56 protein-coding genes and 2 pseudogenes (2 of these 58 cut by a window edge) are annotated in these 55,565 nt (G+C 73.0%); 41 read left to right on the top strand and 17 right to left on the bottom strand.

Annotated elements, in window-relative coordinates:
- Positions 1-392: the final stretch of an alpha/beta fold hydrolase gene (locus tag ACQ614_RS09985; protein ID WP_431678088.1), read on the top strand. It extends 2,362 nt beyond the left edge of the window; the window shows 392 of its 2,754 coding nt (coding positions 2,363-2,754); its start codon lies beyond the left edge, outside the window; it ends in the stop codon at positions 390-392.
- Positions 389-1,243: an ABC transporter permease gene (locus ACQ614_RS09980; protein ID WP_431678086.1), complete on the top strand. Its 855-nt coding sequence runs from the start codon at positions 389-391 to the stop codon at positions 1,241-1,243. Before ACQ614_RS09985 ends, ACQ614_RS09980 begins: the two co-directional genes overlap by 4 nt.
- On the opposite strand, the gene ACQ614_RS09975 is transcribed toward ACQ614_RS09980, so the two are convergent.
- Together ACQ614_RS09975 and ACQ614_RS09970 are read right to left on the bottom strand one after the other, a co-directional pair.
- Positions 1,196-1,438: a hypothetical protein gene (locus ACQ614_RS09975; RefSeq protein ID WP_431678084.1), complete on the bottom strand. Its 243-nt coding sequence runs from the start codon at positions 1,436-1,438 to the stop codon at positions 1,196-1,198. The genes ACQ614_RS09980 and ACQ614_RS09975 overlap by 48 nt on opposite strands.
- Before the next feature lie 454 nt (positions 1,439-1,892).
- Positions 1,893-3,536: an alkaline phosphatase D family protein gene (locus ACQ614_RS09970; RefSeq protein WP_431683879.1), complete on the bottom strand. Its 1,644-nt coding sequence runs from the start codon at positions 3,534-3,536 to the stop codon at positions 1,893-1,895.
- Positions 3,537-3,837: 301 nt separating this feature from the next.
- Here ACQ614_RS09970 and ACQ614_RS09965 point away from each other — a divergent pair, with 301 nt between their 5' ends.
- From ACQ614_RS09965 to ACQ614_RS09955, 3 genes are read left to right on the top strand one after another with little or no spacing between them, the layout of a single operon-like run.
- Positions 3,838-6,138, top strand: coding sequence for a collagenase (locus ACQ614_RS09965; RefSeq protein WP_431678082.1), 2,301 nt, complete (start codon positions 3,838-3,840; stop codon positions 6,136-6,138).
- Positions 6,139-6,198: 60 nt separating this feature from the next.
- Positions 6,199-6,840, top strand: a complete 642-nt coding sequence (locus ACQ614_RS09960; RefSeq protein ID WP_431678081.1) for a dienelactone hydrolase family protein — start codon at positions 6,199-6,201, stop codon at positions 6,838-6,840.
- Between the two features lie 59 nt (positions 6,841-6,899).
- Positions 6,900-7,283 (top strand): DUF6193 family natural product biosynthesis protein, encoded by a 384-nt coding sequence (locus ACQ614_RS09955; protein ID WP_431678080.1) that lies wholly within the window; start codon positions 6,900-6,902, stop codon positions 7,281-7,283.
- A gap of 148 nt (positions 7,284-7,431) precedes the next feature.
- Here the strand turns inward: ACQ614_RS09955 and ACQ614_RS09950 are convergent, their stop codons facing one another.
- Together ACQ614_RS09950 and ACQ614_RS09945 are read right to left on the bottom strand one after the other, a co-directional pair.
- On the bottom strand, positions 7,432-8,769 hold the full coding sequence (locus ACQ614_RS09950; RefSeq protein ID WP_431678079.1) for a DUF2252 domain-containing protein: 1,338 nt from the start codon (positions 8,767-8,769) through the stop codon (positions 7,432-7,434).
- 64 nt (positions 8,770-8,833) lie between these two features.
- Positions 8,834-9,421 carry a hypothetical protein gene (locus ACQ614_RS09945; protein WP_431678077.1) on the bottom strand — a complete coding sequence of 196 codons (588 nt, stop codon included), beginning with the start codon at positions 9,419-9,421 and terminating at the stop codon, positions 8,834-8,836.
- Between the two features lie 276 nt (positions 9,422-9,697).
- On the opposite strand from ACQ614_RS09945, the gene dnaE reads away from it, so the two are divergent.
- Positions 9,698-13,231, top strand: a complete 3,534-nt coding sequence (dnaE, locus tag ACQ614_RS09940) for a DNA polymerase III subunit alpha (RefSeq protein WP_431678076.1) — start codon at positions 9,698-9,700, stop codon at positions 13,229-13,231.
- A 66-nt stretch (positions 13,232-13,297) separates the two neighbouring features.
- On the opposite strand, the gene ACQ614_RS09935 is transcribed toward dnaE, so the two are convergent.
- Both ACQ614_RS09935 and ACQ614_RS09930 read right to left on the bottom strand, forming a co-directional pair.
- Positions 13,298-14,038: an RDD family protein gene (locus tag ACQ614_RS09935; protein WP_431678075.1), complete on the bottom strand. Its 741-nt coding sequence runs from the start codon at positions 14,036-14,038 to the stop codon at positions 13,298-13,300.
- A gap of 122 nt (positions 14,039-14,160) precedes the next feature.
- The gene (locus ACQ614_RS09930) at positions 14,161-14,607 is read right to left on the bottom strand and encodes a type II toxin-antitoxin system PemK/MazF family toxin (RefSeq protein ID WP_431678074.1); all 447 of its coding nucleotides are present in this window, start codon (positions 14,605-14,607) and stop codon (positions 14,161-14,163) included.
- Between the two features lie 78 nt (positions 14,608-14,685).
- Between ACQ614_RS09930 and ACQ614_RS09925 the strand changes: the two genes are divergently transcribed.
- The gene (locus ACQ614_RS09925) at positions 14,686-15,447 is read left to right on the top strand and encodes a class I SAM-dependent methyltransferase (RefSeq protein WP_431678072.1); all 762 of its coding nucleotides are present in this window, start codon (positions 14,686-14,688) and stop codon (positions 15,445-15,447) included.
- 26 nt (positions 15,448-15,473) lie between these two features.
- Here ACQ614_RS09925 and ACQ614_RS09920 read toward each other — a convergent pair whose 3' ends face one another.
- Positions 15,474-16,373 carry a LysR substrate-binding domain-containing protein gene (locus tag ACQ614_RS09920; protein WP_431678070.1) on the bottom strand — a complete coding sequence of 300 codons (900 nt, stop codon included), beginning with the start codon at positions 16,371-16,373 and terminating at the stop codon, positions 15,474-15,476.
- A 72-nt stretch (positions 16,374-16,445) separates the two neighbouring features.
- On the opposite strand from ACQ614_RS09920, the gene ACQ614_RS09915 reads away from it, so the two are divergent.
- Both ACQ614_RS09915 and ACQ614_RS09910 read left to right on the top strand, forming a co-directional pair.
- Positions 16,446-17,321 (top strand): dihydrodipicolinate synthase family protein, encoded by an 876-nt coding sequence (locus tag ACQ614_RS09915; protein WP_431678069.1) that lies wholly within the window; start codon positions 16,446-16,448, stop codon positions 17,319-17,321.
- A gap of 277 nt (positions 17,322-17,598) precedes the next feature.
- The gene (locus ACQ614_RS09910; RefSeq protein ID WP_263105851.1) at positions 17,599-18,627 is read left to right on the top strand and encodes an aspartate-semialdehyde dehydrogenase; all 1,029 of its coding nucleotides are present in this window, start codon (positions 17,599-17,601) and stop codon (positions 18,625-18,627) included.
- Positions 18,628-18,716: 89 nt separating this feature from the next.
- On the opposite strand, the gene ACQ614_RS09905 is transcribed toward ACQ614_RS09910, so the two are convergent.
- Positions 18,717-19,481, bottom strand: coding sequence for a hypothetical protein (locus tag ACQ614_RS09905; RefSeq protein WP_431678068.1), 765 nt, complete (start codon positions 19,479-19,481; stop codon positions 18,717-18,719).
- A 164-nt stretch (positions 19,482-19,645) separates the two neighbouring features.
- On the opposite strand from ACQ614_RS09905, the gene ACQ614_RS09900 reads away from it, so the two are divergent.
- Entirely contained in the window at positions 19,646-20,833 is a 1,188-nt protein-coding gene (locus ACQ614_RS09900) for an NYN domain-containing protein (RefSeq protein WP_431678066.1), read from the top strand.
- Positions 20,834-20,877: 44 nt separating this feature from the next.
- Here ACQ614_RS09900 and ACQ614_RS09895 read toward each other — a convergent pair whose 3' ends face one another.
- The 3 genes and pseudogenes from ACQ614_RS09895 to ACQ614_RS09885 all read right to left on the bottom strand — a co-directional run.
- The gene (locus ACQ614_RS09895) at positions 20,878-21,693 is read right to left on the bottom strand and encodes an ABC transporter permease (protein WP_431678065.1); all 816 of its coding nucleotides are present in this window, start codon (positions 21,691-21,693) and stop codon (positions 20,878-20,880) included.
- Between the two features lie 24 nt (positions 21,694-21,717).
- Positions 21,718-22,602, bottom strand: a complete 885-nt coding sequence (locus ACQ614_RS09890) for an ABC transporter permease (protein ID WP_431678063.1) — start codon at positions 22,600-22,602, stop codon at positions 21,718-21,720.
- A gap of 8 nt (positions 22,603-22,610) precedes the next feature.
- A pseudogene (locus tag ACQ614_RS09885) lies at positions 22,611-23,432 on the bottom strand (extracellular solute-binding protein); the annotation flags it as partial.
- Between ACQ614_RS09885 and ACQ614_RS09880 the strand changes: the two are divergent.
- From ACQ614_RS09880 to ACQ614_RS09865, 4 genes and pseudogenes are all read left to right on the top strand, one after another.
- Positions 23,431-23,928: pseudogene (locus tag ACQ614_RS09880) on the top strand (hypothetical protein); the annotation flags it as partial. The pseudogenes ACQ614_RS09885 and ACQ614_RS09880 overlap by 2 nt on opposite strands.
- Positions 23,929-24,093: 165 nt before the next feature.
- Positions 24,094-25,032, top strand: a complete 939-nt coding sequence (locus tag ACQ614_RS09875; protein WP_363491243.1) for an ABC transporter ATP-binding protein — start codon at positions 24,094-24,096, stop codon at positions 25,030-25,032.
- Positions 25,029-25,829 carry an ABC transporter permease gene (locus ACQ614_RS09870; RefSeq protein ID WP_431678062.1) on the top strand — a complete coding sequence of 267 codons (801 nt, stop codon included), beginning with the start codon at positions 25,029-25,031 and terminating at the stop codon, positions 25,827-25,829. The genes ACQ614_RS09875 and ACQ614_RS09870 overlap by 4 nt, the downstream gene beginning before the upstream one ends.
- Positions 25,830-25,887: 58 nt before the next feature.
- Positions 25,888-26,556, top strand: a complete 669-nt coding sequence (locus ACQ614_RS09865; protein WP_431678061.1) for a hypothetical protein — start codon at positions 25,888-25,890, stop codon at positions 26,554-26,556.
- A 61-nt stretch (positions 26,557-26,617) separates the two neighbouring features.
- Here ACQ614_RS09865 and ybaK read toward each other — a convergent pair whose 3' ends face one another.
- Both ybaK and ACQ614_RS09855 read right to left on the bottom strand, forming a co-directional pair.
- Complete coding sequence (gene ybaK / locus ACQ614_RS09860; RefSeq protein ID WP_363491076.1) at positions 26,618-27,112, bottom strand: Cys-tRNA(Pro) deacylase; 495 nt, start codon at positions 27,110-27,112, stop codon at positions 26,618-26,620.
- Positions 27,113-27,164: 52 nt separating this feature from the next.
- The gene (locus tag ACQ614_RS09855; protein WP_431678059.1) at positions 27,165-27,893 is read right to left on the bottom strand and encodes an LON peptidase substrate-binding domain-containing protein; all 729 of its coding nucleotides are present in this window, start codon (positions 27,891-27,893) and stop codon (positions 27,165-27,167) included.
- A 205-nt stretch (positions 27,894-28,098) separates the two neighbouring features.
- Here ACQ614_RS09855 and hisD point away from each other — a divergent pair, with 205 nt between their 5' ends.
- From hisD to hisF, 8 genes are read left to right on the top strand one after another with little or no spacing between them, the layout of a single operon-like run.
- Positions 28,099-29,406, top strand: coding sequence for a histidinol dehydrogenase (hisD, locus tag ACQ614_RS09850; RefSeq protein WP_431678058.1), 1,308 nt, complete (start codon positions 28,099-28,101; stop codon positions 29,404-29,406).
- Positions 29,403-30,500 carry a histidinol-phosphate transaminase gene (locus ACQ614_RS09845; protein ID WP_431678057.1) on the top strand — a complete coding sequence of 366 codons (1,098 nt, stop codon included), beginning with the start codon at positions 29,403-29,405 and terminating at the stop codon, positions 30,498-30,500. The genes hisD and ACQ614_RS09845 overlap by 4 nt, the downstream gene beginning before the upstream one ends.
- A 6-nt stretch (positions 30,501-30,506) precedes the next feature.
- Positions 30,507-31,100: an imidazoleglycerol-phosphate dehydratase HisB gene (hisB, locus tag ACQ614_RS09840; protein WP_095876876.1), complete on the top strand. Its 594-nt coding sequence runs from the start codon at positions 30,507-30,509 to the stop codon at positions 31,098-31,100.
- A complete protein-coding gene (locus ACQ614_RS09835) occupies positions 31,097-31,249 on the top strand; it encodes a hypothetical protein (RefSeq protein WP_363491086.1) in 153 nt (50 codons plus the stop codon). Before hisB ends, ACQ614_RS09835 begins: the two co-directional genes overlap by 4 nt.
- A 29-nt stretch (positions 31,250-31,278) precedes the next feature.
- The gene (gene hisH / locus ACQ614_RS09830; protein ID WP_431678055.1) at positions 31,279-31,914 is read left to right on the top strand and encodes an imidazole glycerol phosphate synthase subunit HisH; all 636 of its coding nucleotides are present in this window, start codon (positions 31,279-31,281) and stop codon (positions 31,912-31,914) included.
- A gap of 17 nt (positions 31,915-31,931) precedes the next feature.
- Positions 31,932-32,657, top strand: a complete 726-nt coding sequence (priA, locus tag ACQ614_RS09825) for a bifunctional 1-(5-phosphoribosyl)-5-((5-phosphoribosylamino)methylideneamino)imidazole-4-carboxamide isomerase/phosphoribosylanthranilate isomerase PriA (RefSeq protein WP_431678054.1) — start codon at positions 31,932-31,934, stop codon at positions 32,655-32,657.
- Entirely contained in the window at positions 32,654-33,088 is a 435-nt protein-coding gene (locus ACQ614_RS09820; protein ID WP_431678053.1) for a RidA family protein, read from the top strand. Before priA ends, ACQ614_RS09820 begins: the two co-directional genes overlap by 4 nt.
- Complete coding sequence (gene hisF / locus ACQ614_RS09815; protein WP_431678052.1) at positions 33,085-33,855, top strand: imidazole glycerol phosphate synthase subunit HisF; 771 nt, start codon at positions 33,085-33,087, stop codon at positions 33,853-33,855. The genes ACQ614_RS09820 and hisF overlap by 4 nt, the downstream gene beginning before the upstream one ends.
- A gap of 102 nt (positions 33,856-33,957) precedes the next feature.
- Here the strand turns inward: hisF and ACQ614_RS09810 are convergent, their stop codons facing one another.
- Positions 33,958-34,740 (bottom strand): VOC family protein, encoded by a 783-nt coding sequence (locus tag ACQ614_RS09810; RefSeq protein ID WP_431678050.1) that lies wholly within the window; start codon positions 34,738-34,740, stop codon positions 33,958-33,960.
- A 165-nt stretch (positions 34,741-34,905) separates the two neighbouring features.
- On the bottom strand, positions 34,906-35,553 hold the full coding sequence (locus ACQ614_RS09805; protein WP_431678049.1) for a TIGR03085 family metal-binding protein: 648 nt from the start codon (positions 35,551-35,553) through the stop codon (positions 34,906-34,908).
- Between the two features lie 133 nt (positions 35,554-35,686).
- Between ACQ614_RS09805 and ACQ614_RS09800 the strand changes: the two genes are divergently transcribed.
- On the top strand, positions 35,687-36,379 hold the full coding sequence (locus tag ACQ614_RS09800) for an ester cyclase (RefSeq protein WP_431678047.1): 693 nt from the start codon (positions 35,687-35,689) through the stop codon (positions 36,377-36,379).
- Positions 36,380-36,428: 49 nt separating this feature from the next.
- On the opposite strand, the gene ACQ614_RS09795 is transcribed toward ACQ614_RS09800, so the two are convergent.
- Positions 36,429-36,947 carry a hypothetical protein gene (locus tag ACQ614_RS09795; protein ID WP_431678046.1) on the bottom strand — a complete coding sequence of 173 codons (519 nt, stop codon included), beginning with the start codon at positions 36,945-36,947 and terminating at the stop codon, positions 36,429-36,431.
- Between the two features lie 63 nt (positions 36,948-37,010).
- Positions 37,011-37,322: an MTH1187 family thiamine-binding protein gene (locus tag ACQ614_RS09790; protein WP_431678044.1), complete on the bottom strand. Its 312-nt coding sequence runs from the start codon at positions 37,320-37,322 to the stop codon at positions 37,011-37,013.
- 103 nt (positions 37,323-37,425) lie between these two features.
- Between ACQ614_RS09790 and ACQ614_RS09785 the strand changes: the two genes are divergently transcribed.
- The 18 genes from ACQ614_RS09785 to ACQ614_RS09700 all read left to right on the top strand — a co-directional run.
- Positions 37,426-37,920 (top strand): hypothetical protein, encoded by a 495-nt coding sequence (locus tag ACQ614_RS09785; RefSeq protein ID WP_431678042.1) that lies wholly within the window; start codon positions 37,426-37,428, stop codon positions 37,918-37,920.
- Between the two features lie 36 nt (positions 37,921-37,956).
- Positions 37,957-38,331, top strand: a complete 375-nt coding sequence (gene hisI, locus ACQ614_RS09780) for a phosphoribosyl-AMP cyclohydrolase (RefSeq protein ID WP_431678041.1) — start codon at positions 37,957-37,959, stop codon at positions 38,329-38,331.
- Positions 38,332-38,417: 86 nt separating this feature from the next.
- Complete coding sequence (locus ACQ614_RS09775; RefSeq protein WP_431678040.1) at positions 38,418-39,935, top strand: anthranilate synthase component I; 1,518 nt, start codon at positions 38,418-38,420, stop codon at positions 39,933-39,935.
- Positions 39,936-40,056: 121 nt separating this feature from the next.
- Positions 40,057-40,521, top strand: a complete 465-nt coding sequence (locus ACQ614_RS09770; protein WP_431678039.1) for a Uma2 family endonuclease — start codon at positions 40,057-40,059, stop codon at positions 40,519-40,521.
- Between the two features lie 59 nt (positions 40,522-40,580).
- Positions 40,581-41,177: a TIGR02234 family membrane protein gene (locus ACQ614_RS09765; protein WP_431678038.1), complete on the top strand. Its 597-nt coding sequence runs from the start codon at positions 40,581-40,583 to the stop codon at positions 41,175-41,177.
- Positions 41,178-41,289: 112 nt separating this feature from the next.
- A complete protein-coding gene (locus ACQ614_RS09760; RefSeq protein ID WP_431678037.1) occupies positions 41,290-41,547 on the top strand; it encodes an HGxxPAAW family protein in 258 nt (85 codons plus the stop codon).
- Positions 41,548-41,669: 122 nt separating this feature from the next.
- Positions 41,670-42,101, top strand: a complete 432-nt coding sequence (locus ACQ614_RS09755; RefSeq protein ID WP_431678036.1) for a DUF2752 domain-containing protein — start codon at positions 41,670-41,672, stop codon at positions 42,099-42,101.
- Positions 42,102-42,337: 236 nt separating this feature from the next.
- Positions 42,338-43,144: an indole-3-glycerol phosphate synthase TrpC gene (trpC, locus tag ACQ614_RS09750; RefSeq protein ID WP_431678035.1), complete on the top strand. Its 807-nt coding sequence runs from the start codon at positions 42,338-42,340 to the stop codon at positions 43,142-43,144.
- Between the two features lie 8 nt (positions 43,145-43,152).
- Entirely contained in the window at positions 43,153-43,305 is a 153-nt protein-coding gene (gene trpM / locus ACQ614_RS09745) for a tryptophan biosynthesis modulator TrpM (protein ID WP_420706148.1), read from the top strand.
- Between the two features lie 47 nt (positions 43,306-43,352).
- Positions 43,353-44,600, top strand: a complete 1,248-nt coding sequence (gene trpB / locus ACQ614_RS09740) for a tryptophan synthase subunit beta (protein ID WP_431678033.1) — start codon at positions 43,353-43,355, stop codon at positions 44,598-44,600.
- A gap of 2 nt (positions 44,601-44,602) precedes the next feature.
- On the top strand, positions 44,603-45,412 hold the full coding sequence (gene trpA / locus ACQ614_RS09735) for a tryptophan synthase subunit alpha (RefSeq protein WP_431678032.1): 810 nt from the start codon (positions 44,603-44,605) through the stop codon (positions 45,410-45,412).
- 217 nt (positions 45,413-45,629) lie between these two features.
- On the top strand, positions 45,630-45,896 hold the full coding sequence (locus ACQ614_RS09730; protein ID WP_431678031.1) for a hypothetical protein: 267 nt from the start codon (positions 45,630-45,632) through the stop codon (positions 45,894-45,896).
- Between the two features lie 169 nt (positions 45,897-46,065).
- Entirely contained in the window at positions 46,066-46,581 is a 516-nt protein-coding gene (locus ACQ614_RS09725; RefSeq protein ID WP_431678030.1) for a MauE/DoxX family redox-associated membrane protein, read from the top strand.
- A 91-nt stretch (positions 46,582-46,672) separates the two neighbouring features.
- Positions 46,673-47,497 (top strand): DsbA family protein, encoded by an 825-nt coding sequence (locus tag ACQ614_RS09720; RefSeq protein ID WP_431678028.1) that lies wholly within the window; start codon positions 46,673-46,675, stop codon positions 47,495-47,497.
- Positions 47,498-47,620: 123 nt separating this feature from the next.
- On the top strand, positions 47,621-48,553 hold the full coding sequence (lgt, locus tag ACQ614_RS09715) for a prolipoprotein diacylglyceryl transferase (RefSeq protein ID WP_431678027.1): 933 nt from the start codon (positions 47,621-47,623) through the stop codon (positions 48,551-48,553).
- Positions 48,554-48,758: 205 nt separating this feature from the next.
- Positions 48,759-49,499: a VIT1/CCC1 transporter family protein gene (locus ACQ614_RS09710; protein ID WP_431678026.1), complete on the top strand. Its 741-nt coding sequence runs from the start codon at positions 48,759-48,761 to the stop codon at positions 49,497-49,499.
- Between the two features lie 477 nt (positions 49,500-49,976).
- Positions 49,977-54,572: a glutamate synthase large subunit gene (gene gltB / locus ACQ614_RS09705; RefSeq protein WP_431683878.1), complete on the top strand. Its 4,596-nt coding sequence runs from the start codon at positions 49,977-49,979 to the stop codon at positions 54,570-54,572.
- A protein-coding gene (locus ACQ614_RS09700) for a glutamate synthase subunit beta (RefSeq protein ID WP_431678024.1) crosses the window boundary here: on the top strand, positions 54,565-55,565 show its 5' portion. Its footprint extends 460 nt past the window's final position; the window shows 1,001 of its 1,461 coding nt (coding positions 1-1,001); its start codon is at positions 54,565-54,567; its stop codon lies off the right edge, out of view. Before gltB ends, ACQ614_RS09700 begins: the two co-directional genes overlap by 8 nt.

Below are 55,565 nucleotides of genomic sequence, written 5' to 3'. Positions count from 1 at the left end.
ACGCGGCCGGCGGGCGCACCGTCATCGTCTCCAGCCACCTGCTCTCCGAGGTCGAGCAGAGCTGCACCCACCTCGTCGTCATGGACCGCGGCCGCCTCGTCACCGCCGGCGCGGTCGGCGAGATCGTCGGCGCGGGCGAGCAGCTGCTCGTCTCCACCGAGCCCGGGTACGGCTCCGAGGAGCTCGCCGCGGCCGCCGGGAAGCTCGCCGCGCTCGACGGCGTCGCCTCGGCGGAACCGGCCGACGGCGGCATCCTCGTCCGCCTCGACGACGAGGGCAGCGCCGCCCGGCTCGTCGTCGAACTCGTCCGCCTGGAGGTGCCGGTGACCGGCGTCGGCCCGCACCGCCGCCTGGAGGACGCCTTCCTGTCCCTGATCGGAGGCCCGGCATGAGCAGCACCTCGACCGGCCCCGCCGTCGGCTACTCGCCCCGCCGCACCCTGCCGCTGCGCGTCGAGGCGGTGCGCCAACTGCGCCGCCGCCGCACCCTGGTGATCGGCGGGCTGCTCGCCGCGCTGCCGTTCGTCATCCTCGCCGCCTTCCAGATCGGCGGCACCCCCGACCGGCCGGACCGCACCACCTTCATCGAGCTCGCCACCTCCTCCGGGCCCAACTTCGCCGCCACCCTGCTCTTCATGGGCACCGGCTTCCTGCTGGTCATCCCGGTCGCCCTGTTCTGCGGCGACACCGTGGCCTCGGAGGCGGGCTGGTCCTCGCTGCGCTACCTGCTGGCCGCGCCGGTGCCCCGGGCCCGGCTGCTGGCCCGCAAGTTCACCGTCGGGCTGGCCTTCTCCGCCGCCGCGATCGTGCTGCTGCCGCTGGTCGGCCTGGCCGTCGGCACCGCCGCGTACGGCTGGGGAGACCTCAAGCTGCCCACCGGCACCAGCCTGCCCGCCGCCACCGCCCTGCCCCGGCTCGGCCTCGCCGTCTGCTACGTGATCCTCGCCGAACTCGTCATCGCCGCCCTGGCGTTCTGGCTATCCACGGCCACCGACGCCCCGCTCGGCGCGGTCGGCGGCGCCGTCTTCCTCTCCATCATCACCGGCGTCCTGGACGCCGTCACCGCCCTCGGCGACCTCCGCGAGTGGCTGCCCGCCCACTGGCAGTACGCCTGGGCCGACGCCCTCCAACCCCGGCTCGAATGGGGCGGCATGATCCAGGGCGTCTCCCTCTCCCTCTCCTACGCGATCGTCCTCCTAGCCCTCGCCTTCCGCGGCTTCGCCTGCAAGGACGTGGTCTCCTGACCGAAGGGAGGCGGCGGCCGACTCGTTGACGTGCTCGCCGTTGCCCTGCGTCTCCGGCAGGCCGTGGGCGGCGACGGACGGCAGGAACAGCAGGGCCGCCCCGGTCAGCGCGAGGGCGGCGGTGCCGCCCGCCGCCCAACGCGGTGACCGGGCGGCGAACAGCACCACCAGCGCGCAGAGCAGGGCCGGCAGCACCGTGTACGTGCCCCACTCGGCGAGCAGCGGGCGCCAGTACCACTCGGCCTCCGGCCCGCGGCTCGTCGAAGTAGTAGAGCGTGCGGGGCTGCGGATCGCCCGGGAAGTCCCGGAGCATGCCCGGCAGCAGGCCGCCGGTCAGCGCGCCCGTGAAGGCCACGCCACCGCCGCCCCTGCCGCGCGAGCCGTACGGCGGCGACGGCGTACCAGCCGGCCAGCAGCCCGAGCAGCACGCTCTTGACGGCGCCGTACCCGATCGGGGTCCAGACGTTCCACGGGTGGTTCTCCGTGCGCTCGGACCGCAGCCACCCGGCCACGCACCAGGCCACCGCCCGGCGGCAACCCCCCCTACGGCACCAGGCCCGGCGGCCGCCGTTCGATCGATCCGCCCACCGTCGTCCTTCTGCCGGGCGCCCGCCCGCGGCCTCTCCTGCCGCGGGCGGGCGCCGGGCGGTCACTTGACGGGGGACCAGACCCGTTCGACCTGCTGGGTGCCGGTGCGGGTGCGGTAGGAGCGGGTCCACTTGGTGGTGGCGTCGCGGCGGGTGCGGTCGGAGAGGACGTAGTAGTCCATCTGCACGGCCTGCGGGGTGATGTCGAGGACGCCGTAGCCGTGCGAGTCGAGGTCGACCCACTTGATGTGGCGGTTGGCGGCCTGGATGGCGCCGGCCGCGACCAGGGAGAGGGTCTGCGGGGCGACCTTGAGGAAGTCGTCGATGTTGTCGGAGCTGACCGAGGTGACGACGAACTCGGTGGCGACGCTGCCGGAGGCCGGGTAGGTGGCGGCCTCGTACGGGACGTCGGCGGCCCAGGCGGAGTGGATGTCGCCGGTGAGGAAGACGGTGTTGCCGATGCCGTTGTTCTTGAGGTGGCCGAGGAGTTCGCGGCGGTCGTGGGTGTAGCCGTCCCACTGGTCGGTGTTGACCGCGAGGCCCTCGCCGGGCAGCCCGAGCAGCTTGGCGATCGGCCGCAGCAGGTAGTCGGGCAGCGAGAGGAAGGCGACGGGGGAGATCATCACCTCGTTGCCGATCAGCCGCCACGCGGTGTCGGAGGCGGAGAGGCCGGACTTGAGCCAGTCGAGCTGGGCGCGGCCGGTGAGGGTGCGGTCTGCGGAGTCGACGTCGCCGTTGCCGACCTTGACCTGCTGGGAGCGGAACGAGCGCAGGTCGAGCAGGTGCAGGTCGGCGAGCTTGCCGTAGCGCAGGCGGCGGTAGGTGGTGCCGGCGATCGACGGGCGGACGGGCATCCACTCGAAGTAGGCCTGCTTGGCGGCGGCCATCCGCGCGGTCCAGTCGCCTTCGGTGCCGGGGGTGTGGTTCTCGGCGCCGCCGGACCAGGCGTCGTTGGCGAACTCGTGGTCGTCCCAGATGGCGACGGTGGGGATGAGCGCGTGCAGCGCCTGGAGGTCCTGGTCGGTCTTGTACTTGCCGTGCCGGGTGCGGTAGTCGGCGAGGGTGGTGATCTCGTGGGCGGGCTCGTGCGCGCGGACGACCTTGCCGGCCGCGCAGAACTCGCCGCTCTTGTACTCGTAGATGTAGTCGCCGAGGAAGAGGAAGACGTCGAGGTCGCCGCGGGCGGCGAGGTGGCGGTAGGCGGAGAAGTAGCCGGCCTCCCAGTTGGCGCAGGAGGCGACGCCGAGCCGCAGCCGGTCGAGGGCGGCGTTGGCGGCCGGGGCGGTGCGGGTGCGGCCCGCGGGGGAGGACACCCCGCCGGCGGTGAAGCGGTACCAGTAGACGGTGTCGGCGTCCAGGCCGCGGACGTCCACCTTGACGGTGTGGTCGGTGGCGGCGGCGGTGGTCACCGTGCCGCTGGCGCGCACCGAGGAGAACGCCTTGTCGGTGGCGACCTGCCACAGCACCTCGGTGGCCGGGCCGGCGTTGGAGCCGGGGACGGCCTCGGGGGTGGGGGTCACTCTGGTCCACAGCACGACGCCGTCGGGCAGCGGGTCGCCGGAGGCGACACCGTGCAGGAACTGGGGGGCGGTGGCGGCGGTGGCCGCGCCGGCGCCCGTGGCGATCGGCAGGACGGCCGCACCGGCGGTGAGTGCGGCGGCCTTCAGCACCCGGCGGCGGCGCGGCCGGGCGACGGCGGGGGACATGGAGTCGGTGGTCTCTGTCACACCGTCAGAGGCTACTGGCTGGTAATCAGATGTCCATACTTTGGGACGACTGTTCCTCGACTCTTCATGTCCACGCCGCTCCGCTGCAGCTCAAGCCCAACTGGGCGTCCGCGAAGAGAACTTGAGCCTGCGTGAGGACTTCCCATGCCATGTGACGCGTGCAATTGTACATGTCACACCTTCGCGGATGGCGGAGCTCGTGCGGACCGCTCCGCCCTGCCCGCACACACCCCCACCGGCCGCCCCCACGCGGCCGCAGACCCGGCCCGGAGGCCCCCACGTGCACACCTCCCGGACACCCTCACCCCTGCGCGCCCTGCGATGGCTCGCGCTCGCCGTCGCCTGCTGTCTGACACTCGGCCTGCTGCTCTCCACCGAGAGCGAGGCCGCCCCCGGCACCCCGCAGCAGACCGGCACCACCGCCCGGTCCGGCCCCGTCAGGTCCGGCCCGGCCCCGCGCCCGGAGACCACCCCGCGGCCCGGAACGGCCCTCGCCCCTGCCGAGGCCACCGTCGCCGACCCGGCCGAACGGGCACCCCAGCCCGCCTACGACGCCGCCGCCACCCGGCGCGACAAGCCCCGCACCGCCGAGCAGCGCACCGCAGCCGCACCCCGCACCGCGGCCGCCGCCTGCAACGTCGGCGACTTCACCGGCCGCACCGGCAGCGCCCTCGTCCAGGCCGTGAAGGCAGCCGACACCGGCTGCATCAACACCCTCTTCACGCTCACCGGCACGGACGCCCGCGGCGCCTTCCGCGAGGCCCAGATGGTCTCCGTCGCCGACGCCCTGCGAGGCGTCTCCGCCGGCTACCCCGGCGACAACAGCACCTCCGCCGCCCAGCTGGTGCTCTACCTGCGGGCCGGCTACTACGTGCAGTGGTACCACTCCGGCGACGTGGGCCCGTACGGCGCAGCCCTGCAGAGCTCGATCCGCGGCGCCCTCGACGCCTTCTTCGCCGCCCCGCACTCCCGCGACGTCACCGACGCCAACGGCCAGACCCTCGCCGAGGCCGTCACCCTGATCGACAGCTCCGGCGAGAACGCCCGCTACCTCGCCGTCGTCCGGCGCCTGCTGACCGACTACGACAGCCGCTACGACGCCTCCTGGTGGATGCTCAACGCCGTCAACAACACCTACACGGTGCTCTGGCGCGGCCACCAGTCACCCGAGTTCGTCGCCGCCGTCGCCGCCGACCACGGCGTCCTCGACACCCTCGCCGCCTTCGCCGGAGCCCACCTCGGCATGCTCGGCGGCGACCGCGCCTACCTGGTCTCCAACGCAGGCCGGGAACTCGCCCGCTTCCTCCAGCACACCGAACTCCAGGGCGCCGTCCGCCCGCTGGTCAAGGACCTGCTCGGCCGCACCGCCATGACCGGCCCCACCGCCGGGCTCTGGGTCGGCCTCGCCGAGATGGCCGCCGAGTACGACTCCGCCCAGTGCGCCTACTACGGCACCTGCGACCTGGCGAACCGCCTCAAGGCCGCCGTCCTGAAGACCAGCCACACCTGCAGCCCGAGCATCCGCATCCTCGCCCAGCAGATGACCGCCGACCAGCTCGCCGCCAGCTGCACCAGCCTCACCGGCCAGGACGCCTACCTGCACGGCATCGTCCGCGACAACGGCCCCGTCGCCGGCGACCGCAACACCACCATCGAGGTCGTCGTCTTCGACTCCAGCGCCGACTACCGCACCTACGCCGGCGCCATCTACGGCATCAGCACCGACAACGGCGGCATGTACCTCGAGGGCGACCCCTCCGCCGCCGGCAACCAGCCCCGGTTCATCGCCCACGAGGCCGAGTGGCTGCGCCCCGACTTCCAGATCTGGAACCTCAACCACGAGTACACCCACTACCTCGACGGCCGGTTCGACATGTACGGCGACTTCGCGGCCGGCACCACCACCCCCACCATCTGGTGGGTGGAGGGCTTCGCCGAGTACGTCTCCTACTCCTACCGCGGCGCCACCTACACCGACGCCCTCACCCAGGCCGGCAAGCACACCTACCGCCTCAGCACCCTCTTCGACACCACCTACGACAACGCCGACTCCACCCGCATCTACAACTGGGGCTACCTCGCCGTCCGCTACATGATCGAGACGCACCGGGCCGACGTCGACACCGTCCTCGCCCGCTACCGCACCGGTGACTGGGCCGGCGCCCGCACCCACCTCAAGACCACCGTCGGCACCCGCTACGACGCCGACTTCGACCGCTGGCTCGGCACCTGCACCCCCACCGGCTGCGGCCGCCCCGAGTGCACCGACCCCGACACCCGCCGCCTGGAGCCCGGCTGCCGCCGCAGCAACCTCGCCTCGCCCACGGGTGACCACCGCTACTTCTACCTCTGGGTCCCCGCCGGCACCGCCCGCCTCACCGTCACCAGCGGCGGCGGCACCGGCGACGCCGACCTCTACTACAGCTCCGCCAACTGGGCCACCAACACCGGGTACACCGCGAAGTCGGCCCGCACCGGCAACAGCGAGACCCTCACCGTGACCAACCCGCCCGCCGGCTGGAACTTCGTCAGCCTCCACGCCAAGCAGGGCTTCGACGGGGTCTGGGTCGAGACCTCCTGAATCCTGCTCCCGGCATCCCCCCGCGCCCGGCCCGCCGCACCCCGGCGGGCCGGGCCCGCGGTGTCGGCGGAGTGGGGGATCATGGGAGTTTGCACCGTCCCTTCAGCGAAGGAGCACCCCGTGGCCCAGATCGTCCTCTTCCACTCCGCCTACGGACTCCGCCCGGCCGTCCACGCCGCCGCCGAGCGGCTCCGCGCCGCCGGCCACGAGGTGCACACCCCCGACCTGTACGACGGCCGGGTCTTCGACACCGTCGAGGACGGCATGGCCTACAAGGACGAGGTCACCACCGACGAACTGCTGCGCCGCGGCGTCCACGCCGCCGCCCCGCTGCTCGGCCAGGGCCCCGGCCTGGTCTACGCCGGCTTCTCCCTCGGCGCGGCCGTCGCCCAGAACCTCGCCCTCGCCGACACCAACGCCCGCGGCCTGCTCCTCCTCCACGGCACCTCGGACATCCGCGACGACGCCGCCACCTCGATCCCCGTCCAGCTGCACGTCGCCGAACCCGACCCCTTCGAGCCGGAGGACTGGCTGAACGCCTGGTACCTGCGGATGACCAAGGCCGGCGCCGACGTCGAGGTCCACCGCTACCGCGGCGCCGGCCACATCTACACCGACCCCGAACTCCCCGACTACGACGCCGAGGCCGCCGACCGCACCTGGTCCACCGCCCTCGCCTTCCTCGCGGACCTGGACTCCTGACCGCGCTGGACATCCTCGGACCCGAACCGCACAGGACCGCGTCGATTGGTTGGAACCGAATGACAGAAGCACCGGAAGCCCGGCCGGGCACGGTGGTGGCGGCCTGGAATGCCGTACGGGAGCTGAGCCCGGACCTCGTGGACAAGGACCTGGTGGAGGCGGCTCATGCCGACGAGGTCATCCGCTCCTTGTTTCCGCTGGTGAGCCACGGCTCGCTGCAGTTCAGCCGGTGCAGCAAGTTCCCCTGGTCGCACGACCTTCCGTCGGTCTTCCCGAACTGGGGCGCCGGATTCGTAATCCGGCGGCTGTACGAACCGGGGAACTCCACGATCGGCCTTGCGGCGTCCGCCGAGGAGGCCGTCGCCATGGTCAGGGCCAACCTCCCGGCCGGCTGCGGCCCGGCGATCGACGGCACCCCGGACGAGCTCCCGCCACTGATCTGACGGCTCGGGGCGCTACCGCACTTCCAGGCTTTCGCCGCAGTGCCGTTGGTTGCCGAAGTGGACGCTGAGAATCACCGCTGATCACCGGGTCTTTCACGATGGGCGGCGGGTCGGCGGCCGCGGGGGCTGCCCGCGGCCGCCGGGGCCGTCACAGGCCCGGGATGCGGCCGTTGCGGAAGAGGTCGACGAAGATCTGGTGGTCGCGGCGGGCGCGGTCGCCGTAGGCGTGGGCGAACTCGACGAGCATGTCGGTGAAGCCGTCCTCGTCGGCGGCGATGGCCTTGTCGATGGCGTGCTCGGTGGAGAACGGAACGAGGCTGTGGCCGCTGGAGGACTCGTCGGCGGCGGCGTGCATGGTGGCGGTGGCCCGGCCGAGGTACTCGGTGACGGTGCGCAGGTCGTCCGGCTCGTTGAGGTCCGTCCAGTCGAGGTCGGCCGCGTAGGGGGAGACCTCGGCGACGAGCTGGCCGCGGCCGTGCAGGGTGGTGTACCCGAGCCACGGGTCGCTGTGGGCCTGCAGGGCGCGCTGCGAGATGACGGTGCGGTGGCCCTCGTGCTCGAAGTAGCCGCGGATGGCGGGGTCGGTCACGTGCCGGGAGACGGCCGGGGTCTGACCCTGCTTCATGTAGATGATCACGTCGTTCTCGAGGGCGTCGGTGTGGCCCTCCAGCAGCAGGTTGTAGGAGGGCAGGCCGGCGCTGCCGATGCCGATGCCGCGGCGGCCGCAGACGTCCTTGACGCGCAGCGCGTCGGGGCGGGTGCGGGAGGCGGGCGGCAGGGTCTCCAGGTACCGGTCGAAGGCGGCCAGCACCTCGGCGCGGGTGTCGTCGTCGAGCCGGAAGGCACCGCCGCCGATCCGGAACCGGCGGTCCCAGCCCTCGACGACGGTCTCGGAGTCGAGCAGCGCGACCCTGGTCTGCAGCCTGGCGCCGCGCAGCGTGTCGAGGATCGGCCCGCCGGCGGTGTCGAGGGTGTACTGGGCGGCGTCGCCGTTGCCGGCGAGCGCGGAGATCTGGCCGCGGTAGGCGGCGGCGAAGGCGCGGACGAGGCCGCTGATGGTGTCGTCGGAGAGCGCCTTGGCGTAGCCGATCAGGGCGAGGCTGGCGGCGAGCCGCTGGACGTCCCAGGTGAAGGCGCCGACGTAGGCCTCGTCGAAGTCGTTGACGTTGAAGACGAGCCGGCCCTCGGCGTTGAGGTAGGTGCCGAAGTTCTCGGCGTGCAGGTCGCCGTGGATCCAGACCCGCCCGGTGCGCTCGTCGAGGAAGCGCGCGCCGTAGGCCTCGTACGGGGCGGTGGTGAGGTCGGCGTAGAAGAGGGCGGCGGTGCCCCGGTAGAAGGCGAACGCCGAGGCGGCCATCTTGCGGAACTTCACCCGGAACGCGGCCGGGTCCTGCGCCAGGAGCTCCCCGAAGGCGTCGTCGAAGACCCGCAGGACGGTTTCGGCGCGCTCCGGCTCGCGGTGGGCGACGGTGGTCTGGTCGGGCATGGAGTGTCCTATCGGTGGTGCTGTCCGGTCCGGACGGAAAGGACGCGCGGCGGGCGGCCGCGGTTCAGGCGTTCGGCGGCGCGGGCGGCGCCGACGGGGGACCGGGCGGCGTCGGCGGGATCGGCGGGTGGGCCTGGCGCTGTGCAGGGACGTACGGGTGGAAGGCTACCGGCGCGGGGGCGGCCGGGGCGGCCGGACGGGTCGCGCCGACGATCGCGGCGACCGCGATGGCGATGCCGACGCCGAGCAGCAGGGTCATGTTGAGCCACAGGTGGCTGAGCGGCTCGGCGAACGTCCGCCGGGAGGCCTCGAAGACCACCTGGTTGAGCACCTGGGTGAGGGCGGCGAAGCCGGTCACGGAGGTCAGCACCACGGCCGCGGGGCGGACCCACCGCCCGCCCATGAAGGCGCCGATCGCGAGGGCCACCAGGGCGACGCAGTACCCGGTGTCGTAGCCGAAGAAGCCGACCGGGGCGTCGACGTAGTCCGCGTAGGACAGGCCGAGGGCGGTCAGCAGGTAGCCCGGCCCCTTCTGGGCTATGTCGTAGGTCAGCACGCCGAGCTCGGAGGCCAGCTGGACGATCATCAGCACGCCGATCGCGGTCAGCCCTCCGCCTCGCGTGCGCTGCTGCACCACCGGGCCGTATGCCATGAAACCCCTCCTCGCACGTCAGTGCGCCCGAGGCTATCGGCGTGCACGCCCGGGCCGGAACCCCGGGTCTCCTTCCGTGACCCGCCGACCTCCGGGAAGTGAGGGGAACGAGGCGAGGAACCAAGGAGCATTCGTGCCGTGTCCCGAGGCGGGTGCGACGGGGGACTAGACTCGGTGCCGCGACGCGGAAGCCGTGGTCCGGGCCCTGACAGGTGGCTCGGGCCTTACCTGTTTCGCGCCCGGTTCCGATCATGCCGAGACTCCGGAGGCCCCGCCTTGAGCGACCAGCCGTACGCGCACCTGCACGTCCACACCGAGTACTCGATGCTGGACGGCGCCGCCCGGCTGAAGCAGCTCTTCAAGGAGGTCGAGCGGCTCGGGCAGACCCACGTCGCGATGACCGACCACGGCAACATGTACGGCGCCGCGGAGTTCCACAAGCAGGCCACCGCCGCCGGCATCACCCCAGTGATCGGCATCGAGGCGTACGTCGCCCCGGAGTCCCGCTCCAACACCAAGCGCATCCTGTGGGGCCAGCCGCACCAGAAGAAGGACGACGTCTCCGCGTCCGGCGCCTACACCCACAAGACCATCTGGGCCCGCAACAAGGAGGGCCTGCACAACCTCTTCAAGCTGACCTCGCGCTCCTACGCCGAGGGCTGGCTGGTGAAGTGGCCCCGGATGGACAAGGAGATCATCGCCGAGCACGCGGCCGGCCTGATGGCCACCACCGGCTGCCCCTCCGGCGAGGTGCAGACCCGGCTGCGCCTCGGCCAGTTCGACGAGGCGGTGAAGTCCGCCGCCGACTACCAGGACATCTTCGGCAAGGAGAACTACTTCCTGGAGCTGATGGACCACGGGCTCGACATCGAGCAGCGGGTCCGCGACGGCCTCCTGGAGATCTCCAAGAAGCTGAACATCCCGCCGGTGGTCACCAACGACTCGCACTACACCACCGAGGGCGACGCGGGCGCGCACGACCTGCTGCTGTGCGTGCAGACCGGCAAGAACCTCTCCGACCCGGACCGCTTCCGCTTCGACGGCACCGGCTACTACATCAAGTCGGCCGCCGAGATGTACGGCCTGGACTCCTCCGACGCCTGGCAGGAGGGCTGCCGCAACAGCCAGCTGCTGGTCGCCGAGCGGGTCGACACCGCGGGCATGTTCGAGTTCAAGAACCTCATGCCCCGCTTCCCCATCCCGGAGGGCTTCGAGTCCGAGGCGGACTTCTTCAAGTCCAAGGTCTGGGAGGGCATGGACTGGCGCTTCCCGAAGGGCTACGACGAGGAGCACAAGAAGCTCGCCGAGTACGAGATGGACACCATCATCCAGATGGGGTTCCCGGCGTACTTCCTCGTGGTCGCCGACTTCATCATGTGGGCGAAGAGCCAGGGCATCGCGGTCGGCCCCGGCCGTGGCTCGGCCGCCGGCTCGCTGGTCGCCTACGCCATGGGCATCACCGACCTCGACCCGATCCCGCACGGCCTGATCTTCGAGCGCTTCCTTAACCCCGAGCGCATCTCCATGCCCGACGTCGACATCGACTTCGACGAGCGCCGGCGCGGCGACGTGATCCGCTACGTGACGGAGAAGTGGGGCTCCGACAAGGTCGCCATGATCGTCACGTACGGCACCATCAAGGCGAAGGCCGCCATCAAGGACTCCTCGCGCGTCCTCGGCTACCCGTACGCGATGGGCGACCGGATCACCAAGGCGATGCCGCCGGACGTCATGGGCAAGGGCATCCCGCTGTCCGGCATCACCGACTCCTCGCACCCCCGCTACAGCGAGGCCGGCGAGATCCGCGGCCTGTACGAGACCGACCCGGACGTCCGCAAGGTCATCGACACCGCCCGCGGCATCGAGGGCCTGATCCGCCAGCCCGGCGTGCACGCCGCAGGCGTCATCATGTCCGCCGAGCCGCTCACCGACCACATCCCGGTCTGGACCCGGCACACCGACGGCGTCACCATCACGCAGTTCGACTACCCCACCTGCGAGGGCCTCGGCCTTCTCAAGATGGACTTCCTCGGCCTGCGCAACCTGACGATCATGGACGACGCCGTCAAGGCGATCGAGAAGAACAAGGGCATCAAGATCAACCTGCTTGATCTGCCCCTCGACGACAAGCCCACCTACGAACTCCTCGCCCGCGGCGACACGCTCGGCGTCTTCCAGCTCGACGGCGGCCCCATGCGCTCGCTGCTGCGCCTGATGAAGCCCGACAACTTCGAGGACATCTCCGCCGTCCTCGCGCTGTACCGCCCCGGCCCGATGGGCGTCAACTCCCACACCAACTACGCCCTGCGCAAGAACGGCCAGCAGGAGATCACCCCGATCCACCCGGAGCTGGAGGAGCCGCTCAAGGAGATCCTCGAGCCCACCTACGGCCTGATCGTCTACCAGGAGCAGGTCCAGAAGGCCGCGCAGATCCTCGCCGGCTACTCGCTCGGCCAGGCCGACCTGCTGCGCCGCGCCATGGGCAAGAAGAAGAAGGAGATCCTGGAGGCGGAGTTCGTCCCCTTCCAGAAGGGCTGCCGCGAGCACGGCTACTCCGACGCCGCGATCCAGGCCGTGTGGGACGTCCTCGTCCCCTTCTCCGGCTACGCGTTCAACAAGGCCCACACCGCCGGCTACGGACTGGTCTCCTACTGGACGGCCTACCTCAAGGCCAACTACCCGGCCGAGTACATGTCCGGCCTGCTCACCTCGGTCAAGGACGACAAGGACAAGTCCGCGGTCTACCTCAACGAGGCCCGCAAGATGGGCATCAGCGTCCTGCCGCCGGACGTCAACGAGTCCGACGCCGACTTCACCCCGCACGGCAACGACACCGTCCGCTTCGGCCTCACCGCCATCCGCAACGTCGGCGGTCCGGTCGTCGAGTCGATGATCCGCACCCGCAAGTCCAAGGGGAAGTTCGCCTCCTTCCCGGACTTCCTGGACAAGGTCGAGTCGGTGGTCTGCAACAAGCGCACCGTCGAATCCCTCATCAAGGCCGGCGCGTTCGACTCCCTCGGCCACACCCGCAAGGGGCTCACCGCGCAGTTCGAGCCGATGATCGACAACGTGGTCGGCGTCAAGCGCAAGGAGGCCGAGGGCCAGTTCGACCTGTTCGGCGGCGACTCCGTCTCCGACGAACCGAGCTTCGGCCTCGACGTGGTCTTCTCCGAGGAGGAGTGGGACAAGTCCTTCCTGCTCACCCAGGAGCGGGAGATGCTCGGCCTGTACGTCTCCTCGCACCCGTTGCACGGCATCGAGCACGTCCTCGCCGACAAGGCGGACTGCGCCGTCGCCGACCTCGCCGAGCGCCCCGACGGCACCATCATCACCATCGGCGGCATCATCTCCGGCCTCCAGCGGAAGATGACCAAGCAGGGCAACGCCTGGGCGATCGCCACCGTCGAGGACCTCGCCGGCTCCATCGACTGCATGTTCTTCCCCGCCAGCTACCAGCTGGTCTCCTCCCAACTCGTCGAGGACGCCGTGGTGTTCGTCCGCGGCAAGCTCGACAAGCGGGAGGACGTGCCGCGGCTGATGGGCATGGAGCTGTCCGTCCCGGACCTCTCCAACGCGCATGCCGAGGCGCCGATCGTCATCAACATCCCGAGCGGCCGGATCACCCCGCCGCTGGTCGCCCGCCTCGGCGAGGTCCTCACCCACCACAAGGGCACCACCGAGGTCCGCCTCCGGCTGGAGGGACGCAACAAGACCACGGTGCTCCGCCTGGACCGCCACCGCGTCAAGTCCGACCCGGCTCTCTTCGGCGACCTCAAGCAACTCCTCGGCCCCAGCTGCCTCGCCGGCTGACGCCGGTAGCCGCCACTCGGGTGCACCCCGGGGGCGCGGAGAACCGCGCCCCCGGGTGGTGGGCCGTCAGCTTTCCTTGACCACCACGGTCCGCACGGCCTTGTCGTGCAGGCACTGCTGCAGAGGCCTGTCCCACAGCTGCCACATCGAGTCGAGTACCTGGAACAGCCACCCGATGCAGTACACGGCGCCGGGCACGGTGGCGACGGCCGAGCGTCCCCAGAGGGCGCTGTCGGTCGGCCGGCCGCCGGTCGCGGCGTCCACCACGCGCAGCCTCATCGCCTTCTTGCCGACCGTCTGGCCGTGCTGGGTGACCATCAGCGCCGCCTCGTACGCGAAGGCCAGCAGGCCGACGAAGAGATTTCCGAGGTACTCCCCGAGCAGGGCGTAGAGGATGACGGCCGGGATCAGCTGGATCGCGAGGTCGATCAGGCGGGCGACCAGGCGCTCCCCGGGCGGGGCGAGTACGCGGGTCCCCGGCGCGGGCGGCACACCGGGCGGCCCGGCCGGGGTGAGCCAGTGCGGCAGCGCCTGCGGCGGCTGCCCGTACCCCGGCGCACCGTACCCGGGAGCACCGTACCCGGGGGCGCCCTGTCCCGGGATGCCGTAGCCGGGCGCGCCGTACCCGGGGGCAGTGCTGCCGGGCTGCCCGTACGCACCGGGCCCGTAGCCCGGCGGTCCGGGCGGGGGAGGGGGCGGCGCACCGTAGCCCGGGGCGGGCGGCGGCTGGTGGCCCGCCTGCTGCGCATAGGGGTTCTGCTGAGGGTCCGTCGGATAGCCGTATCCCGACGGGTGGTTGGTGCTCACGTGTCCGGGCTCCCAGTGGTAGGTCGTCCGCCAGTTGTACCGAGGGCGTCCGGGAGCCGTGCGAAGATCGGCGAATCGTTACCGGCGGGGGCGGCCGGGTGCCGCCCCCGCCGGTGTGCGGTTCAGCGCCAGCGGTAGCGGCGGCGGAGGCTGTCGACGACCAGGTTGAAGCGGGCCCGGTCCAGGGCGCAGGCCTCGCGCCGCATGCCGCCGTCCCACACCCGCATGACGCGGTCCAGCGCCACCCAGGAGTCCCGGCCGGACTTGTCCCACGGGCCGGCGCCGATCGGCACCCAGTCGCGGTCGCCGTCGTGGCCCTTGCTGGACAGCATGACGGCGAGCAGGCTGCCGCCCTCCTCGCGCGCCACCACCAGCACCGGGCGGTCCTTGCCGCGGCCGTCCCGCTCCTCGTACGGCACCCACGTCCACACGATCTCGCCGGGGTCGGGGTCGCCGTCGTGCCGCGGCGAGTACTCGGTGCGGACCGGACCCACCTCGTACGCCTCGACCTCGACCGTCGCCTCGGGGCCGTAGCGGCCGGGCACGTCCTCGTTGATCAGCTCTGCCATGCGCGAAGGGTAGCGCCCGCGCCGTGTCCGCCCGATAAACGGTGGCCCCGGCCGCCTCCCGAGGGCGAGGATCGGGCCATGACGCGAACCTTCGACGACCTGGTGGCCGAGGCCGAGGCGGCCTCCGTGGAGGGCTGGGACTTCTCCTGGCTGGACGGCCGCGCCACCGAGCAGCGCCCCTCCTGGGGCTACCGGCGGCTGCTGCGCGGACGCCTCGCGCAGGTCGGCGCCGCCCTCGACCTGCAGACCGGCGGCGGCGAGGTGCTCGCCGGCGCCGCCCCCTTCCCGCCGCTGATGGCGGCCACCGAGGGCTGGCCGCCCAACCTGGCGAAGGCCACGGCGCTGCTGCACCCGCTCGGCGCGGTGGTGGTCGCGGCCCCCGAGGACCCGCCGCTGCCCTTCGCGGACGCCGCCTTCGACCTGGTGACCAGCCGTCACCCGGTGGTGCCGCACTGGGCGGAGATCGCCCGGGTGCTGCGGCCCGGCGGCAGCTACTTCGCCCAGCACGTCGGCCCGGCGAGCGTGTTCGAGCTGGTCGAGTACTTCCTCGGGCCGCTGCCGGAGGCCGTCCTCCGCGGCCGCCACCCGGACGACGAGCGGGCCGCGGCCGAGGCCGCCGGTCTGGAGGTCGTCGACCTGCGCACCGAGCGGCTGCGGATCGAGTTCCACGACATCGGCGCGGTGGTCTGGTTCCTGCGCAAGGTGATCTGGATGGTCCCCGGCTTCACCGTCGCGCAGTACCGCGACCGGCTGCACGACCTGCACGGACTCATCGAGGCCGAGGGCCCGTTCACCGCCCACTCGGCCCGCACCCTGGTCGACGCCCGCAAGCCGGCCTGAGCCCGGGGCGCCGCCCCGCGGCCCGGTCAGCCCTGCGGGATGCCGCCGCCGAGCTCCGGCGGGACGGCCGAGTGCAGGGCCGCGGTGAAGGCGGCGACCGCCGGATGGGCCGCGGCGCCGGCCCGGAAGGCGGTGCGGGTGCGCCGGTGCATCGGCAGGCGGGTGAGGACGACGCCCGCCGGCGGTCCGGGCACCGTGCCCAGGTGCGGGACGAGCGCGACCCCCTGGCCGACCGCCACCAGCGCGAGGACGGTGGTGAAGTCGTCCACGTGGTGCCGCACCCGCGGGGTGAACCCGGCCCGCTCGCAGGCCCGCAGCGCCATCGCGTGGCAGAGCGTGCCCACCGGCCCCATGATCCACGGCGAGCCGCGGTGCTCGGCGACCGTGCCCGGGGCGGCCGCGGCCAGGTACATCGGTTCGGTGAACACCGGCTGGGTGAGTGCAAGGCCGGGCTCCGGTTCCGCCGGCACCAGGTCGTACTCGTGGACCAGGGCGACGTCCAGCTCGCCGGCCCGCAGCGCGGCCGCCACGGCGGCCGGGTCGACCTCGGAGACCATCGGCTCCAGCCCCGGATGGCGGGCGGCCAGCCCGGCGAGCGCGGCCGGGACGATCGCGCGGGCCGCCGACGGGTAGGTGCCGATCCGCAGCGGCCCGGCCAGGCCGCGGCGGGCGTGCGCGAGTTCGGCCGAGGCCTGCTCCAGCCGCTCCAGCACCGCCTCGGCGTGCCGCACCAGGTTGCGCCCCGCGGGGGTGAGCGCGACCCGGCGGCCGGTGCGTTCCAGCAGCGGCACCCCGGCCTCCTTCTCCAGCACGGACAGCTGCTGGGACACGGCGGACGGACTGAAGGCGAGCGCCTCGGCGACGGCGGCGATCGTGCCGTGGTGGGCGAGTTCGCGCAGCAGGCGCAGGCGGCGGACGTCGAGCATCGGCTCAGCTTACGAGAAGCCTCGGAAATGTGAACTGGACCTGCAGTGTGCCGGGGCGTCAGGCTCGACGGCATGGACTTGCACGGGATTCACGTACCGCTGGTCACCCCCTTCGCCGCGGACGGCTCCGTCGCCGCCGACGCCCTGGAGCGGCTGGCCGGCGAGCTGCTGTCCGCCGGCGCGGCCGGCCTGGTGGCACTGGGCACGACCGGGGAGCCGGGCTCCCTGGACGAGCACGAGAAGCGCACCGTCGTCGAGGTGCTGGCGCCGGTCTGCCGGGCCCACGGAGCCCCGCTGGCGGTCGGCGTCGGCGCCGGCGACACCCGCCGCACCGCCGAGGCGCTGGCCGCCCTGGACGGCGTGGCCGACGCGGCGCTGGTGACGGTGCCGGCCTTCGTCCGCCCCGGCCCGGCCGGGGTGCTGGCGCACTTCCGGTACCTCGCCGAGCGCAGCCCCGTCCCGCTGATCGTCTACCACATCCCGTACCGCACCGGGCAGCGGCTCGACGCGGACGTGCTGGACGAGGTGCTGCGACTGCCGGGAGTGGCCGGGATGAAGTACGCGGGCGGCGCCGTCGACGACACCGCGGTCGACCTGCTCGGCCGAGGGCACCGCGGGGTGCTGGCCGGCGACGACGTCCAGCTCTCCGCGATGATGGCGATCGGCGCCGAGGGCGGCATCCTGGCCTCCGCCCACCTCGCCACCGGCCGGTACGCCGAACTGGCCGACGCCTGGCACAAGGGCGAGGCCGCCCGCGCCCGGGAACTGGGCCACCGGCTGGCCGTCCTCGCCCGCGCGGCCTTCGCCGAACCCAACCCGGCGGTCGTCAAGGGCGTCCTGCACGCCCAGGGCCGCATCCCCACCCCCGACGTCCGCCTGCCCCTGCTCCCCGCCACCCCCGCCGCCGTCACCACCGCCCTCACCCGCCTCGCCGCAGTAACGGGCTGAGAGCCCGGTACCCCCGGGGGCTGCACCACTGGGACCCGGCAAGTTCGGCAACGAATTGTTTTCGGACGAATCCCCGTCCGCGCCGACGGGACCCGGACATCTTGCGGAGCCCGTGCACCGAACCCGCAGGGGCTCCCGGCCGCGGGCCGCAGGCCGTCCCGCGTGGCCGCCCACACCGTGGGACACCGCGACGGGCCGCGCCGGTGACAAGGCATGATGGCAGGGTGCGGACGGCGATCAAGCACAACCCGATCGAGCACGACATGGAGGAAACGCAATGAGGATCGGCATCGTTGGGGCCACCGGCCAGGTCGGCGGCGTCGTCCGCGAGATCCTGGCGGAACGGGACTTCCCGGTCGAGCAGCTGCGGCTGTTCGCCTCGGCGCGGTCCGCCGGGCGCACGCTGCCGTGGCAGGACACCGAGGTGACCGTCGAGGACGCGGCCACCGCGGACTACAGCGGCCTCGACATCGTGATCTTCTCGGCCGGCGGCTCCACCTCGAAGGCGCTCGCCCCGAAGGTCGCCGCCGCGGGCGCCGTCGTCGTCGACAACTCCTCCGCCTGGCGCCGCGACCCCGAGGTGCCGCTGGTCGTCGCCGAGGTCAACCCGCAGGCGATCGCCGACCGCCCCAAGGGCATCATCGCCAACCCGAACTGCACCACCATGGCCGCCATGCCGGTGCTGCGCCCGCTGCACGAGGAGGCCGGCCTGGTCTCCCTGGTGGTCTCCACCTACCAGGCGGTGTCCGGCAGCGGTCTGGCCGGCGTGTCCGAGCTGCACGACCAGGCGTCCAAGGTGGTGGACGGCGCGACCGCGCTGGTCCACGACGGCTCCGCGGTCGAGTACCCGGCGCCGGGTGTCTACAAGCGCCCGATCGCCTTCAACGTCGTCCCGCTGGCCGGCTCGATCGTCGAGGACGGCTCCAACGAGACCGACGAGGAGCAGAAGCTCCGCCACGAGAGCCGCAAGATCCTCGGCATCCCGGAGCTGAAGGTCTCCGGCACCTGCGTGCGCGTCCCGGTCTTCACCGGCCACTCGCTGCAGGTGAACGCCCGCTTCGCCCGCCCGGTCGCCCCGGAGCGCGCGGTGGAGCTGCTGACCGGTGCGCCCGGTGTCGAGCTCACCGACATCCCGACCCCGCTGCAGGCGGCCGGCCAGGACCCGACCTACGTCGGCCGCATCCGGGTGGACGAGACCGTCGACAACGGCCTGTCGCTGTTCCTCTCCAACGACAACCTGCGCAAGGGCGCCGCGCTCAACGCGGTGCAGATCGCCGAGCTGGTCGCCGCCGAGCTCCGCGGCTGACCGCCCCCGCACCTGCGGCCCTGTTCCCGCTCCGGCGGGGGCAGGGCCGTCCGCGTCCGCGGTGCAGGTCGGTGCCCGGGCGGGGTCGGCTACCGGCCTCCGGCGACCGGCATCTCCGCGGACACCGCGTCGCCCGTCCACTTGTCGCCCGGGGTGTACCACTGGAAGTCGCCGGGCCCGGCGACCGTGACCATCGCCTTCACCGTGCCGGAGCCGGTGGAGACCGCCTTGGCGACGGTCGTCCAGCGGTGCGAGCCCTCGGGCCGGAACTGCAGGTACGCCACGCCGTCCTTGTAGCCGTGGAAGCGGTTGTCCGACCAGAACGCGCGGGCCAGCCAGCCCTGCACGGTGATCCTCTGCCCGGCCTTCGCCTTCGCCGGCACGCCCGAGCCGGACAGCTTCGCCGCCCGCTTCAGCGAGAACCCGCCGGCCGTCTTGGCGACGTACCGGTCCCCGTCGTTGGCCTTCACCTGCAGGTCGACGAACCAGGTGCCGGCCTCGTCGTTGAAGATCTGCTTCTCCACCGGGTCCACGGTCACCGTGCCGCGGCAGACCGACTCCGTGGCGGAGGAGGCGGTGCAGCGCATCGGGCCCACCTTCAGCACCCCGTAGTTGGGACCCCACACGCCCACCGGGTCGACCGATCGGATGCCCGAGTCGTCCCGGGCCTCGACGACCAGCGGGAAGGTCAGCGCCTTCTGCGGCCCCAACAGGATCGGCTTGCCGTTGTTGACGGTGACCGCGGTGACCGCGGTGTCCCCGCGGGAACGGTCGGTGGTGATGGTGGGCACAGCCAGCACGGCCACTGCCGCACCGGCCGCCGCCGCGCTCAGGGCCCAGGAACTCTTCCGCATGATCCCCCCAGTATCGCCGCAGGCCATCGGTGCTCCTGCACGGCCCCGGGCGTCCGCAGCGGTTCGGCGGCGCCTCCGAGGGTAAGCACTGCCCAATTCCCCACGCCCGCCAGGGGCGTCCCACCCCCGCCCCACCGGGGGTCGTTCGGAGGAGAGGAGCGGACGTGGACCGCTGCGTAGTCCTCGTCGACGCCGGCTACCTGCTGGGCGCCGCCGCCAGCCTGCTGGTGGGCGAGCCCAGCAGGTCGCGGGTGGCCGTCGACCACGCCGTGCTGATCTCCGCCCTGCGCGAGCGGGCCGAGGCCGAGACCGGCCTGCCACTGCTGCGGGTGTACTGGTTCGACGCCGCCCCCGAGCGGCGCCCGCTGCCCGAGCACCGGCGGCTGCGGGTGCTGCCGCGGGTCACCGTCCGCCTCGGTGCGCTGACCCGCGCCGAGGGCCGCTGGGTGCAGAAGGGCGTGGACGCGGCCATGCACGCCGAGCTCACCGAACTCGCCCGCAACCACGCCTGCACCGACGTGGTGCTGGTCACCGGCGACGGCGACCTGCTGCCCGGTGTGATGTCCGCCAAGGAGCACGGCGTCGCCGTCCACCTGTGGGCGCTGCAGGCCGCCGACGGCGACTTCAACCAGTCCGAGGACCTCGTCGCCGAGGCCGACGAGCGGCGGGTCCTGGACCGCGCCTGGATGGAGCGGTGGGTACGGCTGCGCGAGCTGCCCGCGCCGTTCCCCGCCCCCGGCACCGGGCAGCGGATCGCCGGCATCCTCGCCGCCGCCCCCGGCGTGCCCGCCTCCTCGCCGGCCGACCCGGCGCCCGGCCGCCCGCAGCCCGCCGCCGCGCTCAAGGTGGTCCCCACCCCGAAGGACCTCGCGGTGCGCTCCGCCGCCGAGCGCGTCACGGCCGACCGCGCGGCCGCCGCCCACGGCGGGCCGGTGCTGCGCTGGACCTCCGACCGCGGCTGGGTCGACCGCCCGGCCGCCGACACCCCTGCCACGGCCGCCGACGGCCTGCCCACCCTCGCCCAGATCACCACCTCGGCCGAGCGCTGGGCCGACCGCGAGGAGGACATCACCAGCGTCGGCGGCGACGCCCACGAAGTGGGCCAGGTCTTCGCCCGCCGCTGGATCGACCGGCTCGGCACGGTCGACCGGCTCACCGTCCTGTGGACGGACTACCCGCGCATCCCGCACCGCCTCGACGGCGAACTGCTGCGATACGCGGCCCGCTTCGGCCTGCTCGCGCACAAGGACGACCAGATAGACGAGGCCGACCGCTACGCGATCCGGGACGGCTTCTGGAAGGAACTCGCCACCCGCGTCCCCGGCGGCCAGGCCGCGATGGCCGACGACTGACCGAGCGCCCCTGAACCGACCACCGAGCGTCCTGAAGGTTTGCCCTAGAGCCGGCCGCCGCCGGAGCTGTCGGCGGAGAGCCGCTGGGCCAGGTAGATCGGTACCACCGAGAGCAGCACCAGCACCGCCGCGACCACGCTCACCACCGGTGCCTGCTGCGGCCTGGCCATGTTGGAGAAGATCCACACCGGCAGGGTCTGCACCCCGGGGCCGGCGGTGAAGGTCGTCACCACGATCTCGTCGAAGGACAGCGCGAAGGCGAGCAGCCCGCCCGCCAGCAGCGCCGAGCGGATCATCGGGAAGGTCACGTCCGCGAACGTCCGGAAGGTGTTCGCGCCCAGGTCCATCGCGGCCTCCTGGTACGAGCCGGAGGTGCGGCGCAGCCGGGCGGCCACGTTGTTGAAGACCACCACGATGCAGAAGGTGGCGTGGCCGACGACCACGGTGAACATGCCGAGGCCCACGCCGAGCGGCTCCAGCACGGTGCGGAAGGCGGTGTTGAGGGCGACGCCGGTGATGATGCCGGGCAGCGCGATCGGCAGCACCACCGCGAAGGACACCGCCTCCCGGCCGAAGAAGCGGTACCGCTGGACGGCGAAGGCGATCAGGGTGCCGAGAACGAGCGCGATCGCGGTGGCGCCGGCCCCGGCCCTGACCGAGGTCCACAGGGCGTCGCGGGCGCCGGTGCTGCGCCAGGCCTCGCCCCACCAGTGCAGGGTGAGGCCGGGCGGGGGCCAGCTCGCGCTGCGGTCGGGGTTGAGCGAATTGACCAGGACGAGCAGCAGCGGGAGGTAGATCGCCGCGAAGCCGAGCCCGGCGGCGATCCGCAGGGCGATCCGTGCGGGGCGGGAGAAATTCATGGGGGGCCTTCGCTGTGCGGGCCGTCAGAGGCTGCTGAGGGCTCCGGTGCGGCGCACCGCGAGCAGGTACAGGACGATGACCAGCACCGGGACGGTGCCGAGGGCCGCGGCCATCGGCAGGTCCAGGGTGATGTTGGAGTAGATGAGGTTGCCGATCAGCTGGGTCTTCCCGCCGACGATCTGCACGGCGATGTAGTCGCCGAGGCTGAGCGAGAAGGTGAAGACGGAGCCGGCGGCGACCGAGGGCAGCAGCATCGGCAGGACCACCGAGCGCAGGGTGCGGCCGGTGCCGGCGCCGAGGTCGGCGGAGGCCTCCAGCAGGTTGTCCGGCAGGTTCTCCAGGCCGTTGTGCAGGGGGAGGATCATGTACGGCAGCCAGAGGTAGGTCAGCACCATGACCGTCGCGGTGAGGCCGTAGCCGGGGCCCTGCATTCCGAGCGGGGCGAGCATCCAGTCCAGCACGCCGCCCTCGGCGAGGATGAGCCGCCAGGCGTACGCCTTGACCAGGTAGCTCGCCCACAGCGGGGTGAGGATGGCGACCACCAGCAGCGGCCGCCACCGGGGCTTGGCGATGCGCGCGGTGAAGAAGGCGATGGGCAGGGCGATGACGGCGCACAGCGCGGTCACCGCGAGGGCGACGCCGATGCTCCGCAGGGCGACCCGGTGGTAGACGTCGGTGGTGAGCAGGGCGGTGAAGTTGTCGGTGTTCCAGACCTTCACGACGCTGGAGGTGAAGGTGTCGGTCGTCCAGAACGCCGACATCAGCAGGACGGCGAGGGAGCCGAGGTAGGCCAGGGCGAGCCAGGCCAGCGGGGCGGAGAGCAGCAGGGACAGCTGCAGCCGGGGCCGGCGGTGCAGTGCCCCGGCGAGCCGCCGGACGGGTCCGGCGGCCGGCACGGTGGTCGTCATGGTGCGGCTCAGCCCTTGATCCCGGCCCAGGCCTGCACCCACTCCTGGTAGGGCACGCACTTGGCGTCCTTGCGGCCGTCGACGCAGTTGGCGACCGGCGTGGTCCAGAAGTGGACGTTCTTCCAGTAGGGCTCGTCGGCGGCGTGGTAGGTGGTGCAGTGGTCCTTGGCGGCGGTCTGCTCGCAGGACTTCGCGTTCGCGGGCGCCTCGCCGAAGTACTCGGCGACCTGGGCGTTCACCTTCGGGGAGATGATCCAGTCCAGCCACTTGTAGGCGCAGTTCGGGTGCTTGGCCTTGGCGGAGACCATCCAGGTGTCGGACCAGCCGGTGGCGCCCTCCTTCGGCAGTACGGCGGCGACCGGTGCCTTCTCGGCCTGCGCGGTGTTGACGATCACCTGCCAGCTGGTTCCCACCAGGGAGTCGCCGCTCTTGAACGCGGAGATCTCCTTGAGGCAGGCGCTCCAGTACTCGCCGACGTTGGCGTTCTGGTCCTTGAGCAGTGCGACGGCCGCGTCGAACTGCGTGCGGTCCAGCGCGTACGGGTTGGTGATGCCGAGCTCCGGCTTCGTCCTCATCAGGTAGAGCGCGGCGTCGGCGATGTAGATGGGGGAGTCGTACGCGGTGACCTTGCCCTTGTACGCCGCGGCCTTGTCGAAGACCACCGACCAGGAGTCGGGTGCGGGGGAGACCTTCTCGGTGTTGTACATCAGCAGGTTGGCGCCGCGGCCGTGCGGGATGCCGTAGGAGACGCCGTCGACGGAGTTCCAGGCCTGGTTCTTCAGGCCGGCGAAGACGTCGGCGTAGTTCGGGACGAGGGCGGTGTTCACCGCCTGGCTGGAGTGGTGGCAGAGCAGCGCCGACGGGACCGTCCGCCCGCTGCTGCTCGACCTCGACCCCGGCCACTCCGCGTACTCCGACTACACCCACTGGGACTGGTACGCACTGCCCCGCGACACCGGCCTGCGCGCGGTCGCCGGCCCGTACGTCGACTACCTGTGCTCGGACGAGTACAGCCTCACCCTCTCCGCACCCGTGACGATCGACGGCGCCTTCGCCGGGGTCACCGCCGCCGACGTCTACCTCTCGCACTTCGAGGCGGCCGTGATGCCCGTCCTGCGCGAGCTGCCCGGGCCCGCCTGCCTGGTCAACGCCCGCGGCCGGGTCGCCGTCTCCACCGACACCCGCTACCTGGCCGGCTCGCTGCTGCGCGGCCCGGACTTCGCGGCGGTGCTCACCGGCCCCGACGGCGGCGCCGACCACCACGGCGCCCGGCTGCGCCCCTGCGGCAGCATCCCGATCGTCCTCGCCACCGCCCCGGCCGGCTGACCGCGCCCCGGTGGTCCCCACCGGCCCGACCGGCCCCCGTGCCCGGTTCGGGCGCCGCGGAGCGTAAAGTCTTCTCGCGTGAGCGACACCGACCGGCAGGCACCCCCGGACCCGCCGCCGGCCCGGGACACCCTTCCGGGCCCGGCCTGCTGCACCGTCCGCGGACTGGCCAAGACCTACCGCAGCGGCAGCGGCACCAAGGCCGTCGAGGTCCGCGCGAACGCCGGGATCGACCTGACCGTGCGGCGCGGCGAGATCTTCGGCCTGCTCGGCCCGAACGGCGCCGGCAAGTCCACCCTGGTGCGCCAGCTCACCGGCCTGCTCCGCCCGGACGCCGGCACCGTCGACATCCTCGGCCACGACGTCGTCCGCCACCCCGAGCGGGCCGCCCGGCTGCTCGCCTATCTCGGCCAGGAGTCCACCGCGCTGGACGAGCTGACCGTCGCCCTCGCCGCCGAGACCACCGGACGGCTGCGCGGCCTGGGCCGCGCACAGGCCCGCGCCGAGGCCGCCGAGGTGCTCGCCGAACTCGGCCTGGAGCCGCTCGCCGCCCGCCCGCTCGCCAAGCTCTCCGGCGGCCAGCGCCGCCTCGCCTGCTTCGCCGCCGCCCTGGTCGGCGAGCGGCCGCTGCTCGTCCTCGACGAACCCACCACCGGCATGGACCCGGTCGCCCGGCGCGCCGTCTGGTCCGCCGTGGACCGCCGCCGCGCCGAGCGCGGCACCACCGTCCTGCTGGTCACCCACAACGTGATCGAAGCCGAGACGGTGCTCGACCGGGTCGCCGTCGTCGACGACGGCCGGGTCATCGCCTGCGACACCCCGGGCGGCCTGAAGGCCCTGGTCGACGGCGACGTCCGGCTCGACCTGGTGTGGCGCACCGACGCCCCGCTCGACGTCCCCGCCGTCGCCGAACTCGCCGCCCGGGCCGAGCGCACCGGCCGCCGCTGGACCGTCCGCACCACCCCCGAGCAGGCCCGCGAGCTGGTCGCCGCGGTCACCAGCGGCAGCGCCTTCGCCGCCCTCGACGACTTCACCCTGGCCACCCCCAGCCTGGAGGACGCCTACCTCAAGCTCGGCGGACGGCACAAAGGACTCGCCAAGTGACGCTCCTCGACACCCCGGCGCCCGCCGCCGTCGCAGCCCCCGCCGAGCTCGCCCCCGCCGCCCGGCTGCTGCCCTCGCTCGCCGCGGTCTACCGCGCCCAGCTGGCCCGCGCCAAGGTGGCCCGCATCCCGCTGCTCTTCGTGGCCACCTTCCAGTCGCTCGGCATCCTGGTGATGATGCGCGGCGTCGTCGACCCCGGCGACAACCCGGCCGCGCACGCCGTGGTGGCCGGCTCGGCCGTCCTGGTCGTCGCCTTCGTCGCGCTCAACCTGCTCGCCCAGTACTTCGGCCGGCTGCGCGCCACCGGCGGCCTCGACCACTACGCCACCCTGCCGGTGCCGCCGGCCGCCGTGGTGCTCGGCGCGGCCGGCGCCTACGCCTCCTTCACCCTCCCCGGCACCCTGGTCACCGCGGCGGCCGGCGCCTGGCTCTTCGACCTGCCCGTCGGCCACCTGTGGGTGCTGCTCGCGGTCGTCCCGCTCGCCGGGGCGGCCCTCTCCGGACTCGGCGCCGCCTGCGGCCTGCTCGCCAAGCGCCAGGAGATCGCCACCCTGCTCGGCCAGCTCGGCATGTCCGCCGCGCTGCTGCTCGGCGTGCTGCCGGCCGGCAACCTGCCGGAGCCCGTCCGCTGGCTGCGCGACCTGCTGCCCTCCACCTACGGCGTGGAGGCCTTCGCCCGCACCTTCGCCCCGTCGCCGGACTGGGCCGCCGTCCTCGGCGACCTCGCCGTCTGCGGCGCCGTCGGCCTCTGCTCGCTCACCGCGGCCACCTGGGCGTACCGGAGGGCCACCCGCTGACCGTGCGACGGCGCGCCCGACCCGACCGCTTCGCGCCCGGTCGTGAAACGATGGCCCGGTGACCGCACCGAACACACCTACGGGCCCGGGCGCCGAGCCGGCCGCCCCGCACGACCCGTTCGCCCCGCCGCCCCCACCCGCACCACGGGAGCGGCCGAAGCGCGCCCTGCTCCCCGAGCTGCGGATCGGTGCGCTGATCACGGTCGCCGGGGCGCTGCTCGGTGTGGTGCTCGGACTGCTCTGGCTCTGGCTGGCCCCGCGGGTGGGCCTGGTCGTCAAGGGCGAGCAACTGCTGTACGCGGACCCGGAGGGCGAGCAGCGGGCCGGCGCCGACAGCGTCTTCGCCCTGCTCGGCCTCGGCGCGGGCGTGGTCACCGCGCTGGCCGCCTTCCTGTCGACCCGCCGCCGCGGCGGCGGCATCGCGGTGGCTGTTGGCCTCGCGCTCGGCGGCCTGGCCGGCTCGGTGATCGCCTGGCAGCTCGGCACGCGCCTCGGCCCGACCTCCGACCTGGTCGCGCACGCCCGGCAGGCCGGCGACGGCGGCCGGTTCAGCGCCCCGCTGGAGCTCGGCGCACACGGCGCCCTGCTGGTGTGGCCGATGACGGCCATGGTGCTGCTGCTCGTCCTGTCCGCCGCCTTCGGCAAACGCGAGGAGGACCCGCCCCCGTACTGGGCCTCCCCGCAGCCCTGGGCCCACCACCCGCAGGAGCCGCCCGTCGGCGAGTGACCGGGCAACCGCATCAGGGGGCGCGGGAACTGCCCTGGGTGGTGCCCTCGCAGGGTGCGGGTCAGCGGCCGATCGGTGCGGTGTGCGCCTTCGTCAGGGCCACCAGGTCGGCCGGGGCGAGTTCGACCTCCAGGCCGCGGCGGCCGGCCGAGACGAACACCGTCGGGTGGCCGAGCGCGCTCTCGTCCAGCACCGTGCGCAGTGCCCGCCGCTGCCCGAGCGGGGAGATGCCGCCGCGTACGTAGCCGCTGCTGCGCTCGGCTGCCGCCGGGTCGGCCATCGCCGCCCGCTTGCCGCCGACCGCCGCCGCCAGGGCCTTGAGGTCGAGCTGCCCGGAGACCGGCACGATGCCCACGGTCAGGGCGCCGTCCACGTCGGCGACCAGCGTCTTGAACACCCGCCCGGCCGGGATGCCCAGGAGCTCGGCGGCCTCCCCGCCGTAGGAGGCCGCGGCCGGGTCGTGGTCGTAGGCGTGCACGGTGTACGCGACTCCGGCGGCCTCCAGGGCGACGGTGGCCGGGGTGCCCTGGCCGCCCTTCCTGGTCTTCTTCGCCATCGGCGGCCCTCCTGGGCTCGGTCGGTCGGCCGGGTCGGTCGGCCGGGTCAGGTCAGTTGGGGCTGAAGGCCTGGCGGGTGAGGTCCGCGGCCGGCAGGGAGGGCAGCCAGGTCAGCAGCGCGGTCTCCCGGCGGAGCAGTTCCAGCTCGACGGTGAGCCGCTGCGCGGTGTCCGGGGCGGCCAGCAGTTCCTGCTTGACCGGCGCGGGCAGCACGGTGGCGGCCGCCACCAGGTAGGACAGCACCTGCGGGTCGAGCGGCAGGTCGGAGTCGCCGGCGAGGCTCGCCTCCCGCGCCCCGGCGAGCCGCTTGCGGTACTCCCGGAAGGCCCGTTCCACCGCTGCGGCGAGCGCCCCCGAGCCCTCGCCGGGCGGCTCGTCCAGCGGCTCGGTCTCGCCCACCAGGTAGGCGCCGCCCGCGTCGATCGAGGTCAGGGTGAACCGGGTGGTGCCGGTGACCAGCAGCTCGTAGCCGCCGTCGGACTGCCGGCGGGCGGAGGTGACGTCCGCGACACAGCCGACCTTGTAGAGCGCCTCCAGCGGGTCGCCGGTGGCGGTGCCCAGCCCGTCCAGCGGACCGGCCGGGCCGTCGTTCTCCCGGACGGGGGCGACCTCGCGCCCGTCCCGGATGGCGATCACCCCGAAACGGCGCGGTTCCTCCTCGGGCCGGTCGAGCAGGTCGGCGACGAGTCGGCGGTAGCGCTCCTCGAAGACGTGCAGGGGCATCACCAGGCCCGGGTAGAGGACCGAGTTGAGCGGGAAGAGCGGCAGCCGTTCTGTCACGGCGCACAGCGTAGTTGCCGCAGGCCCCGGCGACCTCGCCCTTTTGCCGCAGAGCGCGTCCGGCCGCGGCCGCAGAGCGCGTCCCGGCCGCGCCGGGCGGGGACCCCGGCGCGCACCGCGGGCTCCGCGCCCCCGTGTCTCAGCCTTCGTATCACGGACTGAAATGCGCGGCCGCCGTTTCCGGCCACTCCTTACACTGGGCCGTGTGATCTCTCGAATCGACCTGCGCGGCTCCGTTTCGGACCCGCGCGACCTGCTGCCCCGTGCCGAGTTCGACGTGGAGGCCGCCCTGGAGAAGGTGCGGCCGATCTGCGAGGACGTACGCCATCGCGGGGTCGCGGCACTGGTCGAGATCACCGAGCGCTTCGACGGAGTGAAGCTCGAGTCCACCAAGGTGTCCGAGGAGCGGATCACCGCCGCCCTGGAGAGCCTCGACCCGAAGGTGCGCGCCGCGCTGGAGGAGTCGATCCGCCGCGCCCGCCTCGTCCACCGCGAGCAGCGCCGCACCGACCACACCACCGAGGTGGTGCCGGGCGGCACGGTCACCGAGCGCTGGGTGCCGGTCGACCGGGTCGGCCTGTACGTGCCGGGCGGCCTCGCGGTCTACCCGTCCTCCGTGGTGATGAACGTCGTCCCCGCGCAGGAGGCCGGGGTGCCCGGCATCGCCGTCTCCTCCCCGCCGCAGAAGGAGTTCGGCGGCAGCGTCCACCCGACGATCCTGGCCGCCTGCGCGCTGCTCGGCGTCACCGAGGTGTACGCGGTCGGCGGCGCCCAGGCGGTCGCCATGTTCGCCTACGGCACCGAGGAGTGCCGCCCGGTCAACCTGGTGACCGGCCCCGGCAACATCTACGTCGCCGCCGCCAAGCGCCTGCTCAAGGGCCGGATCGGCATCGACGCCGAGGCCGGCCCGACCGAGATCGCGGTCCTCGCGGACGAGACCGCCTCCCCGCGCGAGGTCGCCGCCGACCTGGTCAGCCAGGCCGAGCACGACCCGATGGCCGCCTCCGTGCTGGTCACCGACTCGCTCGCGCTCGCCGACGCGGTCGAGGCCGAGCTGGAGACCCAGGTCGCGAACACCAAGCACCGCGAGCGGGTCGCCACCGCCCTCGGCGGCAAGCAGTCCGGCATCGTCCTGGTCGACGACGTCGAGCAGGGCCTCGACGTGGTCAACGCCTACGCCGCCGAGCACCTGGAGATCCAGACCCGCGACGCCCGTGCGGTCGCCGCCCGGGTCCGCAACGCCGGCGCGGTTTTCATCGGCAGCTACGCCCCGGTCTCGCTCGGCGACTACGCGGCCGGCTCCAACCACGTGCTGCCCACCGGCGGCTGCGCCTGCCACTCCTCCGGCCTGTCCGTGCAGTCCTTCCTGCGCGGCATCCACGTCGTGGACTACTCCCGCGAGGCGCTGGCGGACGTCGCCGCGCACGTGGTGAACCTCGCGAACGCCGAGGACCTGCCCGGCCACGGTGACGCCATCCGGGCCCGCTTCGACTGGACGGTGCCCAACTCTTGAAGATCGACGACCTCCCCATCCGCGACGAACTTCGCGGACAGTCCCCGTACGGTGCGCCGCAGCTCGACGTCCCCGTCCAGCTGAACACCAACGAGAACCCGTACCCGCTGCCCGAGCCGCTGGTCGCCCGGATCGCCGAGCGGGTCGCCGAGGCAGCCCGCCACCTCAACCGCTACCCGGACCGGGACGCCGTCGAGCTGCGCGAGGGCCTCGCCGCCTACCTCACCCGCACCACCGGCCACGCCGTCACCCGGCAGCAGGTCTGGGCCGCCAACGGCTCCAACGAGGTCCTCCAGCAGCTGCTGCAGACCTTCGGCGGCCCCGGCCGCACCGCGCTCGGCTTCGAGCCCTCGTACTCGATGCACGCGCTGATCTCCCGCGGCACCGGCACCGGCTGGATCTCCGGCCCGCGCAACGAGGACTTCACCATCGACCTCGACGCGGCCCGCGCCGCGATCGCCGAGAAGCGGCCGAACGTCCTCTTCATCTGCTCGCCGAACAACCCGACCGGCACCGCCGTCGCCGCCGACACCGTCCTCGCCCTGTACGAGGCCGCACAGGCCGCCCGGCCCAGCCTGGTGATCGTCGACGAGGCGTACGTCGAGTTCTCGCACCGCGACTCGCTGCTGCCGCTGATCGAGGGCCGCCCCAACCTGGTGGTCTCCCGCACCATGTCGAAGGCGTTCGGCGCGGCGGGCCTGCGGCTCGGCTACCTGGCCGCCGACCCGGCCGTGGTCGACGCCGTGCAGCTCGTCCGGCTGCCCTACCACCTGTCGGCCGTCACCCAGGCCACCGCGCTCGCCTGCCTGGAGCACACCGACACCCTGCTCGGCTACGTCGAGCAGCTCAAGGCCGAGCGGGACCGCGTCGTCGACGCCCTGCGCGGCCTCGGCGTCGAAGTCACCGACTCCGACGCCAACTTCATCCAGTTCGGCCGCTTCGCCGACACCCACGCCGTGTGGCAGGCGATCCTCGACCGCGGCGTGCTCGTCCGCGACAACGGCGTCCCCGGGTGGCTGCGCGTCACCGCCGGCACCCCCGCCGAGAACGACGCCTTCCTGGACGCCGTCCGTCTCGTGATCAAGGAGCTGTAACCCCGCATGTCCCGTATCGGCCGCGTCGAACGCACCACCAAGGAGACCTCGGTCCTCGTCGAGATCGACCTCGACGGCACCGGGAAGACCGAGATCTCGACGGGCGTCGGGTTCTACGACCACATGCTCGACCAGCTCGGCCGCCACGGCCTCTTCGACCTCACGGTCAAGACCGACGGCGACCTGCACATCGACACCCACCACACCATCGAGGACACCGCCCTCGCGCTGGGCGCCGCCTTCAAGCAGGCGCTCGGCGACAAGGTGGGCATCTACCGCTTCGGCAACTGCACCGTTCCCCTGGACGAGTCGCTCGCCCAGGTCACCGTCGACCTCTCCGGCCGCCCCTACCTGGTGCACACCGAGCCGGAGAACATGGCGCCGATGATCGGCAGCTACGACACCACCATGACCCGGCACATCCTGGAGTCGTTCGTCGCGCAGGCGCAGATCGCCCTGCACGTCCACGTCCCGTACGGGCGCAACGCCCACCACATCGTCGAGTGCCAGTTCAAGGCGCTTGCCCGCGCGCTGCGCTACGCCTCCGAGCGCGACCCCCGCGCGGCCGGCATCCTCCCCTCGACCAAGGGCGCCCTGTGAGCAACATCGCGATCGCACTGATCTTCGTCGGCCTCTTCCTGACCGGCGGCGTGATCTCGTTCTGGAAGCAGAAGCTGCCCAAGGGCGTCATCGCGGTGCTCGCGATCGGCGCCGTGATGTGCCTGGCCGCCGGCATCATGCGCCTGTAGCCGGCCTCGAGAGACTGGACCTTTCCTCCATGGCCAAGAACGTCGTCGTCCTCGACTACGGCTCCGGCAACCTCCGTTCCGCGCAGCGCGCCGTCGAGCGCACCGGCGCGAACGTCACCGTCACCTCCGACTTCCAGGCCGCCCTGGACGCCGACGGGCTGCTCGTCCCCGGCGTCGGCGCCTTCGAGTCCTGCATGCGCGGCCTCAAGGCCGTCCGCGGCGAGCAGATCATCGGCCGCCGCCTCGCGGGCGGCCGGCCCGTCCTAGGCATCTGCGTCGGCATGCAGATCCTCTTCGCCCGCGGCGTCGAGCACGGCGTGGAGACGGAGGGCTGCGACGAGTGGCCCGGCACCGTCGAACCGCTGGACGCCCCGATCGTCCCGCACATGGGCTGGAACACCGTCGACGTCCCCGAGGGCAGCCGGATGTTCGCCGGCCTCGGCGCCGACACCCGGTTCTACTTCGTCCACTCCTACGGCGTCCGCCGGTGGGAGCTGGAGGTCCACAGCGCCCGGCTGCACGCCCCGCTGGTCACCTGGGCCACCCACGGCCACCCGTTCGTCGCCGCCGTGGAGAACGGCCCGCTCTGGGCCACCCAGTTCCACCCCGAGAAGTCCGGCGACGCCGGCGCCGCCCTGCTGACCAACTGGGTCACCACCCTCTGAAGCCGAAGGTCGAACACATGAGCCGCCTCGAACTGCTCCCCGCCGTCGACGTCCGCGACGGCCAGGCCGTCCGCCTGGTCAAGGGCGCCTCCGGCACCGAGACCTCCTTCGGCGAGCCCCTCGCCGCCGCTCTCGCCTGGCAGAACGCCGGCGCCGAGTGGCTGCACCTGGTCGACCTCGACGCCGCCTTCGGCACCGGCAGCAACCGCGAGCTGCTCGCCGAGGTCACCGGCCGCCTCGACATCAAGGTCGAGCTCTCCGGCGGCATCCGCGACGACGAGTCGCTCGCCGCCGCCCTCGCCACCGGCTGCACCCGGGTCAACCTCGGCACCGCCGCCCTGGAGACCCCCGAGTGGGTCGCCAAGGTCATCGCCGAGCACGGCGACAAGATCGCCGTCGGCCTGGACGTCGTCGGCACCACCCTGCGCGGCCGCGGCTGGACCCGCGACGGCGGCAACCTCTACGAGGTCCTCGCCCGCCTCGACTCCGAGGGCTGCGCCCGCTACGTCGTCACCGACGTCAACCGCGACGGCACCCTCACCGGCCCCAACCTGGAGCTGCTGCGCAACGTCTGCGCCGCCACCGACAAGCCCGTGGTCGCCTCCGGCGGCGTCTCCTCGCTGGACGACCTGCGCGCCATCGCCACCCTGACCGGCGAGGGTGTCGAGGGCGCCATTGTGGGCAAGGCCCTCTACGAGCAGAAGTTCACCCTCGAAGAGGCCCTGGAGGCTGTGTCCCGATGACCGAGAGCCAGGCCGCATCACGTCCGTACCGAGTGTCCGGCTTCTCCCCCTGGGAAGACCAGTTCGGCTACTCCCGGGCCATCGCGGTCGGGGACACCGTCCTCGTCGCCGGCACCACCGCGTTCGAGGGCGGCATGGTCCATCACGAGGGAGACCCGTACACGCAGACCCTCACGGCGTTCGAGGTCGCCTTCAAGGCCCTCGCCGAGTACGGGCTCTCCGCGGCCGACGTCGTCCGCACCCGGATGTTCATCACCCACATCCGGGACTGCGACGAGGTCGGCCGGGCGCACAAGAAACTCTTCGACACGATCCGCCCGGTGGCGACCATGGTCGTGGTCCAGGGCCTGATCGACTCCCGGATGATGGTCGAGGTCGAACTCGAGGCCTATCGGGCCGGGCTGGCAACCTCCTTGGAAGGCAAGCAGTGAGCCTCGCAGTACGTGTCATCCCCTGCCTGGACGTCGACGCCGGGCGGGTCGTCAAGGGCGTCAACTTCCAGAACCTGCGCGACGCCGGCGACCCGGTGGAGCTCGCCAAGGCCTACGACGCCCAGGGCGCCGACGAGTTGACCTTCCTGGACATCACCGCCTCCTCGGGCGACCGGGAGACCACCTACGACGTGGTGCGCCGCACCGCCGAACAGGTCTTCATCCCGCTCACCGTAGGCGGCGGCGTCCGCACCGCCGACGACGTCGACAAGCTGCTGCGGGCCGGCGCCGACAAGGTCGGCGTCAACACCGCCGCGATCGCCCGCCCCGAGCTGATCCGCGAGATCGCCGAGCGCTTCGGCCGCCAGGTGCTGGTGCTCTCCGTCGACGCCCGGCGCACCCCCGAAGGCACCGTGACGCCCTCCGGCTTCGAGGTCACCACCCACGGCGGCCGCCGCGGCACCGGCCTCGACGCCGTCGAATGGGCCGTCCGCGCCGCCGAGTTGGGCGCCGGCGAGATCCTGCTCAACTCCATGGACGCCGACGGCACCAAGGACGGCTACGACCTGGAGATGATCCGCGCCGTCCGCAGATGCGTCGCCGTCCCGGTGATCGCCTCCGGCGGAGCCGGCAAGCTCGCCGACTTCGCCCCCGCCGTCGACGCCGGGGCCGACGCGGTGCTCGCCGCCTCCGTCTTCCACTTCGGCGACCTGACCATCGGCCAGGTCAAGGACGCACTGCGCAGCAGCGGCCACCCCGTCCGCTGAGCCGCACCGACCACCGCCCGGGCCCGCCGACCACCGGCGGGCCCGGGCGCGTTGCGGCACCCCGAGGTCAGGACGGCATCCCGAGGTCGGGACGGCAACCCGTCAGGACGGCATCTCGCTCTTGATGATCGCGAACACCGCGCCGTGCGGGTCCGTCGCCCAGCCCATCCGGCCGACCCCCGGCACGTCCATGCCCGGCATCACGACCGCACCGCCGCTGTGCTCGGCCCGGCCCAGCACCGCATCCACATCGGTGACCTCGAAGTACGGCACCCAGCGGACCGGCTCCTGCTCGCTCTGCAGCGGCGCCACACCGCCCAGCGAGACCTCCCGCGCCTCGCCGCCCTCGGCCGTGGAGACCACCGTGTACGTCATCCCCGGCATCTCCACCGCCTCCGTGCGCCAGCCGAACAGCGCCTGGTAGAACGCCGTCGCCGCCGACGGGTCCGGAGTGTGGAGCTCCGCCCAGCAGAAGGTGTTGGGGTCGTTGACCACGTCCAGACCCTTGGTCTCACCGGGCTGCCAGATCGCGAACTGCACACCCGCCGGGTCCGACAGCTGCGCCATCCGGCCCGCGGTCATCACGTCCATCGGCTCGGCCCGCACCGTGCCGCCGTGCTGCTCCGCGGTCTTCGCGGTGGCGTCCGCGTCCGGCGTCTGGAAGTAGACCGTCCAGGCCGGGGCGGCCCCCTCCTCCGTCAGCGGCCCGACCGCCGCGACCGTCCTGCCCTCCTGCTGGAAGAAGCCGTAGTTGCCGGCCTCCTCGCCCAGCGACATGAACGACCAGCCGAACACGGTCTTGTAGAACTCGGCGGTCGCGGGGATGTCCGGGCTCCCGAGGTCGATCCAGCAGGGGGAGCCGGTCCGGAACTCCGTGGTGAGCATCGTGGTGCGCCCCTTCGAGGGTCGGTGGCCGGGCCGCTCCGCCGGGCGCGGAGGCATGAGGCCGCAGCCACCAGCCAGTGTGACCGGCGCCACTGACAATCGCGCGATGCTCGCCGAAAACCCGGCGTTTCCGCAGGTCAGCGCGGGTAGGCCGGTGCTGTCGGGTCAGCGCGGGCCGGGCAGCGGCAGCTTCTTCCGCAGGGCGGCCACCGCCGTCTCCGGCCCGCGCACCGACAGCGAGGCGCGCGCCCCGCGGCCGTACGCGAAGAGCACCAGCTCGCCCGACTCCCCGGTCAGGTGCACCGTCGGCGCCGTCCGGTGCGCCACCGTGACGCTCCGCCCGTCCGGGCGCTCCAGCACCAGCTGCACCGGCGACTTCCGGCCCGCCTCCAGCCGTGCCAGCATCGGCAGCCGCCGCCACAGCGCGTCCGCCAGCGGCGCCGCGACCTCCTCCTGCCGCCAGCCCTGCACCGCCCGCCGGACGTCCTCCGCATGCACGAAGTACTCGACCAGGTTGGCCGCCTCGTCCGCGCCCGGCAGCGCGAACGGCGACACCGCCGGCGGCCCCGACCGGAACAGCTCCACCAGCTCCCCGTACGGCCGCTGCGCGTAACCGCGCTGCACCCGCTCCGTCCACCCGGCGAGCGGCGTGATCCGGATGCCGGCCGCCGCGTCCGGCCGCCGCTCCCGCAGCACCAGGTGGGCCGCCAGGTCGGCCGTCGTCCACCCCGCGCACAGCGTCGGCGCCTGCGGCCCGGCCGCCACCAGCAGATCCGCCAGCCGCTCGCGTTCCCCCCGCGCAAACCTCGTCATAAGACTCACCCTAGGGCGTGCCCCGGGCCGTGCCTTGCCGGTGGGGCGGAGCGGGAGGATCGTAAGAACCCGAGGGTGCGGCGGTCGGCGGACGATCAAGGGGCCAGGGGGCGGAGCCACCCGGAGGTGCATCATGACGTTCGTCCAGCTCATCGAGTGCAGGACCGACAAGGTCGACGACCTCAACCGGCTGATGGACAGCTGGATCGAGCAGAGCAGGGGCCGTCGCACGGCCACCCACTCGATGGTCGGGGCCGACCGCGCCGACGCCCGGCACGTCGTCGAGATCGTCGAGTTCCCCTCCTACGAGGAGGCCATGCGGAACTCCCAGCTGCCCGAGACCGACCGGATCTTCCACGAGATGGTGGCGCTCTGCGACGAACCGCCCACCTTCACCGACCTGGACATCGTCCGCGACGAGCAGCTCAACAAGGCCGCCGTCCAGCAGCTGATGCAGCGCATGTCGGCCGGCGACCTCACCGTCTTCGACGAACTCGTCGCCACCGACTACCACGACCACGACATCGCCGACGAGAACGACCTCATGGGGCGGGACGCCATCCGCGCCAAGTGCGGCGAGTACCTGGAGGCCTTCGACTTCGCCTTCACCATCGACCGGCAGCTCGCCGAGGGCGACTGCGTCACCACCATGTGGAGCTTCAGCGGCATGCACAAGGGCGACTTCATGGGCCTGCCCGCCACCCACAAGCGCGTCGAACTGACCGGCTCCACGACCTTCCGCTTCAAGGACGGCATGATCTGCGAGGGCTGGTGGCACTGGGACAACATGTCCATGATGCGCCAACTCGGCCTCGTCCGAATGTGAAAGACGCACCCCCGGGGGCGCGGATCGCCCCTGGCGTGCCTTCCGTCCGTCAGTGGAAACGGCCCGTCAGTTTGCGGCCGTGCTGCACGTTGCTGACGGTCATGGTGCAGGTGGCGTCCCGCATGCCCTGCTTGTAGTACGGGAGGTAGGGGCCCAGCGGGAAGCCGTAGTACGGGCCGCCGCCGCCCTGGCGGCGGTCCCGTTCGGCGAGCGGCTCCTTGCAGAGGTCCCGCAGGGCCCGCCCGATCTGCACATCGCTGGTCAGCCCCTCGGGCAGCTTGACGTTGGCGATGGCCTCGCCGTCGTGCGGCTGCTCGCAGGGCCGCTCCTCGGCCCGGGTGATCACCTCGCTGAGCTGCGGGTGGTCGAAGCAGGTGCCCGGCTCGAAGAAGGGGTACGGCAGCGTCGGCGACGGGCTGGGGGAGGGGCTCGGTGCGCTGCTGCCGGGTGCGGGCGGGGGAGGGGCCGCCCTGCGTTCGCCGTCCGGCCAGAGCCAGACCGCGGCCGCCACCGCCAGCACCACCACGACGGCGACCACCACGACGGCCCGCCTGCGCCCCTGTTCCACCCCGACCCCCTCGGCTCCCCGCCATTCTGGCCCGGCGCCGCCGCCGCCGTCAGCGGATCACCGCTACTGCCCGCCGCCCTCCAGGGCGGCGAGGTGCCGCTCCACGCTCTCGACCTTCGCGGTCAGTCCGCCGCTCACCCCGGCCCGGTCGTCGATCTTGATCACGGTGCTGACCCGGTTCGCGTACTCCTTCACCGCCTCGATCGCCGCCCGCACGACGGGCATCACCTCGTCCCACTCGCCCTCGATGCTGGTGAACATGGCGTCCGTCCGGTTCGGCAGCCCGCTGTCGCGGACCACCTTCACGGCCGCCGCCACCGCCTCGCCCACGTCCTCGCCCACGCCCAGCGGCGTGACGGAGAAGGCCACGATCATCCCGTCCTCGCTTTCCGCCCGTTCCCGGGCTCCGGTCGTTCGCGCTCCGGCCGCCGCTCGGTACGCTGGGGCCGGCACGACCCGTACAAGGGGTCAACTTCTCATGCGAGTCGGAATCATCGGGCACGAAACCCTCTCGGACCTCACCGAGATGCTCGTCCGGGGCGAACTCTGGCAGCTGGTCACCGCGCACGGCGCCTACGACCTGGTCGGTGTCGGACGGCTCCGGCCCGGGCCGGAGACCTGGTTCGCGCAGTCCGTCCTCGACCACGGCGGCCGGATCGAGGCCGTCCTCTCCGCCGAGGAGACCCGGGCCGGCGCCTTCGCCGGGGACGGCTGCCGCGACACCCGCCGCCGGCTGCTCAACGCGGCCAGCGCCGTGCACCGGCTGGCCCCCGCCCGGGCCGGCGGGCCCGGTGACGACGCCGGCGTCCTGATCGGCATGGTCGACGAACTGGTCGCCGTCTGGGACGGCCGCCCCGGCAGCGAACCCGCCCGCGTCGTCGACGCCGCCCGCGCCGCCGGCCTGGAGGTCAGGGTCGTCTGGCCGGACGGCTGCGAGAGCCCCGAGGAGGCCCGCCCACTCCGCGAACACTGATCACCCCGCCGCGCGGGACCTGCGAGAATGGGCCGCATGTCCACCACGCCCGCAGCGCCCGGCAGCACCGCCCTCGACCCGGCGGTCGCCGCCCGTCTCAAGCGCACCGCCGACGGCCTGCTCCCCGCCATCGCCCAGCAGTACGACACCGGCGAGGTGCTGATGCTGGGTTGGATGGACGACGAGGCGCTGCACCGCACCCTCACCACCGGCCGCTGCACCTACTGGAGCCGCAGCCGCAGCGAGTACTGGGTGAAGGGCGACACCTCCGGCCACGTCCAGCAGGTCGTCGCCGTCGCCCTCGACTGCGACGGCGACACCCTGCTGGTGAAGGTCGACCAGACCGGCGCCGCCTGCCACACCGGCGACCGCACCTGCTTCGACGCCGACGTGCTGCCGGTCACTCGCTAACCTTTCGACCGGCTCCACGCCCGCACCAACGCCAGCCCCAGCACCACACGCCAGCCCGCCCCCTTCTCCGAACGGTGCCCGCTCCCATGGACCTCGAGGCCTTCCGCAAGCTCGCCGCAGACACCCGGGTCATCCCCGTCACCCGCAGGCTCCTCGCGGACGGCCTCACCCCGATCGGGCTCTACCGCAGCCTCGCCGGGGAGCGCCCCGGCACCTTCCTGCTGGAGTCCGCCGAGCACGGCCAGAGCTGGTCCCGCTACTCCTTCGTCGGCGTCCGCAGTGCCGCCACCCTCACCGCCGACCCCGAGGGCAACGCCCGCTGGCACGGCACCCCGCCCGTCGGCATCCCCACCACCGGCGACCCGCTGCAGGTGCTGCGCGCCGCCCTCGCCGCCCTGCACACCCCCCGGCACACCGACGACGGCCTGCCCCCGCTCACCGGCGGCATGGTCGGCTATCTCGGCTACGACGTCGTCCGCCGGCTGGAGAAGCTGCCGAACCTCACCCCCGACGACCTGAAGCTCCCCGAGCTCACCCTGCTGCTCGCCACCGACCTCGCCGTCCTCGACCACGTCGACGGCACCGTGCTGCTGATCGCCAACGCGGTCAACCACAACGACCTGGCCAGCGGCGTCGACGAGGCGTACGCGGACGCGGTGGCCCGTCTCGACGCCATGGAGGCCGACCTGCTCAAGCCGGTCGACCCGGGCCTGGCCACCTTCACCCCGACCGCGGCCGAGGCGCACTCCCCGTTCGGCGGCGCCCCCTACCGGGCGGCCGTCGAGACGATCAAGGAGCGCATCCGGGCCGGCGAGGCCTTCCAGGTGGTGCCCTCGCAGCGGTTCGAGGCGCCCTGCCCGGCCTCCGCCCTCGACGTGTACCGGGTGCTGCGCACCACCAACCCCAGCCCGTACATGTACCTCTTCCGCTTCCCCGGTCCGGACGGCACCGCCGAGGGCGGCTTCGACGTGGTCGGCTCCAGCCCGGAGGCGCTGGTCAAGGTCAGCGACGGCGAGGCGATGCTGCACCCGATCGCCGGCACCAGGCACCGCGGCGCCACCCCGCACGAGGACGCCGAACTCGCCGCCGAACTCCTCGCCGACCCCAAGGAGCGGGCCGAGCACCTGATGCTCGTCGACCTCGGCCGCAACGACCTCGGCCGGGTCTGCGAGCCGGGCAGCGTCGAGGTCGTCGACTTCATGGCGATCGAGCGCTACAGCCACGTCATGCACATCGTCTCCACCGTCACCGGCCGGGTCGTCGAGGGCCGCACGGCCTTCGACGTGCTGACCGCCTGCTTCCCCGCCGGCACCCTCTCCGGCGCACCCAAGCCGCGCGCCATGCAGATCATCGAGGAGCTCGAGCCCACCCGCCGCGGCCTGTACGGCGGCTGCGTCGGCTACCTCGACTTCGCCGGCGACTCCGACACCGCCATCGCCATCCGCACCGCCGTCCTGCGCGACGGCACCGCCTACGTGCAGGCCGGCGCCGGCGTGGTGGCCGACTCCGACCCGCACGCCGAGGACACCGAGTGCCGCAACAAGGCCGCCGCCGTGCTGCGTGCCGTCGCCACCGCCAACACGCTGCGCCCGCCGGTATCGTGAGGTAACCGATCCCGCGGAGGGAGGCGGCCGCCATGACCGCGACGAGGACGGGCAGCGCCCGGGGCGTGCGCGCGGCTGCGGGCCTCCCGTGCGGGCCGCCGCCACGGACGGGGGCACCGCGATGAGCCTCCGCGGAGCGGCCCGGCGGGCGATCGTCCTGGACACCGTCCGGCAGGTCGAGGACCAGCTGGCGGGCCACGGAGCCGCCGTACCCGACGCCGCGCTGGACCTTCCCGTTGCGGCCCCCGGCCGCGCCCCGGACCTCGTGGTGGTGCCGGCGGGCACCCGGCCCGACGCCCGGGGCCGCTGGGCCTGGCACGACCTGGAGGCCGTGCTGGAGGTCGTCCCCGCAGCGGGCCCCCGCGGCGGCTCCGTGGAACGGCTGCGCCGGTACGCCGGGCACGGTGTCCCGGTGTACGTGGTGGTCGACCCCGCCGAGGGCGTCTGCACCGTGCACTCCGACCCGCAGCCCGCGGGCGCCTACCACCTGGCCGAGCGGGTGCCGTTCGGCGAGGACGTGAACGTACAGCTGGGGGGCCGGACCCTGGTCGTCGCCACCGGAGCCTTCCCGCGCGACCGGGACTGACCCCGCGCGACGGGACCCCGGCCGACCGGTCCGTTCGTGCGGTCGGCGATAGTGGACGGGTGAGTTCTCCCGCACCCAAGACCGGCCGCCGTTCGCTCGCCCTGATGCTGCTGCTGACCGCCGTCGGAGCCCTGCTCGTCCTGACCTCCACCGGCCGCACCTGGGCCGAGGGCGTCGTCTCCGGCACCGCCGGGGGCCGTCTGGAGGTCAGCGCCACCGGCTCCAGGCTGACCGGGCTGCCCACCGGGCTCGCACTGGCGGCGCTGGCCGCCGCGGTGGCCGTCTTCGCCGTCCGCGGCGCCGCCCGCACCGCCGTCGGCGTGCTCACCGCCCTGGCCGGCCTCGGCGTGGTCGCGGGCGCGGTGATCGGCGCCACCGACACCGCGGGACTGAACGCCGAGGCCGCCGGACGGCTGGCGCTGGCCGGTGCCCGCGCCGAGGAGATCAGCCGGACGGGCTGGCCCTGGGTGGCCGCCGCAGGCGGCGTGCTGCTGGCGCTGGCGGGCCTGCTGACCGTCCTGGCCGGGCGGGCCTGGCCCGCGATGGGCGCCCGCTACGAGGCGCCGACCCGCAAGGCGGCCGCCAGACCGCGGCCCACCGACGGCGCGGCCGAGCTGTGGAAGGCCCTCGACCGTGGCGAAGATCCCACCGGCTGACCCGGGGCCCGCCTTGGGGACGGGCGTGAGGGCCCGGCACAATGGAGGGGTCAACCCCGTCGAGCGCCTCGTACCGCCCGGCCGGGAATCGGAGAACAAGGAGCACCAACAGATGTCGGCAGCAGCGCACGGCCACACTCCCGCCGCCTGGACCGGCGTGACCATCGCTTTCATCGGCTTCTCGGTCAGCGGCGTCGCCATGATCATCCCGAACGTGCTGCTCGTCGTCGCGGGCCTGGTGCTCGTGGTGCTGGCGCTCGTGGTCGGCAAGGCGATGTCGATGGCGGGCATGGGCAAGCAGCCGAGCCCGCACTTCGCCCCGGCCGCCGCCCCGGCCGTCGAGGAGCGCGCTCCCGTCAGCGCCGCCTGACCGTACGTCCGCCGACGCCCCCGATCACCGACGGTGACCGGGGGCGCGTGCGTTCCGCCCCGCGCCGCGCCTTCCGCGGGGCCTTCCGCGCGGGGCGGCGCCGGGGGAGGAGAATCGGCGCCGTGAGCGCTCCCGACCTCCCCGTCCCGCTCGGCCGCCGGCTGGTCCGCCCGCTGGCGGCCCTGGTGGCCGTCGCGCTGCCGACGGCGTACGTCGCCGCGGTCGACCCCAACGCGCCCGGCCACTACCCGACCTGCCCGGTGCTGCAGGCCACCGGCTGGTGGTGCCCCGGCTGCGGCGGTCTGCGCTGCGTGCACGCGCTGACCCACGGCGACCTGAACGCCGCGGGCCACGACAACCTGCTCGTCATGGTGCTGGCGGTGGCCGCCGCCGTGTTCTGGCTGCGCTGGCTGTGGGCCGCGCTCACCGGCGGCACCCCGCCGCGGTTCGCCGTCACCCTGCCGCAGACCGTCGTGCTGGCCGTGCTGCTGGTGGTCTTCACCGTGCTGCGCAACCTGCCGGCCGGGGCCGGGCTGGCACCGCCCCTGGTGTGAGCGCGGGAGGCACCCGCCGCGACCCGCCCCCACCCGGTCCGCTCCGCGAGACGCACGCCGGGCGGATGCGCCCCGCGCCCCCTGCTCCCGATACCATCGAAGAGCCAACGGGGGCGCGTACGCACGGGATCCTCACCGATCCGCGTGAAACGCCTCCGGCGGTTTGACCGCACAGCCAGGCCGGGGTGGGCACCGTTCCTCCCGGCACCTAGCCAGCAAATGATGGGGGCGCTCGCGTGAGTGTGCTCGACGAGATCATCGACGGGGTCCGTGAGGACCTCGCCGAGCGACAGGCCAGGGTGTCCCTCGACGAGCTCAAGGAGCTCGCCGCCAAGGCACCGGTGGCCAAGGACGGCGTGGCCGCGCTGCGCGGCGACGGCGTCCGGGTGATCTGCGAGGTCAAGCGCTCCAGCCCCTCCAAGGGCGCGCTGGCGGCGATCGCCGACCCGGCCGCCCTGGCGCTGGACTACGCGGCCGGCGGAGCCGCCGCGATCAGCGTGCTGACCGAGCAGCGCCGCTTCGGCGGCTCGCTCGCCGACCTCGACGCCGTCCGCGCCGCGGTCGACACCCCGGTCCTGCGCAAGGACTTCATCGTCACCGCGTACCAGCTGTGGGAGGCCCGCGCGCACGGCGCCGACCTCGCCCTGCTGATCGTCGCCGCCCTGGACCAGCCGGCCCTGGTCTCGCTCGTCGAGCGGGCCGAGTCGATCGGGCTGACCCCGCTGGTCGAGGTGCACGACGAGGAGGAGATCGCCCGCGCGGTGGACGCCGGCGCGAAGATCATCGGCGTCAACGCCCGCAACCTCAAGACCCTCGAGGTGGACCGCAACACCTTCGGCAACGTGGTCGACGCGATCCCGGCCGGGATCGTCAAGGTCGCCGAGTCCGGTGTCCGCGGCCCGCTCGACGTCATCCAGTACGCCAACCTCGGCGCCGACGCGGTGCTGGTCGGCGAGTCCCTGGTGACCGGCAAGGACCCGAAGGCCGCGGTGGCCGACCTGGTCGCCGCCGGCGCCCACCCGGCCCTCCGCCACAAGGGCTGACCGCTGCCGTGAAACTCGCCTCCCGCCTCGCCCCCGGCTGCCGCCCGCGCGGCTGCCGCGCGCCCGCACGCCGGGTGCTGGGGCGGCGGGTGCGCTACGTGATCGGCTGCGAGCCCGGCCAGGTGCCGGGCCGTCGATGGCGCAGGACGCACGGCCGCTGACCGGCCGTCCCTCCTGCCATCCCATCGACCCAGAAGGACGCTTCACCATGTCCGAGAAGGACTACCTGCCGGGCGCCCACGTCCCGGACGCACGCGGCTACTTCGGCGCGTACGGCGGCCGCTTCATCCCGGAGGCGCTGGTCGCCGCCGTCGAGCAGGTCGCCGAGGAGTACGAGAAGGCCAAGACCGACCCGGCCTTCGCCGCCGAACTCGACGGCCTGCTGAAGGACTACACCGGCCGGCCGAGCCCGCTGACCGACGTGCGGCGGTTCTCCGCCGAGGCCGGCGGCGCGCGCGTCCTGCTCAAGCGCGAGGACCTCAACCACACCGGCTCGCACAAGATCAACAACGTGCTGGGCCAGGCCCTGCTCACCAAGCGGATGGGCAAGACCCGGATCATCGCCGAGACCGGCGCCGGCCAGCACGGCGTGGCCACCGCCACCGCCTGTGCGCTGTTCGGCTTCGACTGCACCATCTACATGGGCGAGGTCGACACGCAGCGCCAGGCGCTGAACGTCGCCCGGATGCGCATGCTCGGCGCCGAGGTCGTCGCCGTGAAGTCCGGCAGCCGCACCCTCAAGGACGCCATCAACGAGGCGTTCCGCGACTGGGTCGCCAACGTCGACTCCACCCACTACCTCTTCGGCACCGTCGCCGGCCCGCACCCCTTCCCGATGATGGTCCGCGACTTCCACCGGGTCATCGGCGTGGAGGCCCGCGAGCAGGTCCTGGAGCGCACCGGCCGGCTGCCCGACGCGGTCGTCGCCTGCGTCGGCGGCGGCTCCAACGCCATGGGCATCTTCCACGAGTTCATCCCGGACGCCGGCGTCCGCCTGATCGGCTGCGAGGCCGCCGGCGAGGGCGCGGACACCCCGCGCCACGCCGCCACCCTCACCAAGGGCGACCCCGGCGTGCTGCACGGCTCGCGCACCTACGTCCTGCAGGACGAGGACGGCCAGACCATCGAGTCGCACTCCATCTCGGCCGGCCTGGACTACCCCGGCGTCGGCCCCGAGCACGCCTGGCTCAAGGACACCGGACGCGCCGAGTACCGCCCGGTCACCGACGACGCCGCCATGCAGGCGCTGCGCCTGCTGTCCCGCACCGAGGGCATCATCCCGGCCATCGAGAGCGCCCACGCGCTGGCCGGCGCCCTGGAGCTCGGCCGCGAGCTCGGCCCGGAGGCGACCATCCTGGTCAGCCTCTCCGGCCGCGGCGACAAGGACATGCACACCGCAGCCGAGTACTTCGGCCTCTACGACCAGGCGAACACCGAGAGCGGCGAGGGCAAGTGACCATGGCATCCAAGCTCACCACCGTCCTGGCCGCGGCCAAGGCGGAGAACCGCGCCGCACTGATCGGCTACCTCCCGGCCGGCTTCCCGACCGTCGAGGGCGGCATCGCCGCCGTCAACGCCCTGGTCGAGGGCGGCTGCGACGTCGTCGAGATCGGCCTGCCGCACTCCGACCCGGTGCTGGACGGCCCGACCATCCAGACCGCCGACGACATCGCGCTGCGCGGCGGCGTCCGGATCAAGGACGTGCTGCACACCGTCGCCGAGGTCGCCGCCGCGCACCCCGGGGCCGCGGTGCTGGTCATGACCTACTGGAACCCGGTCGACCGGTACGGCGTCGCCCGGTTCGCCGCCGACCTGGCGGCCGCCGGGGGAGCGGGCTGCATCCTGCCCGACCTCCCGGTGGAGGAGTCCGAGGAGTGGCGCAAGGCGGCGGGCGAGCACGGTCTGGACACCGTGTTCGTGGTCGCCCCCAGCAGCAAGGACGCCCGCCTCGCCGAGGTCACCGCGGCCGGCTCCGGCTTCGTCTACGCGGCCGCGGTGATGGGCGTCACCGGCACCCGGGCCCAGGTCGGCGACCTCGCCGAGGACCTGGTCGCCCGCACCCGGGCCGCCACCGACCTGCCGGTCTGCGTCGGCCTCGGCGTCTCCACCGCCGCCCAGGCCGCCGAGGTGGCGGGCTTCGCCGACGGCGTGATCGTCGGCTCCGCCTTCGTCCAGCGCATCCTGGACGCGGACGGCGACACCGAGGCGGCCCTCGGCGCAGTCCGCGCCCTCGCCGCCGACCTCGCGGCGGGCGTCCGCCGCCGGTAGCCCGGCCCGCTCCGACCGACGGCCCGCCGCATCGCACGAGGCGGCGGGCCGTCGTGGTTCCTCCGGCCCCGGAAATTCACCCGCACGAGTGGAGAGTGGACGGCCGGCGCATCGGGTGCGGTTGACCCGCGTTGAGCGGAGGGACGGGTTGACGGTGCCGTCCGCACTCCGTGGTTCGTGCACCGCTCCACCGCCCCGACCGTCGAGAGGTCCGCCCGTGCCGTTCCTGCACCGTGCCGTCCTGATCCGTGCGGCGGCCGCCGCCCTCGCCCTCGGCACGGCCCTCGGGGTGCAGACCGCGGCCGGCCAGGCGCTGGCCAGACGGGGTGCCGAACAGGCCGCCCGGGACGCCCGCGCCTGGGTCGGCCCGGCCGCCGCCCTCGCGGCGTTCGGCGAGCGGTCCCCGAGCCCGCACGGCCGCGAGCCCTCCGCCGCCGACGCGCCGGTCGGCCGCTGCGGCCGGACGGATCGTCAGGACCGTTAGAACAAGCCGGACATCACCCCCGAAAATCTCACCCTTTCGGCTTAATTCGCCAAAGCGGAGGAACCGTACTTCCTCCTCTACGGTTCATCCGTCAGGGGCCGCCGCCGCGGCGCCGCGCGCCGCAGCACACGGGCCGCACCGAGCCGTACCACGCCCAGGGGGAGACCGCATGGCCAGTCAGCAGACGATCCGGCCGCAGAGCGCCGGGGGGCTGCGCCGCGTCCTGACCGGCCCGGCCTCCGAGTGGATCGGCCTGGCCGCCCGCCTCGGCCTGGCGGTGGTCTGGGGCTGGGCCGGGCTCGCCAAGATCTCCGATCCGGCCGAGGCGGCCCAGGCCGTCCGGGCCTACGAGATCCTGCCCGAGTCCCTGGTCAAGCCGGCCGGGTACGGCCTGCCGTTCCTGGAGCTCGCCCTGGCACTGCTGCTGCTGATCGGGCTGGGCACCCGGCTGGTCGCCGCGGTCTCGGCGCTGCTGCTGCTGGCCTTCATCGCCGGCATCGCCTCGGCCTGGGCCCGCGGCATCTCCATCGACTGCGGCTGCTTCGGCGGAGGCGGCACGGTCGACGCCTCCAAGACCGAGTACCTCCAGGAGATCCTCCGCGACACCGGCTTCCTGCTGCTCGCCGTCTGGCTGGTCCTCCGGCCCAGGACGAAGTTCTCGGCCGACGCCTGGCTCGCCGCCTGACCGCCCGCCCACCGCACTCCGCGCCCCATCCCTCCCCGCGGACACCCCGCATCCCTCCGACGACCCGGACACGGCCTTGGACACAGCACCCATGAGCGAGAAGAACCGAGAAGGCAAGCGCACCGCCCGCGAGCGGTTGCAGCAGCAGCGGGCTGCCGACGAGGCCCGCGGCCGGCGCAAGAAGCAGTTCGTCGTCGGCGGCGTGGTGATCGGCGTGATCGCCGCCGCGGTGGTCACCGGCGTCGTGGTGCAGAACCAGCGCTCCAAGCCGGAGACCCCGACCGCCGCCCCGGCCGGCACCACCGGCGAGAAGAACCTCGTCATCCCCAGCGGCGCGGCCGACGCCCCCTCCGTCCTCACCGTCTACGAGGACCCGCGCTGCCCCGCCTGCGGCAGCTTCGAGCAGGCCTTCACACAGACCGTCAACGAGCTGGAGGACGCGGGCAAGATCACCGCGAACTACCACATCGTCTCGTTCATCGACCGCTCGCTCGGCGGCAAGGGCTCCAAGTACGGTGCCAACGCCCTGGCCTGCGCGCAGGAGGCGGGCAAGTTCCGCGCCTACCACGACGTGCTCTACAAGAACCAGCCCGCCGAGACCAGCGACACCTTCGGCGACAAGGAGGCCCTGATCGACCTCGCCAAGCAGGTCCCGGGCCTCGACACCCCCGCCTTCCGGGCCTGCGTCAACGACAACGAGTTCGGTGGCTGGGTCTCCGCCGTCCAGCAGGACTTCGACAAGTCCGGCTTCAAGTCCACGCCGACGGTGCTGCTCAACGGCACCCCGGTCTACCCGAAGAAGGGGGAGGAGCAGATCTCCCCGGAGAACCTCGTGAAGTGGGTCGACGAGGCCAACCAGGGCAAGAAGCTCGGCACCACCGGCTCGCAGGTGCCGAGCACCGCACCGTCCCCCTGACGCACCCGGCCGCACCCCGCGGCCGCCGGCCGGGCACCCGCCGGCCGGCCCGCGACCGTTCGGAAGCTGTGACCCGCGCCGGTGCCCGCACCGCGCGCGCGACAGGGTAGCGTCGACCCTGCCATGGATCTCGCATACATCCCGAGCCCGTCGCGGGGCGTCCTCTACCTCGGACCGGTCCCGCTGCGCGCCTACGCGTTCTGCATCATCATCGGCGTCGTCGTCGCGGTCTGGCTCGGCAGCAGGCGCTGGGTCGCCCGGGGCGGTGCCAAGCACACGGTCGGCGACATCGCCGTCTGGGCCGTGCCCTTCGGCCTGATCGGCGGCCGGCTCTACCACGTGATCACCGACCACCAGCTGTACTTCGGTGACGGCCGGAACCCGTGGAACGCCTTCAAGATCTGGGAGGGCGGCCTCGGCATCTGGGGTGCGATCGCGCTCGGCGCTGTCGGCGCCTGGATCGGCTGCCGCCGCCGCGGCGTCCCGCTCCCCGCCTACGCCGACGCCATCGCGCCGGGCATCGCGCTCGCCCAGGCCTTCGGCCGCTGGGGCAACTGGTTCAACCAGGAGCTGTACGGCAAGCCGACCACGCTCCCCTGGGGCCTGGAGATCCACAAGGTGGAGGCCGACGGCACGGTCGTCGACGGCGTCTTCCACCCGACCTTCCTCTACGAGTCGCTCTGGTGCGTCGGCGTCGCCCTGCTGGTGATCTGGGCCGACCGCCGCTTCACCCTCGGCCACGGCCGGGCCTTCGCCCTGTACGTCGCCGCCTACACCGTCGGCCGGTTCTGGACCGAGTGGCTGCGGATCGACGAGGCGCACCACATCCTGGGCCTGCGCCTCAACGACTGGACCGCGATCGTGCTCTTCGTGGCGGCGGTCGTCTACCTGGTGGTGTCCTCCAGGCTGCGCCCCGGCCGGGAGGCGCCGGATTCGATCGACCCGGCCGCCCGCACCGCGGACAAGGAGGACGGGGCTTCCCAGCCCTCGGACAGCTCGCCGGGCGCCCAGCGCACCGCCGCCCCGGCCGACGCCGCCCCGGAGCAACCCGCCTGACCTGCCCGAACGCCTGCCAGACGGCCGCCCGCCACCCCGTGTGGAGGGCGGCCGCCGGCATGTTCGGACAGCCTTACTTTGCTGGAAAGTCGCAGGTCAACGGGCTACGTTCGAACTCGTAGAGCCCTGCGGGCAGCCCAGCTCCACGGCAGAGCCGCCGTGCCCGGCTGCGCAGGGGGGACGTCCGACAGGAGGCCTGACAGCCATGAGCACCGCCATAGAACGGCCCGCCACCGGGGAGCCCAAGCCGCGCATCCCGGAGGACGGGCACCACCGCGACGTGAACGGCGGCTGGCTGCGGCCCGCCGTGTTCGGTGCGATGGACGGCCTGGTGTCCAACCTGGCGCTGGTGAGCGGTGTGGTAGGCGGCGACGTCGGCCGCAGCACGGTGATCCTCACCGGCCTGGCCGGACTGGCCGCCGGGGCCTTCTCGATGGCGGCGGGGGAGTACACCTCGGTCGCCTCGCAGCGCGAACTGGTCGAGGCCGAGATCGAGGCCGAGCGCCTGGAGCTGAGCCGCAACCCGCACGGCGAGCTGGCCGAGCTCGCCCAGCTGTACGTGGCCAAGGGCGTCGAGCCGGAGCTGGCCCACGAGGTGGCCCGGCAGCTGTCCCGCGACCCGGAGCGGACGCTGGCCGTGCACGCCCGCGAGGAGCTGGGCGTGGACCCGGACGACCTGCCGTCGCCGGTCGTCGCCGCAGCCTCCTCCTTCGCCTGCTTCGCGCTGGGCGCGCTGCTGCCGCTGCTGCCGTACCTGCTGGGTGCGGCCTCGCTGTGGCCGGCCCTGGTGGTGGCGGCCGGCGGCCTGTTCCTGTGCGGGGCCGTGGTGGCCCGGGTGACCGCCCGCAGCTGGTGGTTCAGCGGCCTGCGCCAGCTGGCCCTGGGCGGCGCCGCGGCCGGTCTGACCTTCCTGCTGGGCCACCTCATCGGCGGCGCGGTCGGTTGACCTCGTGCGATGCCACAGGGCATCGCATGGGTATGCCGGGGTGTGCGTGACGTTCCACACATGGGCCGGTGGTCCATGCCTGTTCTACGCTCTCCCCGGCAGCTTCCGGCCCTCGATTCCATCCCGGTGCTCGTCCGTACGGGATGGAATCGCAGGCGCCGCCACCACGGCCGTGTGGACGGGGCGTTTCGCCGCTGTTTCACCCGCGCGGCCGTTGGGCACACTGGTGGAAACACGCGCACCGTTGCGCGTTCTGCCGGGCCGGACCTACCAGCCGGTAACCGCCGCTGACCTGCAGGTTATGTCCGCCATGTGGACGCCCCGTTCCACTTCGCGGGATGTCCGGCATCATGTAACTTGCACGAAATCGCAGAGGGCCAACGTCGTCCCTTAATGCACCAAGCCCCTCCGGCTCCCGGCCGGGAGGTGCTCCCAAGCCAAAAGACGACGACGGGAGAGCCGATGCTGTCTGCATCCATGCACTCCGCCAACGAGCCCGCGCAGGCCAGCCGCCCGTACGCGCTCGTTCCGGATGCGCGACCTGCTGCTCAGGGCCTGTACGACCCGCGAAACGAGCACGACGCCTGCGGCGTCGGCTTCGTCGCCACGCTGACCGGCATCGCCGACCACACCGTTGTCGACCAGGCGCTCACCGTCCTGCGCAACCTGGAGCACCGCGGCGCCACCGGCGCCGAGCCGGACTCCGGTGACGGCGCGGGCATCCTGACCCAGATCCCGGACGCCTTCCTGCGTTCCAAGGTCTCCTTCGAGCTGCCGGCCGCCGGCTCCTACGCCGTCGGCATCGCCTTCCTCCCCGACGAGGACGCCGCCGACGCCGCCGCGGTTGCCGCCATCGAGGCCGTCGCCGCCGAGGAGGGCCTGACCGTCCTCGGCTGGCGCGACGTCCCGGTCACCCCGGACCTGCTCGGCGCCACCGCCCGCTCGGTCATGCCGCGCTTCCGCCAGCTCTTCGTCTCGCACGCCGAGAGGCGCGGCATCGAGCTCGACCGGGTCGCCTTCGTCGTCCGCAAGCGCGCCGAGCGCGAGGCCGGCGTCTACTTCCCGTCGCTGTCCGCCCGCACCATCGTCTACAAGGGCATGCTGACCACCGGCCAGCTGGAGCCCTTCTTCCCCGACCTGTCGGACCGGCTCTACGCCTCCGCCATCGGCCTGGTGCACTCGCGGTTCTCGACCAACACCTTCCCGAGCTGGCCGCTCGCCCACCCGTACCGCTTCGTCGCGCACAACGGCGAGATCAACACGGTCAAGGGCAACCGGAACTGGATGACCGCCCGCGAGTCCCAGCTCGCCACCGACCTCATCCCGGCCAACGCCAACGGGCAGGGTCTGGACCGGATCTTCCCGATCTGCACCCCGGACCACTCCGACTCCGCGTCCTTCGACGAGGTCCTGGAGCTGCTCCACCTCGGCGGCCGCTCGCTGCCGCACTCGGTGCTGATGATGATCCCGGAGGCGTGGGAGAACCACGCCACCATGGAGCCGGCCCGCCGCGCCTTCTACCAGTACCACTCCAACCTGATGGAGCCCTGGGACGGCCCGGCCTGCGTCACCTTCACCGACGGCACCCAGGTCGGCGCGGTCCTCGACCGCAACGGCCTGCGTCCCGCCCGCTACTGGGTCACCGAGGACGGCCTGGTCGTCCTCTCCTCCGAGGTCGGCGTGCTCGACATCGACCAGGAGCGGGTCGCCAAGAAGGGCCGCCTGCAGCCCGGCAAGATGTTCCTGGTCGACACGGCCGAGGGCCGCATCGTCGAGGACGAGGAGATCAAGTCCGCCCTCGCCGCCGAGCACCCCTACGAGGAGTGGATCGCCGCCGGGCAGATCCAGCTCGCCAAGCTCCCCGAGCGCGAGCACATCGCCCACACCCACGCCTCGGTGACCCGCCGTCAGCAGACCTTCGGCTACACCGAGGAGGAGCTGCGCGTCATCCTGGCGCCGATGGCCAAGACCGGCGCCGAGGCGCTCGGCTCGATGGGCACCGACTCGCCGATCGCCGCGCTCTCCGAGAAGCCGCGCCTGCTGTTCGACTACTTCGTGCAGCTCTTCGCGCAGGTCACCAACCCGCCGCTGGACGCCATCCGCGAGGAGCTCGTCACCTCGCTGCTGAGCAACCTCGGCCCCGAGGGCAACCTGCTCGACGCGCAGCCCTCGCACTGCCGCTCCGTCGGCATCACCTTCCCGGTGATCGACAACGACGAGCTGGCCAAGCTCATCCACATCAACGCCGACGGTGACCAGCCCGGCCTGAAGGCCGTCACGCTGTCCGGTCTGTACAAGGTCTCCACCGGCGGGTCCGGCCTGGCCGCCCGCCTGGCCGAGATCGCCGCCGAGGCCGACGCCGCGATCGCCGACGGCGCCCGCATCGTCGTCCTCTCCGACCGCCACTCGGACGCCGAGCACGCGCCGATCCCGTCGCTGCTGCTCACCTCCGCGATCCACCACCACCTGATCCGCACCAAGCAGCGCACCCAGGTGTCCCTGATCGTCGAGGCCGGCGACGTCCGCGAGGTGCACCACGTCGCGCTGCTGGTCGGCTACGGCGCCGGCGCGGTCAACCCCTACCTGGCGATGGAGTCCGTCGAGGACCTGGTCGCCCAGGGCGTCTTCATCCAGGGCGTCGAGCCCGAGAAGGCGATCAAGCACCTGATCAAGGCGCTCGGCAAGGGCGTGCTCAAGGTCATGTCGAAGATGGGCATCTCCACCGTGGCCTCGTACCGCGGCGCCCAGGTCTTCGAGGCGATCGGCCTCTCCCAGGAGCTGGTCGACGGCTACTTCGCCGGCACCACCACCAAGCTCGGCGGCATCGGCCTGGACGAGATCGCCAAGGAGACCGCCGCCCGCCACGCCAAGGCCTACCCGGCCTCCGGCATCCCGGCCGCGCACCGCGCGCTGGAGATCGGCGGCGAGTACCAGTGGCGCCGCGAGGGCGAGCCGCACCTGTTCGACCCGGACACCGTCTTCCGCCTGCAGCACTCCACCCGCAACAAGCGGTACGACATCTTCAAGCAGTACACCTCCCGGGTGAACGAGCAGTCCGAGCGCCTGATGACGCTGCGCGGCCTGTTCAAGCTGGACGCCAAGGACCGCACCCCGATCTCCATCGACGAGGTCGAGCCGGTCTCCGAGATCGTCAAGCGCTTCTCCACCGGCGCCATGTCGTACGGCTCCATCTCGCGCGAGGCGCACGAGACCCTCGCCATCGCGATGAACCGCCTCGGCGGCAAGTCCAACACCGGTGAGGGCGGCGAGGACCCGGACCGCCTGTACGACCCGGAGCGCCGCTCCGCGATCAAGCAGGTCGCCTCCGGCCGCTTCGGCGTCACCAGCGAGTACCTGGTCAACGCGGACGACATCCAGATCAAGATGGCCCAGGGCGCCAAGCCCGGCGAGGGCGGCCAGCTGCCCGGCCACAAGGTGTACCCGTGGGTCGCCAAGACCCGGCACTCCACCCCGGGTGTCGGCCTGATCTCCCCGCCGCCGCACCACGACATCTACTCCATCGAGGACCTGGCTCAGCTGATCCACGACCTCAAGAACGCCAACCCGCAGGCCCGCGTCCACGTGAAGCTGGTCTCCGAGGTCGGCGTCGGCACCGTCGCCGCGGGCGTCTCCAAGGCGCACGCCGACGTGGTGCTGGTCTCCGGCCACGACGGCGGCACCGGCGCCTCGCCGCTGACCTCGCTCAAGCACGCGGGCGGCCCCTGGGAGCTCGGCCTCGCCGAGACCCAGCAGACCCTGCTGCTGAACGGCCTGCGCGACCGCATCGTCGTGCAGACCGACGGCCAGCTGAAGACCGGCCGCGACGTCGTCATCGCCGCCCTGCTGGGCGCCGAGGAGTTCGGCTTCGCGACCGCCCCGCTGGTGGTCTCCGGCTGCATCATGATGCGCGTCTGCCACCTGGACACCTGCCCGGTCGGCGTCGCCACCCAGAACCCGGTGCTCCGCGACCGCTTCTCCGGCAAGCCGGAGTTCGTGGTGAACTTCTTCGAGTTCATCGCCGAGGAGGTCCGCGAGATCCTCGCCGAGCTGGGCTTCCGCTCGATCGAGGAGGCCGTCGGCCACGCCGAGCACATCGACGCGGCCGCCGCCGTCGACCACTGGAAGGCCGCCGGCCTCGACCTGGCGCCGCTCTTCCACGTGCCCGAGCTCCCCGAGGGCGCGGCCCTGCACAACACCACCGTGCAGGACCACTCGCTCGACAAGGCGCTCGACAACCAGCTCGTCGAGCTGGCCGAGGACGCCCTGGAGCGCGGCGAGGCCGTCCGCATCCAGCTGCCGATCCGCAACGTCAACCGCACCGTCGGCACCATGCTCGGCTACGAGGTGACCAAGCGGTACCGCGGCGAGGGCCTGCCCGAGGGGACCATCGACGTCACCTTCACCGGCTCCGCCGGCCAGTCGTTCGGCGCCTTCGTGCCGAAGGGCATCACGCTGCGGCTGGAGGGCGACGCCAACGACTACGTCGGCAAGGGCCTGTCCGGCGGCGTCGTGATCGTCCGCCCGGCCCGCGACGCCGCGGCCATCGGCGCCGACGCGCAGAACCACGTCATCGCCGGCAACACCATCGGGTACGGTGCCACCAGCGGCCGCATCCACCTCCGCGGCAAGGCCGGCGAGCGTTTCGCCGTCCGCAACTCCGGTGCCACACTGGTCGTCGAGGGCGTGGGCGACCACGGCCTCGAGTACATGACCGGCGGCCGGGTCGTCGTCCTCGGCGAGACCGGGCGCAACCTGGCAGCGGGCATGTCCGGCGGCATCGCGTACGTCCTCGACCTGCGCCCGGCCAATGTCAACGGCGGCATGGTCGGCATCGAGGCCCCGGACGCCAAGGACCGCGACTGGCTGCGCGAGACCGTGCAGCAGCACTACGAGGAGACCGGCTCCACCGTGGCCGCCGAGCTCCTCGCCGACTGGGGCGGCGGCGTCTCCCGCTTCTCCAAGATCATGCCCACCGACTACAAGGCTGTGCTCGCCGCCAAGGATGCCGCTGAGCGCGACGGGCTCTCCGAGTCCGAGACCACTCGCAAGATGATGGAGGCGGCACATGGCTGACCCGAAGGGCTTCCTGACCACCCCGAAGCAGCTGGCCGAGCGCCGTCCCGTCGACGTCCGTCTGCGGGACTGGAACGAGGTCTACGTCGAGCGCAGCCTCCTGCCGATCATCACCAAGCAGGCCGGCCGCTGCATGGACTGCGGCATCCCGTTCTGCCACAACGGCTGCCCGCTCGGGAACCTCATCCCCGAGTGGAACGACCTCGCCTACCGGGACGACTGGACGGGCGCCATCGAGCGCCTGCACGCCACCAACAACTTCCCGGAGTTCACCGGCCGCCTCTGCCCGGCGCCCTGTGAGTCGGCCTGCGTCCTCGGCATCAACCAGGACGCGGTGACCATCAAGAACGTCGAGGTCACCATCATCGACAAGGCCTGGGACCGCGGCGGCGTCACCCCGCAGATCCCGGAGCGCCTGTCCGGCAAGACCGTGGCCGTCGTCGGCTCCGGCCCGGCCGGCCTGGCCGCCGCCCAGCAGCTCACCCGGGCCGGCCACACCGTGGTCGTGTACGAGCGCGCCGACCGCATCGGCGGCCTGCTGCGCTACGGCATCCCCGAGTTCAAGATGGAGAAGCGCCACATCAACCGCCGCATCGAGCAGATGCGCGCGGAGGGCACCCGCTTCCGCACCGGCGTCCACGTCGGCGAGGACATCACCGGCCAGCAGCTGCGCGAGCGCTTCGACGCGGTCGTCATCGCGGCCGGCGCCACCACCGCCCGCGACCTGCCCGTCCCGGGCCGGGAGCTGGCCGGCATCCACCAGGCCATGGAGTACCTGCCGCTCGCCAACAAGGTGCAGGAGGGCGACTACGTCGACTCCCCGATCAGCGCCAAGGGCAAGCACGTGGTCGTCATCGGCGGCGGCGACACCGGCGCGGACTGCGTCGGCACCGCCCACCGCCAGGGCGCGGCCTCGGTCACCCAGCTGGAGATCATGCCGAGGCCCAGCGAGGAGCGCCCCGGCCACCAGCCCTGGCCGACCATGCCGATGAC

This window comes from Kitasatospora dryopteridis (assembly GCF_050749075.1).
Classification (GTDB): Bacteria; Actinomycetota; Actinomycetes; order Streptomycetales; family Streptomycetaceae; genus Kitasatospora.
The sequence above is the reverse complement of the archived record's forward strand: the minus strand, read 5'-3'. Positions and strand labels throughout refer to the sequence as shown.

What these genes read in the sequence shown, in the direction of transcription:
- ACQ614_RS09980 (WP_431678086.1), top strand. Translation starts at nt 389, where the DNA reads ATGAGCAGCACCTCGACCGGCCCCGCCGTCGGCTACTCGCCCCGCCGC.
- ACQ614_RS09970 (WP_431683879.1), bottom strand. Translation starts at nt 3,536, where the DNA reads ATGTCCCCCGCCGTCGCCCGGCCGCGCCGCCGCCGGGTGCTGAAGGCC.
- ACQ614_RS09955 (WP_431678080.1), top strand. Translation starts at nt 6,900, where the DNA reads ATGACAGAAGCACCGGAAGCCCGGCCGGGCACGGTGGTGGCGGCCTGG.
- ACQ614_RS09950 (WP_431678079.1), bottom strand. Translation starts at nt 8,769, where the DNA reads ATGCCCGACCAGACCACCGTCGCCCACCGCGAGCCGGAGCGCGCCGAA.
- ACQ614_RS09945 (WP_431678077.1), bottom strand. Translation starts at nt 9,421, where the DNA reads ATGGCATACGGCCCGGTGGTGCAGCAGCGCACGCGAGGCGGAGGGCTG.
- ACQ614_RS09930 (WP_431678074.1), bottom strand. Translation starts at nt 14,607, where the DNA reads ATGGCAGAGCTGATCAACGAGGACGTGCCCGGCCGCTACGGCCCCGAG.
- ACQ614_RS09925 (WP_431678072.1), top strand. Translation starts at nt 14,686, where the DNA reads ATGACGCGAACCTTCGACGACCTGGTGGCCGAGGCCGAGGCGGCCTCC.
- ACQ614_RS09920 (WP_431678070.1), bottom strand. Translation starts at nt 16,373, where the DNA reads ATGCTCGACGTCCGCCGCCTGCGCCTGCTGCGCGAACTCGCCCACCAC.
- ACQ614_RS09915 (WP_431678069.1), top strand. Translation starts at nt 16,446, where the DNA reads ATGGACTTGCACGGGATTCACGTACCGCTGGTCACCCCCTTCGCCGCG.
- ACQ614_RS09910 (WP_263105851.1), top strand. Translation starts at nt 17,599, where the DNA reads ATGAGGATCGGCATCGTTGGGGCCACCGGCCAGGTCGGCGGCGTCGTC.
- ACQ614_RS09905 (WP_431678068.1), bottom strand. Translation starts at nt 19,481, where the DNA reads ATGCGGAAGAGTTCCTGGGCCCTGAGCGCGGCGGCGGCCGGTGCGGCA.
- ACQ614_RS09895 (WP_431678065.1), bottom strand. Translation starts at nt 21,693, where the DNA reads ATGAATTTCTCCCGCCCCGCACGGATCGCCCTGCGGATCGCCGCCGGG.
- ACQ614_RS09890 (WP_431678063.1), bottom strand. Translation starts at nt 22,602, where the DNA reads ATGACGACCACCGTGCCGGCCGCCGGACCCGTCCGGCGGCTCGCCGGG.
- ybaK (WP_363491076.1), bottom strand. Translation starts at nt 27,112, where the DNA reads ATGGCGAAGAAGACCAGGAAGGGCGGCCAGGGCACCCCGGCCACCGTC.
- hisB (WP_095876876.1), top strand. Translation starts at nt 30,507, where the DNA reads ATGTCCCGTATCGGCCGCGTCGAACGCACCACCAAGGAGACCTCGGTC.
- hisH (WP_431678055.1), top strand. Translation starts at nt 31,279, where the DNA reads ATGGCCAAGAACGTCGTCGTCCTCGACTACGGCTCCGGCAACCTCCGT.
- priA (WP_431678054.1), top strand. Translation starts at nt 31,932, where the DNA reads ATGAGCCGCCTCGAACTGCTCCCCGCCGTCGACGTCCGCGACGGCCAG.
- ACQ614_RS09820 (WP_431678053.1), top strand. Translation starts at nt 32,654, where the DNA reads ATGACCGAGAGCCAGGCCGCATCACGTCCGTACCGAGTGTCCGGCTTC.
- ACQ614_RS09810 (WP_431678050.1), bottom strand. Translation starts at nt 34,740, where the DNA reads ATGCTCACCACGGAGTTCCGGACCGGCTCCCCCTGCTGGATCGACCTC.
- ACQ614_RS09805 (WP_431678049.1), bottom strand. Translation starts at nt 35,553, where the DNA reads ATGACGAGGTTTGCGCGGGGGGAACGCGAGCGGCTGGCGGATCTGCTG.
- ACQ614_RS09800 (WP_431678047.1), top strand. Translation starts at nt 35,687, where the DNA reads ATGACGTTCGTCCAGCTCATCGAGTGCAGGACCGACAAGGTCGACGAC.
- ACQ614_RS09790 (WP_431678044.1), bottom strand. Translation starts at nt 37,322, where the DNA reads ATGATCGTGGCCTTCTCCGTCACGCCGCTGGGCGTGGGCGAGGACGTG.
- ACQ614_RS09785 (WP_431678042.1), top strand. Translation starts at nt 37,426, where the DNA reads ATGCGAGTCGGAATCATCGGGCACGAAACCCTCTCGGACCTCACCGAG.
- hisI (WP_431678041.1), top strand. Translation starts at nt 37,957, where the DNA reads ATGTCCACCACGCCCGCAGCGCCCGGCAGCACCGCCCTCGACCCGGCG.
- ACQ614_RS09775 (WP_431678040.1), top strand. Translation starts at nt 38,418, where the DNA reads ATGGACCTCGAGGCCTTCCGCAAGCTCGCCGCAGACACCCGGGTCATC.
- ACQ614_RS09770 (WP_431678039.1), top strand. Translation starts at nt 40,057, where the DNA reads ATGAGCCTCCGCGGAGCGGCCCGGCGGGCGATCGTCCTGGACACCGTC.
- ACQ614_RS09760 (WP_431678037.1), top strand. Translation starts at nt 41,290, where the DNA reads ATGTCGGCAGCAGCGCACGGCCACACTCCCGCCGCCTGGACCGGCGTG.
- trpB (WP_431678033.1), top strand. Translation starts at nt 43,353, where the DNA reads ATGTCCGAGAAGGACTACCTGCCGGGCGCCCACGTCCCGGACGCACGC.
- trpA (WP_431678032.1), top strand. Translation starts at nt 44,603, where the DNA reads ATGGCATCCAAGCTCACCACCGTCCTGGCCGCGGCCAAGGCGGAGAAC.
- ACQ614_RS09725 (WP_431678030.1), top strand. Translation starts at nt 46,066, where the DNA reads ATGGCCAGTCAGCAGACGATCCGGCCGCAGAGCGCCGGGGGGCTGCGC.
- ACQ614_RS09720 (WP_431678028.1), top strand. Translation starts at nt 46,673, where the DNA reads ATGAGCGAGAAGAACCGAGAAGGCAAGCGCACCGCCCGCGAGCGGTTG.
- lgt (WP_431678027.1), top strand. Translation starts at nt 47,621, where the DNA reads ATGGATCTCGCATACATCCCGAGCCCGTCGCGGGGCGTCCTCTACCTC.
- ACQ614_RS09710 (WP_431678026.1), top strand. Translation starts at nt 48,759, where the DNA reads ATGAGCACCGCCATAGAACGGCCCGCCACCGGGGAGCCCAAGCCGCGC.
- gltB (WP_431683878.1), top strand. Translation starts at nt 49,977, where the DNA reads ATGCACTCCGCCAACGAGCCCGCGCAGGCCAGCCGCCCGTACGCGCTC.